Source organism: Sporosarcina sp. SAFN-010 (genome assembly GCF_059415065.1).
Map to the genome: position 1 here is coordinate 57,672 of NZ_JBPFDS010000004.1, position 57,671 is coordinate 115,342.

Below are 57,671 nucleotides of genomic sequence, written 5' to 3' on the forward strand. Positions count from 1 at the left end.
ATCATCAATACAGCATCTGCAAACGGTAAAGTCGGCGATTACGAGCGTACAGCATACTCCGCTTCAAAAGCAGGCCTTATGTCGTTCACTCGTTCGGTTGCGACTCAACACGGTAAAGAAAGCATCCGTTGTAACACGGTCCTACCAGGTCTGATTGTAACACCAGCAACTCGCAGAAAGTTCTCTACTGAATTAATGGAGCTCATGGAAGAAGGAAACTTAACGCCATACGTAGGTGGCCCAGAAGATATAGCTGCGTTGGTATCATTCCTCGCATCTGAAGAGTCACGTTACATTACAGGACAAGAGATCAACTGTGATGGCGGCGTTCTTGTTCGTGCGGGTGCAGGGGCGATTATGAGATATATTCGTGAAAAAGAAAGCAAATAACTGATATCAGCTGTCCCAAAAGGTCATGACAAATGACTCTTTTGGGGCAGTTTTATTGTTTTCTAATGTTGAGAGTGTCCTGAAATCGGAGGATTGGTAGTTCTGTTACCTATCATCTGAGAACTGACAGAATCCGTCTGGGGCGTCATAGAAGAGTTCCATTTGCATAATGATTGGACACTGAACAAAGCCAAAGATAGTTGAATGGTGTTCTAGTGTATACTGTTACAAAATTAAAAAGAGAGCAAGAAATCGAAGTGATTTCCAGCTCTCGTTGCTTATTATTGATATTTTATTCAATTACTAGCAGACAATATAAAGTTACTGGTCGTTGTCCATTTAGCGGGACTCAATCGTCTGAACGGGAATCGTGCCCGGATCCTGTTCGGGTTCTGCCGCTGCTGAAGGTTTCTTAGACCAGATTGTTGCCAAAATCGGACCTGAAATGTTGTGCCAAATAGCTCCCCATACGCTTGGAAGAGCAGCCAAAGGACCAAAGTGTGCAGTTGCCAGTGCAACGCCGAGACCCGAATTCTGCATGCCAACTTCAATGGAGATAGCTCTTCGATCGGACTCATTCAATCCGAGCATCAAAGCAGTCAAATAGCCAAGCAACAAGCCAAAGCCGTTATGAAGGAAAACTGCAGCAAATACGACAAAACCGGAAGAGATGACATTGCCGGCATTGGCAGATGTGACCGCCGCTACAATGATTAGGATGGCCAAAACTGAAATAAGCGGAACAACAGAGACACTCTTCTCCACAGCTTTCGGGAAAAATCTTCTGATCAACAGACCCAATACAATCGGAACAATGATGACTTGAACGATTGACTTAAACATCGACATCGGGTCAACCGGCATCCACTGTCCCGCAAGCCATAACAGCAAAAGCGGCGTGACAACCGGCGCAAGCAGTGTAGAAAGGGAAGTCATCGCAACGGACAATGCCAAATTCCCTTTCGCCAAATAGACCATTACATTGGAAGAAGTCCCGCCTGGCACACAACCAAGGAGTACCAAACCAGCGGCCAATTCTGGCGGAAGCTTAAGCACATAAGCAATCGCGAACGCAACAAGCGGCATGATCAGAAACTGAGCAGCGACGCCCACAATTACGGGCAACGGTTTCGTAGCGATAATCTTGAAGTCCACCGCCTTCAACGTCAGCCCCATTCCAAACATGACAACGCCGAGTAAAATGGAAATGTAAGCTCCTAATCCTAGGAACGGTGTGGGAAATAGGAAGGCCATGAGTGCAGCGATGATGACCCATACTGCAAAATACTTTCCTGCAAATGAACTGATTGACTCCAAAACTTTCATTTTCGTTTACCCCCTCGAAATCCTCTGGACATCGTTCAAAGAAGCAGGCACTTGCTCTCGCTGAAACAGATAACCTACTCCCTTGCACTGATCCTCTTTTGCGGAAACTGATTCGACAAATACCAAAAACAAATACTTTATCAACCAAAACGATAAGTTTAATTATACACAATTATCAGAATGATACAATATATATTTCATATCGCATCCACGAAGAATATATATGAAGAAAAAAGTGGATGGACGAAAAAAAAGCTCTGCAGAACTTCTGGCATTATCTCTGCAGAGCTTGATATGATTATATGAATTACATAGGTGTTAGTTATCAAGTACTTCAATTAGATAGATTCTTTTTGCAAATCCCCCGTGCTTTTCGGATTTATTTGCGCGTAGCTCTTCTAGTTTTTCTAAACTTATTCCTTGAATATTAGCGGCAGTGTGTAACAGTTCTAACAGATCAGCCAATTCTTCTAATTTCTCATCGTTATTTTTCGCCTCAACGTACTCTGCTAGTTCCTCATGCATTTTTCTTTCTACTTCTTTAAGGTATTCCTCATTTGAGAGAATTTTTACGAGAGGATTCTTGCCGTTCTGATGAATGATTTCAGGTATAAGGTCTCTAACTAGTTTATTGTAAGTTGTCATAAGGCCCCTCTTCCAGTATTTTACCTTTAGTCTATCAAAGTTCTTGAATTTTTTATACGTCCACATTACCAATCTTATCTTGTCTATGTTTAATAGTTTTAGAGATCTTAAAAGTATATTGTTAGTGTCTTTTCAAAGTCGTGTTGTCTACTTATAAGATTTGATTTGCACGGAATATCTAAAGTGTTACTTCGTATGATAAACTATTCTTAAAATAGTCAATTCCTACGAAGAAGTCCCTACATTAAAAAAAGGGTCAAACCTGAACCCATTAGAGAATTGGGAGACGGATATAAAGCTTAAAGACGTATATACGAAATACAAATTATATTTTTATTGTATTTAAAAAAGAGAGGGGATGTGTACTATATGAATTCCCATTTACACGTCGCAGGTGCTGTTATACATAATGATGACGGAGAGATACTCTGTGCTCAACGATCTGAAAACATGACGCTCTCTGGATATTGGGAATTTCCGGGAGGAAAGATTGAAAAAGGAGAAACGCCTCAAGGTGCGCTTGTTCGTGAAATAAAGGAAGAGCTTTGTTGTGAAATTACTGTAGGTTCATTTGTTGAAAATACGATCTATGACTATGATTCCGTGTCAATTTGTTTAAAAACTTATTATGCTGAGATTCAGAATGGGACTGTAACCGCTCAAGAACATAGTGAACTTAAATGGGTTCCCTGGCATGATCTTCTTACATTACAATGGGCACCGGCAGACATACCAGCCGTTGAAAGGGTGATGCAGCAATGCAAGAAGGTATATATGAACAGATAATTAATGAGCAGATAAAATCTGAACTGCTAGAGCTTTCTCCTGAGTTATTTGCGGTCGAAACAGAAAAACTAGAGGAAGCAGAAGCAAGATCTTTGCTCTCAAGCTACATCTCGTCGGTGACTCGTATTGCGCTTTCTCATATTAGAGAGGGTAGTGATAAAGACGATGCTCTATTAAAACAAATACAAACCTGTAATGAAATCATAGACGTACTTCAGGAAAAACTGAACGATCAAGATTTTGCGAAGCTGAAAATAGAAGAACATGCAGAAATTCTAACATCGATTTATAAAACGATGAATACCACGCTCTCACTTAACAACAAAAAGGTTCAAAGGCCAGTTACTCCTTTATCTCAGAGCTCGTTATTTACTGGTTCTCATGCTGAACCGAATATGTTAGAAGAGCTAAAGAAAGAAATTGCAACTTCAGACGAAATTGAATGGCTGGTTTCGTTTATCAAATGGTCAGGGTTGCGTATTATTATAGAGGAACTTCGTAGTTTTACTGAACGTGGTGGCCAGCTAAGTATCATTACAACTTCTTATATGGAAGCAACTGATTTCAAAGCACTTCAAGAATTAAGTCAGTTACCAAATACAGAAATTCGTGTTTCATTAGACAAAGAAAGAACACGTTTACATGCCAAAGCCTATCTATTCAAACGTAAAACAGGGTTCAGCACTGCTTACATAGGCTCGTCCAATCTATCGAATCCTGCACTCACATCAGGACTTGAGTGGAACATAAAAGTGACCGAGAAAGATTCTTTCGACATCATTCGAAAGTTTGAAGCTACTTTTGATAGCTATTGGAATGATGAAGAGTTTAAAAGTTTGATGCCGGAGGATGAGAAAAACTGGGCACTTGTTCGCCAATCACTAATAAAAGATAAAGTTGTGGAGTCAAACGAGCACTACTTTTTAGATATACGACCTTATCATTATCAACAAGAGATTTTAGATGAGTTGGAAGCCGAACGAACAATTCATGGGAATATGAAAAACTTGGTGGTGGCGGCAACTGGTGTTGGAAAAACAGTGATTTCAGCGTTCGACTTCAAAAGGTTTCTTCAACAAAAGCCGAATGCCAAATTATTGTTCATTGCACATCGTGAAGAAATATTGCGACAAAGCATGTACACCTTCCGAGCGGTTCTAAAAGATGCTAATTTCGGTGAGATGTTCGTTGGTAGACATGAACCCTCTACTTTCGATCATCTGTTTATGAGTATTCAAAGCTGGAACAGTCGAAAAATGATTAATAAAACCACTAAAGATTTCTATGATTTCATCATTATAGATGAGTTTCACCATGCCACCGCCCTGAGTTATCGAACGCTATTGAGCTATTATAATCCGACGATATTATTGGGACTCACTGCCACTCCTGAAAGAATGGATAATGAAAATGTTCTTAGTTACTTTGATGATCGAATTGCTTCGGAAATGAGATTAACAGAAGCGATTGATAGAAAATTGTTGAGTCCATTTCATTATTTCTGTGTAACAGATAACGTTGACCTCACGGCTGTTAAATGGACTAGAAGAGGCTATGACCTAGATGCTCTTTCAACCATTTATACTTCTAACGACCGTCGAAGCGATCTAGTTATCCAGAGTATACGTAAATATGTTACTTCATTAAACGATACTAAGGCAATAGGCTTTTGTGTGTCAGTAGAACACGCAAAGTACATGTGCGGCTATTTTAATCAGAAGGGCATTCCCTCGATTGCATTACATGGAAAATCAACAGATGAAGAAAGAAGTAACGCAAAGAGAAAGTTAGAAAGTGGAGACGTTAAATTCATTTTTGTCGTCGACTTGTATAATGAAGGCATTGATATACCAGCTGTTAATACCGTTTTATTCCTAAGACCGACGGAAAGCTTGACTGTTTTCTTGCAGCAGTTAGGCCGTGGTTTACGTTTGGCTGACGATAAAGAATGTTTAACTGTTTTAGATTTTGTAGGACAAGCACATACCGATTATCCATTTGAGGAAAAGTTCCGTGCATTGATCGGGAGGACAAAACATTCTGTTCGATATTATATTGAAAATGGATTCTTTCACTTACCCAAAGGATCCGTGATTCAAATGGAGAAACAAGCGAAAGAATATATATTACGCAATGTAAAAGAAGTGAGAAACACGAAGCAAAATCTAGTTACAAGGATAAAATATTTTGAAGAGGACACCGGAGAAAAACTAACTTTATACAACTTTTTGCACTTTTATCATCTATCCCTTGCAGAATTTTATGGCAAAGGAAAAAATCGTACATTTTCAAGGTTGCAAGTGGATGCTGGATTATCGGAGGATTTTGAAAGCAAATATGAAGAACTATTTACTAAGCGCATTCATTCCTTGTTTCATATGGACTCCATTGAAATGATCATGTTTTTTAAAAAGTATTTAGAAAATGGATTTATTGAGACAGAGGAACAGCGTCTGATAATTGGTATGTTTTATTATTCATTCTTCAATGCTCCGCCAGGGAATTTAGGATTTGAATCCATGCATCATGGAATTCAACAGATAGTAGCAAATGATTCCTTGAAGCAAGAAATACTCCAGGTGATTGAGGTATGTCTAGCCAATATTAAATCAGTTGAAAAATCATCACCGTTTAATTTTATTTCACCACTTCGTGTGCATGCACAGTATACATCCGATCAAGTTTTAGCTGCATTTGGTTATTTTAGTGAAAAGGTGAAGCCTGCATTTCGTGAAGGTGTCAAATACTTTGAGGACAAGCAAACAGATATCTTTTTCATTACATTAAACAAAACAGATAAAGACTTTTCACCTTCAACCCTCTATGAAGATTATGCAATTAGCAACCGTTTATTCCATTGGCAATCGCAAAACAGAACCACTGACACGAGTCCAACGGGTATGCGCTATATCAAACAGAGAGAAAAAGGAAATAAAATTGCTTTGTTTGTCAGAGAGTATAGGCAGAAGGATGGATATACGGCACCTTTTACATTTTTAGGAACAGCTGATTATGTGAGCCATGAAGGCAATCAACCCATTAGTTTTGTTTGGCGTTTACATGAGGTTATGCCGGCAAGAATGACCGCGACGAATATGAGTGTGATATAGAATAAGTGACGGTTACTTTGCGGAACGTAATTCCTAGCAGGGTGAAAACTGTTTGAGTGTAGCTCCTATACTAAAGTGTATAGGGGCTATTTTTATTTTAGATGAGAATACTTGAGTGTTCTATTCGTTGTAGTAAGTGAGAACAGCTTTTATGGGGAGACAGCGATATGAAATCTACGGAGAAAAATTTTATTCGGCGGCTGAAGCGGCATCGAGAAGATGCAATCGAATATGTCATTGACACTTATATGCCTGTAGTCAAGGCGGTGGTCTACAAAGTGCTCGGCCCGACAGAAGCGGATCAAGATGAATGTATCAGTGATGTATTTCTTGCTGTGTGGGAACGTGCCGGTCAGTTCGAGGGAGATCCAGCAGAGTTCAAGAAGTGGATTTGCATGGTAGCGAAGTATAAAGCAATTGACGAATACCGCCGTGTGATGAAGCGTAAGGGACGCGAACACGAGATGGGGGACCTGTCTTTCATCCAGGATCATCAAGATAAGTTGCTTGAAAAAGAGGAGCAAGAAGAATTGTTGCTTGCGATGAGTCAGCTGAATGAAATGGACCGTGATATTTTCACGATGAAGTATTTTCTGGATATGTCCAACGGAGAAATTGCCGAATCTCTTCACGTCACGAAAGCATCTGTTGATAACCGGCTGTACCGCGGGAAAAAGAAATTGTCTGCTGTCCTGAAAAACGAATGGAAGGAAGAGTATGTATGAAATCACTTTTTGAACGGTTAAACGAGCTGAATACGGATGAGGAAATCGAGCCAATTGACGTACCAGATGAAGAAAAGCAAGCGATGAAGCAACGAATACGGAAGAAAATTAATCAACAGCGACGTGTGCCGAAAATCTGGCGCAATATAGCGGCTGCAGCTGTCATTGGAGTTGCTTCTGTGATGACTATTGGCTTCGGATTCCCAACGCTCGCCAGTCAGATACCGCTTGTCAGCAATATCTTTTCCATCTTCAATGAAGAACAGGACGGCTTCTATACAGAGTATGAAGAATTCGCGACAGACGTCAGCCAAGCACAGACAAGCAACGGCGTGACAATCATGATCGACCGAGCGGTGTATGACGGCAAGTCCGTGACACTTACGTACTCTGTTGAAACAGAGAAAGAACTTGGTCCGAACAGCGGGGTGAATACGATACTGGATGTTGAAGATGCATCCGGCTCCGGAGGAACTTCTACTGGGTTACAGAAGGTCGAGGACCATAAGTATGTCGGCATGGTCACTTCCACGCCTCATCTCAAATCGCCACAGGACACAGTAAAAGTGACATGGACTCCCCAAAGCATAGACAATATGGACACGATGGAAGAATTAAAAGGCGATTGGCATTTCCAGTTTACATTGGAGGCAATTACAGGTGACGGGCAGGATGTTACCCAGTCTGTTGCAGGGGAAGGGATTGAAGTCACAATCGATTCTATACGCTTTACGGACATTTCAACTGTGATTGAGTACAGTCAGACTGTAGAACAGTCCGTCACTGATCAATGGGAGTGGGTCACGTCCGATTTGTTGATTAAAGATGATCTAGGAAATGAATATCTGACCAACGGCAATGGTGGTTTCAGTGAGAATGGCCAAGATTACAAGTGGAGCACGACAATTAAAAAAATTGATGAACGGGCTTCTAAGTTAATCTTCACACCTGAAATTATATTGAGCGAAGGCAGCGGGAACGGGCATGAAAAATTGAAGCTTGACCCGATGGAGGTTAAGCTGGATAAATAACACGAAAAGAGATATGTCTGTTTTTTAGGACATGTCTCTTTTGGAATGCAGAAGCTTGTGCGTTGCACGATTCTGTATTGCAGAATAGGTGTAGGGTGCAACTATAGTTAATTTCACGAAGAAACAGTTCCTGATGAGGTGGCATCGTCAATAGCCAAAGGGAATTGTCACGAAAAAGATAGGGAATACTAATTACTATGCTCTCTATCCAGATTATGTGTGCATTTGTACGATTCACAGGCAGTGGGGGTGAAAATTGCAATCAATCGTAAATAACCGCTTTTGTGCCGTGAAATAAAGGATCGTCCTCTGTAATGATTGTTTGTTTATCCACTTGACTGTACTCCTCATACTCCAAATTTGTATGAATTAGTATAAGTCAGTGGCTATAGAAAGAACAGTTTATAAGTGATTTAGGGGATATGGTATAATGAAAGCAAGGGATGGTGCTGCCGAGAGACAATCGGGCAGACCCTAGTGAAGGTTACGAGTATGATATAGACGCTTTCCAATTCATTGGCAAGTGTTTTTTTATTGTTTGGTGTACAAATGTTGTGAGATGGGCTATTAAAGATGATGTCGGCAATCTACGGCCAAGATGTGTCCATGGAAAGGAGTAAACAAAATCATGCAATCTTTACAATCCTATATTGACCATCATTTCAAAGGGATTTTGCTAGCACCTTCGCTGTTCTATTCGTGGTCCCCTGCAATCCGTTACGAAATCTCGGATCCGACGATTTCAGTGAATGAGCCGGTCGTGTTACAGCTGAGGCAAGCATTCCATCGATCCATTACATTGTTTGACGAAGTGTTCCATGGACCGGATGAGATGTTGCTGATTACAGATGTCCATACGACTTTGTCGAATTCCTATCTTCGAAAGAGACCGTTAAATGTCTACTTGAAGTATGTCAAACAGCCTGATGTGTTAACTCGGTTACGGCATGAAGTTATCCCGGATCCCTTTGAAGAGGAAGAGGAGCAACGTGTTATTCATCGATTTTCCCTGCTTTGTAAAAAGGGGGACATCCGTTATCAGAAGCTGTTGCAGGCAATCTGTTATGAAGACTTTGCGCATCCTTCAACGATATTGAAAAGTAATCCCTCGAGCGGTGTTGAAGTGTATTTCATCAATGTTACTCGGAACCTAATTTATCACCTTTACGACGATCGAGGCTGTGATATTTTAGCTTCGGATAAAAATGATATTCGATTTTTGTATGAGACCTATAACGATTGGATTCTAGATTATGATCGGAAAGCAATTGATGAAACCTTTCATGATAAGGATAGATAACTGGGATCGCACCTTGTATGAGGAGCGGTCTTTTTGTTGTGCGCCAATATGGCGGATAGAACGGTCTATTTGTGTTTCTTGTCATTTTCATTATTGGTATAATAGGCTAACTCATTAATTCTATAATCCAGTGTTGCACGGAGACATACTTTTTTAATAGAAAGGGGACTACCAATGGGATTCCGATTTCAAAAACGCATTAAAATTGCACCAGGGGTTCGGTTGAACATTAGCAAAAGTGGAGTCAGTACATCCCTTGGTCCGCGCGGTGCGTCAGTAACTGTAGGGAAACGGGGTGTTCGAGCGAATGTCGGGATTCCAGGGACGGGCATCTCATACTCAGAGCAATTGACGTCCCAACGATCCAAACGTCCTCAGCGTTCTGCTTCTCAAGCTGCTCCAGCGACTAAACCCGCTTTTTCTGCGGAGGCTAAAGAAGTCGAGGCATACACAAGCTATGTCGATATGTTGCTCTCCATTCATTTTGAGACGGGGCAGCCTGTGGATTGGGGAACAATTCTCCAGGAAGACTTGGACCAACTTGCAGCACGTGGTCCAAATGCTGAGGTGGCGCGCCACAAGTTGGAGGTGTTCCAACCGACCTGGCTTGACCGGTTGTTCCGCAGAGAGGAAGCGAAACGGCGGGAACTGAGAGAGGAATTGAGCAAAGCGGTTGAGCAGGACAAGGTAGTGCTTTCTGAAAAACGGGCGCTGTCCGATCAGGCGACCAGGGTGCTTGCGGGGGATGAATCCACATGGCTGGAAGTATTACTTGCGCATCAGGCGTTCGATTCCATCGAGCAGTTCGGGAATACGGTCCATGCCCAATTCCGCAATGGCGAGTTGACGGTGTATGTAGAGATCGGCGAAGAGGAAGTCGTGCCTACAGAAGTGCTGTCGCTGACGACAAAAGGCAATTTGTCCCGAAAAAAAATGGGGAAAACCAACTACTATGCCCTATATCAGGATTATGTTTGCAGTTGCATCATAGGTGCGGCACGCAACGTGTTCGCAATTTTGCCAGCTGAGCAGGTGCTCATAAATGTCTATGATCGGAGCCAAGCGGACGAACCGCCGATCAAAGGTTGTATTGCGTCCGTGCGGATCAGACGGAACGAGTTGTCCGGAATGCTCTTTGAATTGCAGGACTCCTCAAGAACCGTAGAAACCTTTGAGCACCACATGAATCATTTGAAGACGAAGGGGTTTCGCTTGGTAGAGGAATTGGTGTGAAAGATGAGACAGTCATTTATTTGCTCGATTTAACAACTAACTTACAAGACAGGAAGGTGCAGAATGACTAAGCATAGAATTTTCACGACGAGTTTCTCAAGTGTTTATCCTCATTATGTTGCGAAGGCGGAAAAAAAAGGACGTACGAAAGAAGAAGTCGATGAAATTATTCGCTGGTTGACAGGCTATCAACAAGAAGAGCTGGAAGCCCAAATAGAAAAAAAGACCGATTTTGAGACTTTCTTTTCGGAAGCTCCACAAATGAATATTGGACGTACATTGATTAAAGGCGTGATCTGCGGCATCCGGGTGGAAGACATTGAAGAACCGTTGATGCAGGAAATCCGTTATTTGGATAAGCTAATCGATGAATTAGCAAAAGGCAAAGCGATGGAGAAGATTTTGAGGAGTGTCTGATTAAGCTCTTGTTTTGTACCAGTGTAGTGTGAATGAACGCACAACCACGTCGCTGATCCGAAATGAAAAAAAGTTAACAGTTTTATCTGTCTTTTCAGTCGACTGTGTTCAGCTTTTATTGTAAGCTTGAATCACTGAGAACTAAACGGACAGAGGGGGAATTGAGATGGCGGAGGTAAGTAAACAAGCAGAGGGATTTCAGCAAAAGCTAAAGGGAATGGGGAGCGATCGAAAGGTGAAAGAGCTGCCGGACAGTGCCCGGACGGCACAAGAAGCAGCCGATGCGATTGGCTGTGAGATCGCGCAGATTGCAAAATCGATCATTTTTAAATTACAACAATCTGGAGAACCGCTTTTGGTGATTGCTAGTGGTGTCAATCGGATTGACGAGCAGAAAATTGAGCAGCTGGCAGGAGATGCGCCAGGTAAGGCAGATGCAAAATTTGTTCGTGCGCACACAGGCTATGTAATCGGCGGAGTTCCTCCTATGGGACATGCCGAGCCAATTCGTACACTGATTGACGAAGACCTTTTGCAGTATGATACGATCTGGGCGGCCGCCGGGCATCCGAAAGCTGTTTTTGAACTGACGCCTGAGGAGTTAACGCAACTCACCCAAGCAAATGTTGTCCAAGTGTGTTGAAGGAGGTCAGGTTGCCTGTGCGACGATTTCAATCGTTCCTTTCACATGTTTTTTGCTGACACCTAGTAGTAATAATTCAACTCAATTAGGGAAGACTATCCTCTGTATCATGATCTATGAATGAAGGAGGATGTCTGATGGCGAAAAACTATCCGAAACCGAATGATCCTGCGGATAATGTAGAGCGGTTGAAAAAAACTATTGGTAATATGGAAGCAGCCGAGGAAGCGATGTATTTTGCGGAAGGCAAAGAGCGTGCTCAAATTAAAGAGAAAAATGAACGACGTGCAGAAAGCATTGGAGATTTGAAGGATGAAATTGCAGCAGAAAACAAATCCCGGTATAAGAAGTATTGACGCTTCATTTACACAAGTGACCTATAGGTTTAATTGAACAGAGTCTAATCCCGTTGCGATCTGTGCTGCGGGATTTTTGTATGTGCTGACAAGAACTGTGTAGGTTGTCTGTCCAACGCACAACTCAATCTCAATTCGAAATAGTGTCCGGATTGTTCAGCATTGCCTTGGTACTTTCATAATTTAGTTTGCTTAATCGATCTTAGGAGTTGCATATTTCTCAAATCCATATTATATTAGTTGTCGAAGCAATCATTGATGTGTCAAACATTGTTTTGTCAATTAATATAAAATGAGAAGAGGAGCTTTTTCACCATGCAAAAACATCAAAAAACGAATGATTTCAATGAAATATTATCTGGTCGTCGTTCCATTAAAGAATATGATCCTACGGTTAAAATCAGTCATGAAGAAATGAGTGAAATCATCACTCAAGCTTCAAAAGCCCCATCGTCAATTAATATGCAACCTTGGAGATTTCTTGTGATAGACAGTGAGGAAGGAAAAGCAAAGCTCGCCCCTCTTTCCCGATTCAACAAGGACAAGGTCATGAGCTCATCCGCCGTAATCGCTGTATTCGCAGACTTAAATAATTTTGACTATGCTGAAGAAATTTACGGCAAAGCTGTTGAACTTGGATATATGCCTCAGGAAGTTAAAGAATTTCAATTGAATGCTTTTAAACCGATTTATGAAAAGATGTCCGATGAAGAAATGAAAGATACTATTATGCTGGATGCTGGTCTTGTCTCAATGCAACTTATGCTAGTAGCCCGTGCTTACGGATATGATACGAATCCTATCGGTGGTTATGAAAAAGACCAGATTGCTGAGACCTTTGATCTGGAGAAAGAACGTTATATGCCAGTTATGCTAATCACCATCGGTAAAGCCATCAATGAAGGTTTTCAATCGTATCGTCTGCCAGTCGAAACAACTACACACTGTAGATAAGATAGCATCTATTGAATTTAACTCGGTATGTTTTATTGAGTTTTATAATAATTAAATTGGGGTTAGTGATCATTTTGGTTGTATGTTAGATAATTTTGTATTATATTTATTGATAGGTCAATTATTGATGAGTCAATTAACTGGAGATACTCTTATATGTTGACCTCATAAATTATTTGGGAGGTCAATTATGAGATGTTCACTATCAAATCAGGAACAAATCTTACGTCTGCTTAATGGACTTAATAATCAAATTAGCCCTAAATTTGAAAGGTGTACAGGCATTAGCGCATCACGCTATGAATTGCTACACCAGCTTTATGAAACCGAAGAAATTAATCAATCCACCCTACAAAAAGCTGTTAATATCGATAGTGGTGCCATTACTCGTCATCTAAAACAACTTGAGGCAAATGGCATGGTGACAAGACGAAGAAACCCTAGCGATAATCGAGTGATATTTGTTCGCCTTACCGAGGAAGGACGTAAACAAATTGTCGGTTACAAGAAAGAAAAGATTAGTTTTGTAAATCAAATGCTTCATGATTTTAACCCGGAAGAATTAGAATCCTTATCAGATATGCTTAATCGCATGCAAAACAATATCGTTAACTACTAAAAGTAATGAAAAAGAACTGGCTCTTATTATGCATAAGCTTCTAGTTCTATAAATCTAATATAAAGGATGGATAACTATGATTATTATTCACGCAAACCTTCAAGTAAAACCGGATCAAGAACAAGCATTCTTGGAAGAAGTCGAAACACTTCTTTCAGCATCAAGAGCTGAAGAAGGTAACAGTAGCTATGATTTGTTGAAATCGACTGAACAAGATTACCATTATACAATGGTTGAAATTTGGAACGATATCGAAGCTACTACAACCCATAATACAAGTGAGCATTTCACTGCTTTTGTTCAAAAAGCGCAAACTTACTTGGCTGCACCAATGGACCTTAAAGTATTTAGTGGAGAACCTGTAAAAGCATAATTTCTATTATAAATAGCAAACATCCCAAGGAGTTCATTCTTGGGTTTTTGCTTATGCACATTTACATCCACAAGTAATAACATAGGTATTAAAATCTAATGACTAGGCTATTGAGATTGGTTCGTGTTTCAAGTACCGCGCGATCGGTTTTATTCACGGTGTTCCAATGTGTCCTGATGAAATCGACATCGACATCGACTCTCTATATAGAGTTGATAGGGCAAAAAATTGGAGAGGCGTCCGTTATAATTTTTTTCGGCCGCAAGTTTAATTGAACAAAGCTAATCCCGTTGCGACCTATGCTGCGGGTTTTTTGTATGTGCTGACAAGAATGGAGCTAACTATGCTAAACTATCAGAATAATATGTGGTGAATTTATTCGTTTTAGTAGATTTTAATATCCATTGATAACTAGCCAATTCCAAATAGAAAGGAAGAGCGTTATGGAGCCCAAAAGGAAAGTGGAGGTACTTCCTTACTCGTCAATATGGCGAACTGCATTTCAAAAAGAAGCGGCTACATTACGAATGATTTTTGGTTCGGAGCTACTAGAAGTGCATCATATCGGCAGTACAGCAGTGGTTGGATTGTCTGCTAAGCCTGTAATTGACCTATTACTCGTTGTTCGCTCGATTTCACGTGTAGATGAATGGAATGAAGCGATGCGTGGAATTGGGTATGAAGCTAAAGGTGAAAACGGTATTGCAGGAAGATGTTACTTTCAAAAGGGTGGCAATGCGAGGAGTCATCACGTTCACGTCTTTGAAGAAGGAAGTTCTACCATTGCTCGTCATCTTTTGTTTCGAGATTATTTAAGGGTACATCCTGCTCGTGCGTTGGAATATGGAGAGTTGAAAACACGATTAGCAGGACAATTTCCGTATGATATCGAGAAGTATATAGAAGGGAAATCAGATGTAATCCGACGAATTGAGTGTGATGCTGCTCAGTGGTCCCGTGAATGTTAGGTTTTACTAGAAGTGGATGTTGTATTAGCCAGATTCTATTTAGAAAGTGCACTTGTTTATTATGTAACGCAGAACGATTATGCCCTTCTACTGAGTCGAGTGATGTATCAAAAAGCTTTAGTGTAATTTAATTGAAACAATACTAGTGAATAATACATACGTAAAAAGCAATTAGGATAGCGGAATCTCAATAGAAAATTCGATACAAAGTTATACCGAAGCTAGATTGGATGGTTCCTTCAGCGGAATATTTGCTATCTTAAGATAAAGAGAGTCTTTACTTTTTACGGAAAAAGGGGAATGGAAAATGAGAGTGTTAGATGAGACTATACAAAAAATTGGAAAGTTGGATGAGGAGATCATGGAAAGGGCAAGGAAACGGGTAGACAGTTTGATCAAGCCTCCCACTAGCTTAGGAAGACTCGAGGAGATTGCCGTACAATTAGCAGGCATCACTAAAGAACTTACCCCTTCAGTCGATCAGAAAGCGATTATAACGATGGCTGCTGATCATGGTGTATACGATGAGGGCATTTCAAGTAATCCTCAAGAGATCACGTTCGCCCAAACTCTACTCTTTCAAAAAGGTTTGACAGGGGTGTGTGCAATAGGTAGGGTTTCAGGGGCGAAAATTATAGCAGTAGATATTGGAATTAAAGGGGAACTCCCTGAAGTTGCAGGCGTGGTCAAAAGGAAAATTAAACATGGAACAGATAATATGGTGAAAGGTCCTGCAATGACTAGAGAGGAAGCGATCCAATCGATCGAGGTTGGCATAGAGATGGCCAATCAGGAAGCGAGAAATGGAATCCGTTTGATTGGAACAGGCGAGATGGGGATTGGCAACACCACTCCGAGTACGGCTATTTTGTCTGTTTTAAAAAATTGCGATCCGTTAGAAATTACCGGAAAAGGGGCAGGTGTGGGACCAGGAGGAATTGAGCACAAAGCAGCGGTCATTAGGAAAGCCATTACGAAAAATAAGCCAAATCCGAATGATGGAATCGATGTTCTGGCAAAGGTTGGCGGGTTGGAAATCGGTGGCATGGCAGGTGTGATGCTGGGGGCAGCAGCGAATCGGATACCTGTCGTGATAGATGGTTATATTTCAACAGTGGCGGCCTTGATTGCAGTGTCTATTGAACCTAACGCCAAGCAATATTTCATAGCCTCCCATGCATCTGCAGAACTAGGTGGGCGACTGGCAAGCGAGCTATTAGGAATTGAACCGATGTTAACAATGGATATGTGTCTGGGGGAAGGTTCTGGAGCAGCTTTAGCCTTCCCGATTATTGAGGCGGCTGTTAGCATGATGAAACATATGGCAACTTTTGCGGAAGTGGGCATGGAAATTTAGTTTCTATCTTTCGTTCATAACCGATATTGTCCACATTAGGACGTAGAGAAGCCTATATTTGAAAATAGATAGGAAAGAAATGGAATTAGGATGAATCCATAACGGTGAAGTTTCTATTGTTATATAGCCGATTTCTATTTAATAGTTTGACGAACTTGTCTTCAGTACGTGACTTCATTTCAAATCTTATATTATTGCTAGTAAAGGATTGCGCTGGAATATGAGGATGACTTTTGGGGATTTTAAGATGAGTTTCAGTCAGATTATGTTGAATGTCTGTGACATGGTGCAGTCCTGTCATATTGAAAAGGAGAAAAAATGATGAACTATGACATCCGACACGTAAGTAAAGGAAATAGAAGAGAGATGTTAGCCTTACGTGTTGCAAAAAATCAGCGGGCCTTTATCGAAACTATAGAAGAATGCTTAGCGGAGGCCGAGCAATGGAAGGAATTTCGGCCAGTCGGTTTGTATGTCGATAACGTGCCTGTTGGCTTTGCGATGTATGGCTCCTTGAAGGATAGCCAGGGAGGCCACAATCTTTGGATAGATCGAATGCTAATTGATGAGCAGTTTCAAAGTAGGGGATTTGGCCGTATGTTTATGGAGCTGCTAATTGAACGGGTGCTGAAGGAATATGGAGAGCAACCGATTCACTTGAGTGTTTACAAAGAGAATCGAGGTGCAGTTCACTTGTATGAAACACTCGGTTTCGTATTCATCGGTGAATATGATACAGCTGGTGAAGAGATTATGCGGAAGGGGTAGTAATGAGAGCTGGGATAGAATTTCTTACTGAACCGTTAATGGAACGAAGAGAGAAGGGGAGCTATGAGATCCATCTATCTACTCGTAATCATAGGCTTGGTGTCCGTATTAACTGCCTGCCAATCAAAAGAAGCAGAGCAATTCATCAAGCAGGAAAGCACAGTGGAAGAAGCACAGCAACTAGTCGAGGAAGCGATGCGAGATAAGGGGCTGACCGTGTCAGTAGGAAAAGTGCAGTATGACAATATCGGAAAGTCTATAGATACAAGCAGAGTTGTGGTCGATTATGAAACGAAGCATGATCCCGTTTACAAAGGACGCGCGTTTTTACATGTGGATGAGGAAGCGAAGCCTAGAAGGTTTGCCGGTGTGGATCATTTAGGCTTGGAGCGCACGGAAGGTCTTATGACACTCGGCGATGTTTTAATGGAGAGAATCTCAAACGCAGCCCATCAATCTTCAGTACCTAAAGTGGACAAAGTCATGAAGGAAATCCCTGGATTGAGCTGGGAAGAAAGCGAAAAGATTGTCTTTAACCAAGTAGGTTATGATCAGGAAATGTTTCCTGAACTCTTACGTTTGTACGGAGAAAATCGACTGGAAAATCCATCAGAAGGGGAAGCAAAAGAATGGATGGAACAGTTTAAGGGGCGTTCAGATAATGACGAATCTGAAATGTGGTTACCTTTTGAATACTCTGGTGAAATGACGAATGCTCAGTTCGAAACAATTTTGGAGCAATTTAGCGGTCTTGAAGATTTATGGGAAGGACCGCTATACGTTCGTATTACGGCAGATCGATTCGATAAGTCCGAGGACCCCATCTACAATAAGTATTCAAATGGAATGGGATCGAATGTGTTCATTGGGGGATTTGAGTGATGATTTGCATGCTAGCGCGCTACATGCAAGCACCAAAACTCAGGAGGGGAACTCCATCAAAAACACGTGGATAAATACAATTAAAAGCAACCTTCCTACGCTGGAAAAAGGCGCGGGAAGGTTGCTTGTTTTTCTCATAAAGATGCACAGAAAGGAGCCGAAGTTTGTTTATTGGCGGATGCAGTTCTCAAGTAACTTCTGAAAGAAGAAAGTTTCACGAACCACCTTAACGTAGCTAAATTGAATCACAAAGCTCCATTTATATGAATCAACCTCGTTAATTCAACAGTGTTGGGACTGTGCGGTATCCCGTGATACTTAGGATTTAAGCTCCCAACACTAAGGTGGCCAACATATATACGGATGATACGATGGTGATAATTGCAATCAGTAATTTTAACTGTGGTATTGGAACTTTGTTTGCAATACGTGTGCCTGTCAAGATACCGATAACGGTGCCAAGCAAGCTGGCAACAATTAGTATGGCGGTTGAGTCCAAGTTGGCACGGGAGAAGTATCCAGCCATGGAAGGGATAGCGATAATGACAGAGTTCAGAAGACCCACGCCGACCGCCACTCTAATATTGACTCCAAGACTTGCTAGCAACGGGACTAATAATATCGGTCCGCCAGCTCCCGTCAGAGCACAAATGACTGCTGTCAAAAAACCAAGCAGCATTACGAAAAGGCGATGATCTAACAGAGATGAACGTTTTTGTTCAGCCTCGCCTTTGTTTTTCTTTAACAGAATAGATAATCCCGCCAGTAAAACGAACAGATAGAGGAAGAGCTTTACTAGGAAATCGGAAGTTAGGACATTGATTTGAACACCCAAAAAAGCTCCAGGAAGGCTTCCGATACTTAAAAATAGGGCAAGTTTCAAATCCATTTGTTTCATCTTCCAATAAGAGTAGGATCCGAGTACACCCGAAACGGCAAACGCCAAAAAACTTAGCGCAAGAGAGTCATGTACAGGCATGTGTAAAAAACCAACGTAAATTAGTGGCAATAGGAAACCGGCAATCCCGGATATCCCTAAAAAGACGCCAATCACCAAGTTGGCCAGTAAGACGATACAAAAAAGAAAAATGGACATAAGTTAAACCTCGATTATTCTTACCCCTAGTAAAGGACTGAAAGCACCTGTGCACCGCACAACTCAGACACTAATGGGAATTATTTTCAATCTTTGTGGTGCACAGGTAATGTCTGGTCTAAAAAAAGACTACTTAGTACGATATATGAGCTGCACAACGCCTGAGGAAAATACATTTGTATCCATTAGTTGTAAAGGTAATCGTTGCGTAAGATCTTCGAACAATGGTTTTCCTTCTCCCAGCGCAATCGGGTGTATAGATAATCTGAATTCGTCAACGAGCCCCTGGTCTATGAATGTTGAAATTAGACCAGCTCCGCCATACAGCCATATGTCTTTACCTGGCTGAGCTTTTAACTCGCTGATTACTTCAGAGATGTTTTCGTTTATAAGAATAACTCCCTGTTCGATTTCGTTTTTTGTTGTGGAAAATACATACTTTTTCTTAGCGTGTATCAAATCCCATAGTTCGCTTTCTTCCTGATTTTGAGGTTGATAGTGTCCCCACAAATCATAGCTTTTCCTGCCGTAAAGAATCGTGTCGATCTGATTCAAAAATCATTGAACTCCATTTCAGCATCCATGATGCACCAATCAGTTTCGCCATTCTTTCCTTCAATAAATCCATCTAGTGTGACGGCTAAGTCTAAAATGACTTTTCGCTGCTTTTTAAAATTCTGCATTGTGTATTCTCCTCTATAGATAATCGATAGTAGTGATTTGCTGTGAAAATTGAGCTCACTCCCTGTAAATTACACATAGAGTAGGACTAGTTACAATTAATCATAAATGACTGCTTTCCCTTGTTCACGCAATGTGTTCAAGGCTGTCAGCATCCGGCTGATCTCTTCATCGGAATGGCGTTCCCATTTACCCAGTACTGCTATTATTTTCAACGGGGATTTAGAGCGGTATGAACGTGTTGGATTGCCGGGGAATCGTTTGTCCGTCACGTTTGGGTCATCTTCAAAGGCACCTGTTGGTTCGACAACGTAAATTCGTTCCTGGGATCCGGACGTGGCCAATTCAGCACCCCATTTGGCGGCATCCAAGGTTGCGGTGAAGTAGATATGGTTGGATTTTTTGTCTTGGTAATTCGAGAGGTGCTGCGGCTTCAAGAAGTCCCCGATTTGCAGTTCTGCTTTCGTGCCATGAAAGAAAGGGCCCTTCTCCTGTAACGTAGTTTTGTTGTCCATTCAACTACACTCCCTCTATTGCAGATTTGTATGTATCAGTATAGGGCAGTAGGTATTAGAATAACAGTCTATAAGTGATTTTTCGGTTGTGGTATAATGGAAGCAAAGGGGGGCTCTCTGACTGCAAAGGAGCTTTCCCTATGCAATATTCGTGTATGATTAAGACACTTTCCGATTTATTGGAAAGTGTTTTTTATGGTACTGCATTATTCGAAATCAGATGATAAGATTGAGAAGGAAATAGTTCTCAAACAATGATTTTATTCAGGTTGATTGCCCAGTAGCATAACAAGTGAAGAAAAACGTTGTGAGAAACTATCAGAGATCGGGGATGTAGCATGACAATAAGAAGTTTATGGGTAGCTGTGATCACTTTCAGTGTTCTGGAATTGGTTGCAATTCCAGTGTTATTGGTAGTTCCAAATAAGCTCTATCAAGCTGTAGATGGCGTCTTAATCATTGCTTTCATCGTATATCCGCTATTTTATCTGCTCTCCCTTTTAATGTTGAAAAAGGGAACTAAAAAAATGGGGACAGTCATTTTGCTCATTCCATTGCTCCTATACACCCCTATCTTGATGGTTCTCCAGGAACTGATTCGATAATCCGCTATTCATGTCGTTTATAAGGGCATATAACTTATTAGTGAGGTGTAAATATGCAAAATGTGATTCCGGCGTTCCGTATTACAGACTATACAAAAAGTATCTCGTTTTACGTAGACGATATGGGTTTTAAAATCGACTGGGTGCATCAATTTGAACCCGGGTTTCCTATATTTGTCCAGATTACTAAGGATGAAATGACAATGTATTTAACTGAACATACTGGAGACTGCCAAATTGGTGGATTAATTCACTTATTTGTTCCTAATGTTGACAACTGGTACAACGAATTAAAAAGTAAAAAGGATATATGCATTACTAGCCCTCCAAATGAGGATCTTGAAGGCCTCCGTATGATGACAGTGGTAGATCCTGATGGAAATCAATTACGCATATGTACTCGTTTATAAACCCATCTGAACTAGTAATCTCATCCATTATTCAGAATGGTTATCTAATAAATAGGCGGACCCAACAAGTCATATTTCGTGACTTGTTGGGTCCGCCTTTGTTTACATCTTCTTATTCACCGCAAAGCTCTTCTGCGATATTTACAAAGTAATTTACCCCATACTGCAAAGCAGTCTCCTCAATCTTGAATTTCGGATGATGAAGGGGATAGGCTTTGCCAAAGTCTTCGTTATGAACACCGATGAATTGCATGGAGGCAGGAACTACTTCTGAATATGCAGCAAAGTCCTCAGCGCCAAACATCGGCTCTGGCAAATCGATCACGTTCTCTTCTCCGACTAATTTAGCTGCGGCACGACGTGTGATTTCCGTTGCTTCTGAGTCGTTATGAACTGCGGAACATCCGAGATCCCATTTGATTTCAGCGGTTGCACCATGTGTGTTTGCGATTCCGTTTACCACTTGGTCTAAGTATTCTCGAGCTTGTACTCGAACGACTGCATCGTGTGAACGAATCGTTCCACCGAATGATGCACTTTCTTCAATGACATTCAACGAGTTTCCACAATTGAACTTTGTCACAGTGATGACAGGAGCCTGCAAGATCGGCAATTTACGAGAGACGATCAGCTGAATATTCGTGACAATCTCTGCCCCGATAATGAGTGGATCAATAGCGAGTTCAGGAGTAGAGGCATGACCACCACGTCCGATAATTTTCACTTCAAAGTCATCTCCCGCTGCATTCATCTTACCCGCACGCATCGAGAACTTACCTGCATTTTCATAAGGATAGACATGCAAGGCAAAGACATAATCGACGCCTTCCATGACGCCATGCTCGACTAGTTCTTGAGCTCCGCCTGGTGTTACTTCTTCTGCATGCTGGAAGATGAAACGGATTTCTCCGCTGAATTCATCGCGTCTTTCCGACAACACTTTCGCCGCGCCCATCAGCATAGAAGCATGGGCATCATGACCACAAGCGTGCATCACTCCTGGTGTTTTGGATTGGAAGTCGATATCTGCCTCTTCATGGATAGGTAACGCATCGATATCTGCACGGAAAGCGATTGTGCGAGATGTTTCAGCAGAAGGTTTTCCACCTTTCAATACGGCATAGACACTCGTTTTTGTCGGTCTCGTCACCGTGAGTCCTGGAAACCCGGAAACTGTCTTATAGATATAGTCCGAAGTTTTATACTCGTGATGGGATAGTTCTGCATTTTCATGTAAATGGTGTCTCCATGAAATAACTTCTTTTTGCAATGCGTCTAGATTCAAAACCAATTGTAAAACCTCCCAATTATTTTAAAATGGTCCGTAGTTAGTGGCTTGTGCAATGATGAGGAAAATAATTGTAATCCCGACTTGAATAAGTACATATGGGAATACCCATTTGACCCATTGAGTGAACGGAATTCCAGCAATAGCGAGTCCTGCTAATAAAACTCCGCTCGTTGGAATAATGGTATTTGAGATTCCATCCCCCATCTGGAAAGCAAATACTGCAGTTTGTCTTGTAACGCCGATCAGGTCAGCGAGTGGTGTCATCAGTGGCATCGTTAGAGCTGCTTGACCGCTTCCAGAAGGGACGATGAAGTTGATGACTAACTGCATAAAGAACATTCCGATCGCATTGATAGATGCAGGCAATTGACCAACTAATCCAGCTGAAAAATACAAAATCGTATCCAGTAAGCCACCGTCTTTCGTAACGACCAGAATCGTTTGAGCGATCCCGATAATTAAGGCCCCAGCGACCATTTCTCGTGCTCCTGATACGAAACCATCTGCCATCTTATTCATAGATAACTTTCCGATAATCCCCATAATAATCGCACTGAAAAGGAAGATACCACCGATTTCACTAATGTACCATCCGAATTTAATGACACCTACGACTAACGCGATGAAGTTCGCAAGTAGGACAAGTAAGGCAAGTAAATGTCTTTTACTCATTTTAAAGTCCATATCGATGGCTACTTGATCTTTCGGATCGAACTTGCCATATATGCCTGCTGCAGGATTTTTCTTAACTTTCATAGCATGTCTATAGATGTAGACAACTGTTAGTAGATAGAACACAATGAAAATCGCAATGCGTAATCCCATTCCCGAATAGATCGGGAGTTCAGCAATGCTTTGTGCAACAGCAACGTTAAATGGATTCGTGATGCCTGTTACAAATCCGGTAGCCATCGTACCGAGCATCACAATTGCGAAGCCAGTTAATGCATCCATCCGCAGCGCCATCGTCATCGGAACGATAATGGCAATATAGACGAGTGTATCTTCAGCCGAGCCAATTAACGTACCAAGTAACGCGAAAATTAGAACCAATAATGGAATGAGGACGATTTCACGTTTCCCGAATCGTGCTGCGACTACCTTGATGAATGAATCAATCGCCCCTGTTGCTTGCATAATTCCAAGTGCACCACCAAAGAGGAACACAAACAAAATAATATGCGAGCCTTCCATTAAACCTAAATGCACACTATTAAACATTTGAAGGAGTCCAACTGGTGTTCTATCGACAAATTCAAATGAGTTCGCATCCACAAGTGTTCGACCATCTTGTTCAATTCGATCATAATGGCCAGCAGGCACGATATATGTGAGTACGGTCATAATTACAATGACAATGAACATGAGCGCAAATGCATTAATCCCTTTCGCTGGTGTTTCCTGTTCTTGATGGTTCAAGTAGTCTTTTGTTGGCTTTGTCATAATATCCCCCCCAGGATAACGAGTATGGAAAATGAAGTGAACCTATTTTATTATCAATTTTTTAAGATAACAGGTAGTACTTGAATTGCATGTACTCTATTAAAGTGTCGTTATTTAGAGAACGGCATCTAACGCACTTCCTTCATTCATATACTGTCTTTTTGTGGAAGCGCTTCCACGTGTGATTAGACAAATTCGTGGGGCTAATGCCACCACGTTACAGACAAGAAAATCCTATACTATCTCTAAAACTCCGATCATCTTTGATTTCCTCTAGTTGGACTCAAAGTGTATTGAATTTTGATGCCCCTTGTTTAGTGCTCTACAAAAACGCAAGTCCACTGTGTATACATCTACGAGCAATAATTTACCTCAACTCCTTTTTCCGTACAGCGGAAACTGTTTCCGATGAAAGGAAATTTGTTATATAGAATATATGCTGAATCTAGTGCGCTGTCAATATATTTCGAAAAATTAATCATTATTTATTCTACTGACGATTGAAAATATATAGAGACTCTTCAAATTCAAGTAGGGGAAAGGATATAGGATTTCATATAATAGAGATTTTCTAGTGGTTCTCAATGTGTTATAAAACAGGTAAGGACTGTAAAAATGGTCATTATACAAGATCGTTTTTATCACCTTAACTTCAGCTTTTGTTCAGTACCCATCCTGACTCGCGGTTGTAAATGATCTAAGAGTTTTATAGTTATCTTAAAAGATGAGGATGAATTGATGTGAAGGTTTATTACATGAAAATTGAATCTTTAAAGGATACGAATCGTATAAAATCGTAAGAAGTCTTGACGGATTATGAGTACTCGATGGAAAGGGGACCAAGCCAATGGGATTTAAACCAAAAATAGATAAGGAGTTTCTTTTGTTCATCGGTAGTTGCATGTTGGTAATCGGCATTGCGACATGGTGGCCACTGTTTCTAGAAGGGGGAACCGATTGGCCAGTTATTTTGACACTTGCCGTTGTGTTTCTGTTCAGTGTTGGTGTAATTGCATGGTGCAGTTTTGCTGTTCGCTATGTTTTTCATCCCGATTATTTGTTGGTACAAGGTGGACCATTCCGAAGTAAAATTCCTTATGAAACCATTACGACTGTAGGAACTACCCGTGATATCTATACAGGCTACAGGTTGCTGTCTTCTGTAGATGCTCTTGAATTGTTTTACACACATGCGTTACTCGGCAGTGTGAAAATTTCACCGCGAGACAAAGATGCATTTTTACAAGAACTTCTAGCTCGTAATCCAAGAGTAAAGGTATTGGAAACCAATAAATGAGGGAGAAACAAAGGGGTTCGGCATATGCCTGAGCTCTTTTTGTTTTCGAATTATTTGCTGATTGAAGCTTCTCACTATAGAAAGCAATTCCTTCACAGGCTACAATGTGGTTAACTATATTGTAAAAGCTCAAGGTGAAACATTGGTAATTGTTGGATGCTTGAGGAGTAGAAAAAAGCTGAGGTGAAAACACATCTATGACTATACAGATTAAGCAAAGATTATTGAATAAGGTAGACCAGAAAGAATTTATCATTGGAGTGGCTTCAGGTTCAGGTAAATCAGCAAAATCTACAGTGGCTGGCGGAGGAGATATGATATTAGCGTTAAACTCCGGTCGCTTTAGACAAATGGGAGTCAGCTCACTAGCAGGCTATCTTCCTTATTTAAATTGCAACAAACTAGTAATGGAGTTTGGTTCTAGGGAAATACTCCCTATCGCAAAAGGGTTTCCTGTTGTTTTTGGACTGTGTGCAACCGATCCGTTGATCAATTTAGAACTGTACATTCAAGAAATTAAAACAAAGGGGTTTACAGGGATTAATAATTATCCTTCTGTAGGAATGATAGACGGGATGTTTAGAGAGGCATTGGAGGAGCAAGGGATATCGTATGAAACGGAAGTAAGTGCGATAAAAATCGCCCATGAGCAAGGGCTGTTTACAATTGCATTTGTATTTGATAAAGAGCAAGCGAGACAGATGTTGGATGCTGGAGCTGATGTTATTTGTGCTCATCTAGGTTTTACAAAGGGCGGGATGCTAGGCGCAAAGAAGGCACTTAGCTTAGTAGAAGGAGCAAAAGTGGTCAATGAAATCTTTAGCGTTTGCAATCACGAAGATCGTCAAGTCATTAAAATGATTTATGGAGGGCCAGTTTCTACCCCAACAGATGTGAAATATATGCAAGATAACACGGCAACGATGGGATATATCGGAGGATCTTCTTTTGAAAGGATTCCTACAGAACAAGCTTTGTCCTCGACAATTAGAAAGTTTAAGAACGTAGGACAAAAAGGAGCGGATGAATTTTTAGTAAAGATGTTAGAAGGGGCTGAAAAACACTATGAGTATGCAGAATTTGTAAAGGAATATATCTCAGTAAACTATATGACGAAAATCTCACTAGAGGATTTGGCGCAGCTCTTACATATTTCAAGACCCTATTTAAGTAAAGTGTTTAAACAGGAAGTCGGTTGTTCGTATAGTAATTATTTGATTGAGTATAGAATGCATAAATCCATTGAATTTATGAGCCAGACCTGTTTCCAGCTAGCTGAAATTGCAAACATGACAGGGTTTAGCGATTACGCACATTTTAGTAAGGCTTTTAAAAAGTATGCAGGACAATCTCCCCGAGAATATGTAGAAAGATTACAAGAACACATGAAATGAGTACCATTTAACATATACGGTTGTTGGAATCGGGTGTATTCTAACAGTAGGATGTATAATATTCAGATTATTTAATTGTTGTAGATAAATTTGGCACTGCAACTCGTATTTTGTTTTTCAGATTGAACAATTACTTTTTTCTACGGGGGAGATTGTTTTGAAGAAAACTGTTTTGTTGATAGGAACCCTTGATACTAAAGGGGATGAATATGAGTATGTTCGCGATTTGATAGCTTTAAAAGGATTTGAAGTAGTTTTAATTGATGGAGGTGTAGTAGGTGTGCCTACAGTTACGCCTACATTTAGTGCCGAAGTGGTAGCTGATTTAGGTGGGAATACTTTAACAGCTTTACGGGGCCAACATGATCGTGGTTTAGCTATGAAAGTTATGTCAAAAGGTATTGCGAAATTAGTTGACCGGTTATGTTTGGAGCGTGATGTAGTTGGTGTCATGGGAATGGGCGGATCTGGTGGAACAGCGCTAATTACACATACTATGAGACAACTACCGATCGGGATGCCGAAATTGATGGTTTCAACAGTTGCTTCGGGTGACGTGCACCCTTACGTTGGAACGAAAGACATTACAATGATGTATTCCGTTGTGGACGTTGCTGGTTTGAACAAAATTTCTCGACGAATTCTAGGAAATGCCGCTGGGGCACTAATTGGTATGATTGAACAAGAGATTCCGGAGGTTGAAGACAAGCCAATCATCGCTGCAAGTATGTTTGGAGTTACGACGACTTGTATAGAAAATCTCAAGAAACATATTGAAGAGAACGGATTTGAATTATTAGTATTCCACGCAACAGGTAGCGGTGGACAAGCAATGGAGTCTCTCATTAGTGATGGATTCATCAAAGCTGTAGCGGATGTGACGACCACTGAACTATGTGATGAGTTAGTAGGTGGTGTACTTTCTGCAGGTCCTCATCGACTAGAAGCGGCGGCACGTCAAGGCATTCCTCAAGTGGTTTCTTGTGGTGCGCTAGATATGGTGAACTTTGGGGCAATGAATACCGTTCCTTCCAAGTTTGCAAATCGTACTTTATATGAGCACAATGCTAATGTCACACTGATGAGAACGACCGCTGAAGAGTGTGCTGAACTCGGGAAGATACTAAGTGAAAAGTTAAACGAAACGACTGGACCGACTACTTTGTTCTTACCATTAAAAGGTGTCAGTGCGATAGATGGAGAAGGCCAATTGTTCGATTCTCCTGAAGCCACGGAAGCATTGTTCACATCGATTAGAAAACATCTAAATCAAAATGTTGTAGAACTCATTGAGCTGGATCGACACATTAATGATCCAGAATTTGCAGCAGCTATGGCGACACATTTATTAAGCAAATTGAATGAATAACATGGAGAAATGAGGGCTTGCAAATGACACTAACTATACGAGAAGTAGCATTAGAAAAACTTCGCAAACAAATTTCACAAGGGAATCCGATTATCGGTTCAGGAGCGGGTACAGGAATCACTGCGAAGTTCGCAGAAAAAGGTGGTACGGATTTAATCATCATCTACAACTCAGGTAGATACCGTATGGCTGGTCGCGGTAGTTTAGCGGGGCTAATGCCTTATGGGGATGCCAATGCGATTGTTATGGACATGGGCTCTGAAGTTCTTCCAATCGTAAAAGAAACGCCAGTACTTGCAGGTGTTTGTGGAACGGATCCATTCAGAATTATGCCTAATTTCCTCCGTCAGTTAAAAGATATGGGATTCCATGGAGTCCAAAACTTTCCAACTGTCGGCTTAATTGACGGGACGTTCCGAACAAATCTAGAAGAAACGGGAATGGGCTATGATCTAGAAGTTGAAATGATTCGTGAAGCACATGAATTAGGAATGCTAACGTGTCCTTATGTATTTACACCTGAGCAAGCTGTCGCGATGACGAAAGCCGGTGCAGATGTCCTGGTTCCACACATGGGTCTTACAACTAAGGGAAGTATCGGTGCGCAAAGTAATTTGACTCTTGAGGAGTCAGCTAAAAAAGTACAAGAAATGCGTGATGCTGCTGTCGCGATTAATCCGGATATTATCGTATTGTGTCATGGTGGACCAATCGCAGAACCGGAAGACGCACAGTACATTTTTGAGCATACAGAAGGCATTGCAGGGTTCTTCGGCGCAAGCAGTATTGAGCGACTTCCAACTGAGGTGGCTATTGAAAAACAAGCCCGTAAGTTTAAAGATTTATCGATTTAAAAGATTTTTGACAATGCTCCTTCAATAAGTTATTTCTCTTTGTTTTAAGAATTTAAAATACATGTTTTGGAGGAATTAAAATGACTGAAGTAAAAGAGCAAGCAGGATTGAGATACATAAATCCAGAGGATGTTGAAACTCAAGAATTTGAGTGGGGAACACTTAAATGGATGAGTGAACCACGTGTGACGAACGCGGAGAAGTTTAGTATGGGTATCGTTATTTTGCATCCTGGTAAAGGTCATGACCGTCATAATCACCCTGAAGAAGAAGAGGTTCTTTACGTGATCTCTGGTGAAGGTGAGCAAACTGTGAATGACGGTGCACCGACGAAAATCACTGCAGGAATGTGTGTTCACATACCGACGGGAGCATTCCATTCTACAATTAATACGGGTTGGGAACCACTAAAACTAATGGCCATATACAGCCCACATGGACCAGAAATGGTTCTTCGTGCAGATCCAAATTGTAAGGTGCTTGCCCCTGGAATTCTTCCAGGTAATTAAGTCGGAATTTAGGATCAGAATCAATCCTGTGTGGGAAACTCTCCTTTTGGCTAACACACTCGTGATTGTTTGGTTAGCAGACAAAATGTGAAAATCAGTTGTTAATTGTCTAGGGAGGAAAAGACAATGCAAAATCTAGAATCTTTTTTTGACCATAAGTTTAACGGAGTAACATTGCAACCCCCGTTATTCAATTCATGGGATAATGCCATTCGATTTGACATATTAAATCCTTTATTGACCAACAAGGATTCCAATGATTTGGAAGACGCTTTTCAACGTTCCACTACATTGTATGACGAGATATTTCGGGATGAAGATGAACTACTTGTAATAGCGGACGTTCGGACAACTGAGGATCACTTGTTTCTTGAAGAACCGTTAAAAGTATACCGAAGTTATATTAAACAACAGGACGTCTTAGATAAATTGAGGCATGAACTGATACCGGATGTTTGCAACGAAGAAGGGGAACAGTTGGTAGTCCATCGATTCACCTTAGGTTGCAAAAAAAAGGACATTCGATATGAAATCATATTGCGAGAAATTTGCTATAAAGACTTTGGGGAGGTCATGATACAGTTAGAGCAGAAGCCTCAAAGTAGTATTGAGTTTTATTTTATAAATTTGACGCGCGGCATTATTTATCACTTATATGATGGGCCGGGCTGTGACATTTTAGCGTTAAAGAAAGAAGAGATTCAATTTTTATATGAGAGTTACAATGATTGGATTAGTGAAGAGGAACGTAATCAGATAGACTCTGTTTTTGCAAATTCGGAAAGTATACGTTTAAAGTGAGAATGATCATTGAGCCAATTACTTTATAGTAATTGGTTCAGACTGTAGACAAAAGGGATGGGAATCGTGTTGATTTCCATCCCTTTTGTCTTTTTGCACCGTTGACTCTGAAAATGAAGGATAACAGGCCGTTGATTTCCGTTCCGGACGGGCGCTTTCTGGGGGCTTGCCCTCAGCCTCCTCGTTGCTTCGTGTCTGCGGGGTCTTCGCGCTGCGCTGATCCCCAGGAGTCGCCGTCCTGCACTTCAATCAACTGAATATGCTAAGACACATTCACATCATTCAAGCAAACAATGCAATAGTGAGGCACCATGTCCAGCTAACAAGACTAACAAGACTAACTAGATGTAACAGAAGAATTGAGACACCGATGTGAAATCAAAGAAGTCTATGGGAATGCAAAGAAACAGTTGAACGCATCTTTGTCGATGTAAAGGAGAAACATGGTATGCGATGAACAACCAAAAGAGGGCTTAGGCTATTGAATGAATGACAATTTATAGAGAACAACAGGTTTTATGCTCGGTCCTCCGAATAGGGAATATAGATCTACAACCAATGGATAAATGAAGGGAAAATCAATTACTGCATCTAATTTACGGACCAGATGGTCTTGCGGGACTAACAGTTCGATCGTAAGCATTTCCATCTGTTCCCGTTCATTAACTTGATACTTCGTCATCATTTCCATCAGCTCATTTGATAGTTGGGAGATATTGTTGATTGTAGCGGAGAGCGGCGACTCCGGGGGGGAGAGAAAGCTGTGACGAATAACAGCTTTTTCGAGTAAAAGTGAAGCGTTAGGAGCACGTGTTTTCGAAGACTCTGGACTGAGCAAAGCTAGGGAGATGAGTACTGCCTTAATTTTAGCAAAGTTCGCCAAAATACGGCCATTCGAACTCTTCGTCGTTCGATTGGCTGAGAGCAAGCCCCTCGAAAAGCGTCCGCACGCAGCGGAAATCAACTTTTCATAGTTAAATCTATTGTAAAAAAATAGACTGTAGACCTACCTCGTGATTGCAAGAGTTTGTCTTTAGTCTCTCCAATTACTTTAAAGTAATTGGTATTTCTTCTTTGAAATATTGAAATACGCAATGAAAACTTATTTGAAGCTAGAGTTTTCGTATGAAGCGATTACAGGTAGAACTTCTGAATGTTATATATTCAAGGTAATGGCTGTTTTATCGGTGAATACTCTTGAACTGCTTTCCTTCTTTTTTGAAGCCTACATTAAGTAGTCTAAGACCGATTTCGTGGTATACTGCTGAACGTTAAATATGTCTTCAGAACGGAGTGGGCAAGGATGACGAGAAAAATCATAATGAATTTGGCGATGAGCCTTGATGGATATATTGCGGATGACAATGGGGGATTCGACTGGATTGGTGGGGACGGCCATAGTGAGCTGGATACATCGGATCAGTTCAGTTTCTCAGACTTTTTAGAACAAGTCGATACGGTTGTAATGGGACGAAAATCGTTCGAGGATTCTACACTCGATATGGTGGCACAGCACAAGATTATCGTTGTGACTTCTTTAGATAAAGAGGACCAAGGAAATGTGCAATTTGTCAAAGGGGACATTGTATCGCACGTCCAAGATCTTCAGCAGGACGAAGGAAAAGATATTTGGCTCTTCGGTGGTAGCCAGCTGACAAACGCCTTTTTGAAAGCAGGCATCGTTGATGAATTCATCATCGGCATCGTTCCAATGATTCTTGGAGCTGGAACCCGTCTGTTCGAAGAAAACGATCGAACGATTCCATTACAGCTTGAGGAATACTCAGTCAATGAAGGACTTCCTATTTTACGGTATACGAAAAGAGCATAATATGATAAGTGGCCCTTGGGAGTGCAGTATTTGCAACTCCAAGGGGCATTTTTGTTTTAGGCATTGGATTGGAGAACTGATATTTCAGATCTGTTTTTGAATGATTTACTCACTAGCAACTACTTTCCACACTTACCAAGCTGTGTATAACATTTCCTTATATCAAATGATAGATATTTCAGATTATACTTCTTGGGATTTGCCACGTATACTACTTGGCAAAGGGCATGAAGTCATGCCAATAGATTATATGATTAGATGGAGTTGTATGAAGGTTCATGGTTGCATCTTTTATCTAAGGAGTTGGAGTACATGCATTTCAGAAAAGCGACAGAAAATGATATCCCAAGTATTGTCGCCTTGCTAGCGGATGATGAATTAGGATCTGCGCGTGAAAGTACAGAAGATTACGTGGTAAACGATTATGTGGAAGCATTTGCAGAAATGGAAGCCCAATCTGGAAACCAACTCATTTTAGCAATTGATGATCAAAAAGTGGTTGGCTGTCTTCAGCTAACCCTCATTCCTGGTTTAGCTAGAAGAGGGTTGAAACGGGCACAAATCGAAGGGGTGCGAGTTGATAGACGTTATCGCAGTCAAGGGGTTGGTCAAGCCTTGTTTGAACGAGCGATTTCCATTGCAAAGTCTGAGGGTGCTGGTCTTGTCCAATTGACGACCGACAAACAGCGCGTAGATGCTCATCGTTTTTATGAAAGACTTGGATTTATCTCAAGTCACGAAGGTATGAAGTTGATTTTTTAAAAAATGTTGCCACTATAGATGATTGATGTCTAAAGTTTTGTCGTATTGAGCTTTGTTATAGCTCACAGATTCAGGAAAAATAGAAGAGAACGGCGGTGTGTTGCATGGCGTTTAACTGCGGAGCAACTGGTGATATGAAAATTATCCCTTACGATGAAACCTATTACACTGCGATCCATGCGATGTATCTTGAAGAAGGCTGGATGAATCTTGCTGAAAATTATACGCAAACTCAGGGAGCCTGGAGAAATTCAACCATTGCATTCATTGCAGTTACGAAAGATGATGAACTGGTAGCATGTGTGAGAGGTTTTACGGATACTCTTGTGACCACTTTTATTTGTGAAATGCTCGTAGAGAAGAAATTTCGTGGACACGGAATAGGTAAAGAAATACTGTATTATGTACATAGACTGTATCCAAGTACACGGATTGAAATGCTAGCAACTGAAGCATCGCACTCGTTTTACCAAAAAGAAGGATATCGCTCGTTCTATGGATTCAGGAAGTCATTTTAATTTACTCCTACAGAGAGTAAGAACAATCTCTTAAAATCTTTGCATCGTGATCATGTAAAAACAGGAACAGAATAGGCCATCTGTAAGAATATCCTTTATAGTACACAAGGAGCAAAAAGACACTTTCCAACTCTATGGAAGGTGTCTTTTTGTCGTTTTATAGCAACATTTAGCAAACTAACGCTCTTATTTTTTCTTATTAGTCAGTCAATTATACCAACTCATTTATGCACTAAATTACCAGTGTTTCTATAAATGAAAGCCCTTAGGAAGCATAGTAATTTACTAATAATTTCGATAAAGTGAAAGGGCTTACAAGAATAAGGAGAGGATGAAGTAGATGGTGAAATCGAAAAAGAAGTTCTTAACTGCGGTACTCGTTTGTACGTTAGCAAGTGGACTTGTTTTTGCTGAAACAGCTGGGGCCCATGGGAATTCGATTCCTAATAAGTCATGGAATAATCCAGGTTACGGAGCACCGATTCTACATCCAGGTTCAGTGAGAGGTGCGGGAATGAGACAGGAGCCTATTCAAGAAATTGATGAAGTCCTTAACAATGCAATTGAAGAAAACACGACCCCCGGGGCTGTTGTCCTTGTAGCACGCAGTGGACATATTGTGAAACAGCAAGCTTATGGCGATGCTGCTCGTTATGTGGACGACTCTTACACGGAAATGGAAAATCCTGTGACAATGCAAAACAACACCATTTTTGACGTCGCTTCAATTAGCAAAATTTTCACGACAGTAGCAGCTATGAAATTGTATGAAAAGGGAGCTATTCAACTAGATGCTCCTGTAGCACAATACATTCCTGAGTTCGCTGCAAATGGAAAAGAAACAGTGACGATACGACAGTTAATGACTCATACATCCGGATTCACCGCGTGGATTCCACTCCATTCACAAGGGGAAACACGGGAAGACAGATTGCAGCTTGTATATGCTCAACCATTAAAAGCTCAACCAGGGAGCAGCTATACCTATAGCGATCTGAACATGATTACGTTAGGAGCAGTTGTTGAAAAACTGTCCGGAAAACGCTTGGATCAGTTTGTGAAAGACGAAATTACTAAACCACTTGGTATGAAAGACACGATGTACAATCCACCTGTATCGCTTAAGAATCGGATTGCTGCGACAGAATTCCAACCTGAGATTGGTAGAGGACTCGTTTGGGGTGAAGTCCATGACGAGAATGCGTGGTCACTAGACGGTGTTGCAGGTCACGCTGGAGTTTTCTCCACAGCTAAAGATTTAGGGATATTTGCACATATGATTCTGAACGAAGGACGATATGGCGGCAAACGAATCCTTAAGCCTAAAACGGTTCAATTATTGAGTGAAAATCAGATTCCAGAATTTAAGGGGGATGATCATGGACTCGGATGGGAATTGAACCAAGGGTGGTATATGGATGCACTCTCAGATCCTTCATCAGCAGGGCACACCGGATTTACAGGAACAAGTATCGTGATTAACAAGAAAAACCAAACAATCGCGATTCTGCTAACCAATCGTGTTCATCCTACCAGAAATACAATTTCATTGAACTCTGTTCGAAGAGACTTCGTTCGACGTGTGGCAGATGCAATTCCAGCGCCTCTTCCTAGACGAACAGACGCTTGGTTTTCTGGATACGGGGACAAGCTGAATCGGAACTTACTTGTGGATGCAAAAGAAGAAGTCAACGAATTATCATTTAACACTTGGTATGAGCTAGAAAAAGACTCTGACTTTGGAGTAATTGAAGTATCTAATGACGGTGTCGTTTGGACTGAAGTAGGAGCCCGCCTCACAGGGACGAACAACAAATGGAGTAATTTGACGGTTGCCCTCCCTGACGGAACAAAGCATGTTCGTTTCCGTTATGAGACAGATACATCTGTTAACGGACGGGGATGGTACGTAGGAGATATTAAAATGAACGGGAAACTTGTCAAACCAATTGCAGATTCAACGGATTGGGAAAATCGAAACTATTAAAGGAGAGATCTGTGGATGAAGAAACTTCGTGCCTATTTTTTAGTGCCCCTACTGATTGGATTGTTAGTAATATCTACTGGTGTGTCTGGTCAAACTGCTATGGCTAACTCACACAAATCACCGATTCAAGATTTAATCCTATTACAAAATGTTCCTGAATCGGAGAGCCAATTTGAAGATGGAACACTTCAGCTAACCCCTCTTCATGTATATAAAGAAGGACATTTTATGGAGGTGTCCCAAAATCTGAAATGGAAATCCACCAATAAAAGAGTCGCTACAGTTGACGACAATGGGGTGGTTACGATGTCTGGGAAACCTGGTATGGCCATCATTCAAGTGAGAGAAGGGAAACGATTTGACCATGTTGCCCTACTAGCAAAGCCTAATTTGTCATCTGGAAAGTGGCACGACAAACTGCCAGTTACTTATCAGGTAGTGAGGATGAAAGGGAAACGATACAACCTCATTGAGAATGCAATCAGTCACATGACGCTTGAAGAAAAAGTGGGACAAATGCTCATGCCAGATTTCAGGAATATGAATGGCAAAAATGTCACAGAACTCACTCCTGAAATTGAGCAGCTTGTACAAAAGTATCATTTAGGCGGAGTGATTTTGTTTAGAGAAAACGTAGTTACTACAGAACAAACGGCACGTTTAGTATCAGATTATCAAAAAGCGTCTGAAAAATATGGTCTTCTCATGTCGATTGACCAAGAGGGGGGAATCGTAACGAGACTTCAATCTGGAACAGATATGCCAGGGAATATGGCATTAGGTGCTACACGATCAGAAGAACTTGCAGGTAAAGTCGGAGGAGCAATTGGCGAGGAACTGCATTCGTTGGGTATCAATATGAACTTCGCACCTTCCTTTGACATTAACAATAATCCGGATAATCCTGTAATCGGTGTGCGATCATTTAGTGAAGACCCAGAGCTAACAGCTCAATTAGGTGTAGCTTATACGAATGGTCTTCAAGGCACAGGAACGTCAGGAGCAGCAAAACACTTCCCTGGTCATGGCGATACAGCAGTGGATTCGCATTTAGGACTCCCTGAAGTCCCTTATGACAAGGAACGGTTAAAGCAAGTGGAGTTGTATCCGTTCCAGAAAGCGATGGAAGCGGGAGTAGATGCGGTCATGACAGCCCACGTCACGTTCCCGAAAATCGATGGAACAACTGTGATTTCTAAAAAAGATGGCACTGAAATCAATGTGCCTGCTACGTTGTCCTATAAAGTACTGACGGAACTGATGCGTGAGGAAATGGGATACGACGGATTAATCACAACAGATGCATTAAACATGAAAGCGATTGCGGATCATTTTGGTCCAGTGGATTCTGTAATCCGAGCTGTACAGGCAGGGACTGATCTTGTCCTAATGCCAGTCGGATTGGAAAGTGTCGCAACGGGTCTCGTGGATGCGGTACGTACTGGAGAAATTTCAGAATCACGAATCGAAAGTTCAGTTGAGAGAATATTGTCCTTAAAGCTCAAGAGGGGCGTTATGAAAGAAGAGAATCCGAAGTCGATTGATGAAGTGATTGCAACTGCTAAGGAAACTGTAGGTTCAGATTCACATAAACAAATTGAGCGTGAGGTGGCCGAAAAGTCAGTGACTGTAGTGAAAAATAATGATGTACTACCGTTGAAGGTAAATTCATCAGAGAAAATCGCAGTCATTGGTAGCTCATATATCGATGAACTTTACCAAGCAGTGAAAAGTAAACATGAAAACACAATCTTGGTGAAAACAGGAGAGCCTCTCTCTGCTGAACAGGTTACACAGATTTCAGATGCATCGGCAATCATTGTCGGTACGACTACCTCCACTGTAGCTGGCAGAGCATCTACTAACCCACAAATGAAGATGGTAAATGAGTTAATGAAACAAACAGAAGCACCTGTCATTGCGGTAGGAGTCAGAAATCCATACGACATCATGGCTTATCCGAATGTAGATGGGTACTTTGCTCAATATGGATTTAGAACAGCAAGCTTTAAAGCAACTGCATCCGTTCTATTTGGAGACATCCAACCTACAGGTAAACTTCCTGTGACAATTCCAAATCCAGAGGGAGGAACCTTGTATCCATTTGGACACGGACTAACCTACAACGAATAAGGGAGGGGTCAGATGATGAAAAAGTGGCTAATGGTAGTCGTCACAGCATTACTAGTCATGACGACATTCACTGCGGCATTTGCCGATAACACGTACACCAACGGGAATAAGAAATCCAAAGGATATGATAAAGGTAAGCACAAATTTGCACTAGGTGCGGAGATGCTTATGAAAAATGAGAAGAAATTGCTGAAAGGTAAGCGGGTTGGGTTGATCACCAATCCTACTGGGGTTGATCAAAATCTGAACAGTGTGGTCGATCTTTTGAACAATGATCCGGATATTCAGTTAGAGGCACTCTACGGTCCAGAGCATGGCGTTCGTGGGGATGCACAGGCTGGGCAATATGTGGATTATTATATCGATGAAGTCACTGGCTTGCCGGTTTATAGCTTGTATGGAAAAACTAGAAAACCGACTCCTGAAATGCTTGAGAATATCGATGTTCTAGTATTTGATATTCAAGATGTCGGGACTCGCTTCTATACTTATATCTATACAATGGCTCTAGCTATGGAAGCTGCGCAAGAAAAAGGAATTCCGTTCATTGTATTGGATCGTCCGAATCCTTTAGGCGGTAAAAAAGTTGAAGGACCAGTCCTGGATCCAGAGTTTGCGTCATTTGTTGGACAGTATGCGATTCCACTACGTCACGGAATGACTGTAGGAGAACTAGCGAAGCTGTTTAACAAAGAGTTTGACATAGGTGCGAATTTAACAGTAGTGAAAATGAAAGGCTGGAAACGAAACGCCTATTTCGATGAAACAGGACTTCAGTTTGTCATGCCATCTCCTAACATGCCAACACTGGAAACTGCACTCGCTTATCCAGGTGCAGCCCTAATTGAAGGGACGAACGTTTCAGAAGGACGCGGAACGACAAAGCCATTTGAGCTAATTGGTGCTCCGTTCATCAGCAGTCCAGAACTGGTCACGCGGTTAAACCAACTGGATCTTCCAGGAGTGACATTCCGAGCTGCTTCCTTTACCCCTACGTTCTCAAAGCATAGCGGAAAACTCTCTCATGGTGTTCAAATTCATATTACTGATCGAAATAAGTATGAGCCGGTGGAAACTGGTCTTCATATTGTGAAAACGATAAAAGATCTTTATCCAGAACAAGTTCAACTCACGCCATTCTTTGACAATCTAATCGGAAACGGATGGATACGACCGGCTATTGAAAATGGAATGACGGTAGAAGAGATGGAATCGCGTTGGCAGAAAGATTTGAAAGAATTTGAGAAAGTACGAAAGAAGTATTTGATGTACTAAAAGGGTCTGAATTGTCCTGTGAAATATTCACTTTAGTGAAGTGGGCTACAAAGTTGTTGCAGAGTAATTCGGCAGCCAACTGCAATCTAAGTATTCTTGGATTTCTAAAGACTAATTGAGTGCATATCTGAAAGGAGATACGACTTCACCGCTCAATTTGGAATTCTGAGTGGTGCTAATGGTAAATTCCTTTTTGGAGATGGAACAACTGGTGTTCAAGCAGCAAAGTTGTTTGTAATTTATTCAAAGTTTCTTCAGTAGAATGAAACCTCATCTACTGTTGCCCTCACAGTGCGGTGATAAACCGCAATAGTGGGGGCGTTTTTGTGTTTAAAAAGAGTTGTTGACAATACATAGATACATAGTTATACTAAGTGTGACAGTTAGTAACAAAAACAAACTAAGTAAAGAGGAGTGAAGAAGATGATTGAAAAGTTGAAAGGATATCTGGCAGAGTGGTCGGTTTTTGAGAAGGTGTGGATTTCGTTATTTACAGCAATTACGGTATACCTCTATTTTGCATTTCAAGACACGCTTCTAGGGTTGATCAGTTCGATAGCTGGTATGTTGTGCGTAGTATTGGTTGCGAAAGGAAAGGTTTCAAATTATCTATTCGGTATCGTGCAGACAGTCACCTATGGTTATATCGCTTTCGGATACGGCTTATATGGTGAAGCCATGTTGAACTGGTTATTTTACTTCCCAACGCAATTTATCGGGATTTGGATGTGGATGAATCACTTTAAGAAGAAAGAGGATTCGGAGCAAGGTGAAAACGTATACGTGAAGCGACTGACACGTAAGGGTTGGATACTCGTTGCCGGATCCTTCGTGATAGGGGCATTGGTATATGCAGAACTATTGACGGTGTTATCTGCACAGCAAGTTCGAATCGATAGTATGGCGGTCGTTCTTTCAGTAATCGCACAAATTTTAATGGTGCAGAGATATGCAGAACAATGGGTACTCTGGATTTTAGTGAATATCTTGACCATCACGCTATGGGTGATCACGCTGGTGCAGACAGGAGGGAACGATTGGAACATGGTCATCATGTGGACGGCGTTCTTAGTGAATTCTATATACGGTTATGTGAACTGGGTCAAATTATCGAAGGTACAAAAAGCAGAAGACTGAGCGTTTTGTTCATGAAGGGAGAAGATTAAAATGGGAGAACCTAGAATGGAAGAGTTGACAGTTGGACACTACGGAGGGAAATTCATTCCCTTTCATAAAGGTCATTTGTATGCGATTACGAAAGCGGCGGCTCAAGTGGATCAGCTGTATGTAGTGGTTAGTTATGACGAGAATCGGGACAGGAAATTGTGTAAGGACGCGGGATTGAATTATATTGACTTCAAACAGCGGCAGCAGTGGATTATGACTTCAACTAAAGGAATGCCGAATGTGAAAGTATTGGCGGTGGAAGACCCACCATGGGAGAGCGAAGAGCATATGTGGCTGGAAGGTGGACGGAGAATGATTGAAGCAATTCCGGAGCAAATCACTCATATCTTCAGTTCAGAAAGCGCGTACGATCATTGGTTTAGACTTATTTATGGAGAAGATATTCAACATGTCGTCATAGATGAGGCACGCAGAATTTTCCCAATCAGTGCAACTAAAATACGAAACGAAGGAGTATTTGCAAATTGGGATATGATTCCCGATGTAGCGAAGCCATACTACACTAAAAAAATTGCGATAGTCGGAGTTGAATCATGCGGAAAATCCACGTTAACACGGAACTTAGCTCAACTATTTGGCACTGAATATGTAGAAGAATACGGGCGTACGGTCAGCGAGGAAATCGGGGACGGAAGTTCGTTGCTGACTGAAGAGCACTACAAGGAAATCGTGTTTGGTCATAAGCATATGGAGTTTCAAAAGATCAAGAAAGCAAACAAGTTATTGTTCATTGATAGCGAGGCGGTAGTGTCCCAGTATTACGCTAAAATGTATCTTGGTCAGGAGCTAGACTTTATAGAAGGGGTCATCCAGTCTCAGGATTATGATTTGTACCTATTCCTTGAGCCCGATGTAAAGTGGGTGGCTGATGGATTCCGAACGTTCAATGAACCTGAGGTCCGGAAAAAGACAAATAGAGTTTTGAAGGAAATGTTTGATGAGCGGGGAATCCAATACGCATCGATTAGCGGTAACTACGAGGAGCGGCTTGACAAATCCATCGAACAGATCACGAAACTCATGACGAACTAATAAAAGAAGGGTGCTGTGTGACCCTTCTTTTTTTGTGTGTATGTATGAAGAAGACTCGAATACTGAGCGCCTAGACTTGTCATATGAAACGGATAGTATTAAAATGCGACTAAGTCATGTATTTGAAAGGGGAAGAAGGCAATGGAAGAGCAGTACTTGCAGAACCTCAGTGAAACGGAATTTATCGAGCAGTATCAAAAGACGGAAAAGGATAAATATGAAAAACCATCCATCACGACAGATATGGTTATTTTTACAGTAGATACAGAACAGGTTTTGGACAACAGAAAAAAAGCAGGAAAAGAACTTCAGTTATTACTGATCCAGCGCGGAGGACATCCGTATAAAGGAGACTGGGCATTAGCGGGTGGTTTCATGGGGATTGACGAAGACGTCGATACCGCTGTCCAGAGAGAATTGAAAGAAGAAACTGGAGTCGATGGAATTTACGCGGAGCAATTGTATACGTGGAGTGCAGTGGACCGGGACCCTCGAATGAGGATTGTGAGTGTCAGTTACTTGGCATTGGTCGACCAAGGAAAGCTACCGGCGCTACGGGCAGGGGACGATGCGGACGATGTAAGGTGGTTCACGGTAAAAGATACCGTAGTAGAATCACGTGATGCAGAGATTGGTAGTACAATCCAGCGGACCGAAGAAATTGATCTAGAGCTAACTTCTGGAGAAATTTCCATATCGGCAACAATCGAAAGAGTTACAGTGACAGAAGGGACAAACACTAAAACGACAGTGAAAATAACGAAGCAGGATGGAATTGCCTTTGATCATGCGGAAATTATTTTATATTCGCTCGATCGATTACGCGGGAAAGTAAATTACACGAATATCGCATTCAATTTAGTGGGAGAAGAGTTTACGTTGCCCGACTTACAGCAGGTTTATGAGGTGATTTTGGGAAGAGCCTTAAACAAAGTGCAGTTCCGCCGCCATGTGGAAGATATGGTGTTAGATACCGGAAAAGAAGTCAGAACAGGTGCATACCGACCATCGAAATTATATAGATATAATGCGGCGTGGATTCATGACCAATGGAAATAGGAGAGTTGGCGTAGAATGATTTCTATTTTTACTACAAGCTAGTTCTGTCACCAAAAAGTCTGTTTAACCAACTCAAACTGCCGATGTTTGAGTAGTTGAATTGAAAGTGAGGAGTCTCAAAGTGAATCGACTAAAAACAATAGAAGAGTGGCGGATGCTACTAGAGAAATCTGATGAACAACCGTTTCTTCTATTTAAATTGAGCATGACGAGTTTAAGCAGTGTAACCGCCAAAAAGGAAATGGAGTCGCTCGTGACGGATATTCCGAGATATGTGGTCATTTCACAGTTAGATAAAAAAGTATCGAATGCAGTGGAACTAGATACAGGCGTGAAACACGGAACACCACAACTGCTCATTATTAAAGGCAAAAAAGCCATTTGGCAGGCAACTAGGTATCAAATTAAGCAATCAGTTGTGTTGGATGCAATTGCGACCTATGTATAATGAAGTCTTCAAATTGAAAAGGAGTGATCCCGTAAAGTCATTTTTGACTTTTAGGACCACTCCTTATTTTTTTGTATCAACATTGATAGAAGGTTTGACTCGATGAGAACAGAGCATATCGAAAGCGGTTTTGATAGCGAATGATAAATGATAGGGAAGGTTCTGAGTTTCAGAATCTTGCTCTTTTTATATGGATTCATGAAGAACTCTGGATAGCAGTGTTTGTGGTCTAAGCAAGACACTACTAGAAGCTCATAACTTTATTACAAACCATTAACATTCCTCAGTAGTTAGCTGATTCACTTATACATATAATTGTAAGTGTACGATTTTGGTACGTATAGGAACCAATTATACTAGGAGGTTTGTTGATGATTCAATCTATGAAGAAATTTCGTTTTGTTTTTGTACTTGCATTAATTTTTCAATTGGTCGCATTGCCGTTGCAGTCCCGCGCAGCGGAAACAGATGCGAATGAGCCTACATGGGTGCAGCCAGTTAACTATTTGGCGTTAGGGGATTCGTTGGCATTTGGTATTAGTTCTGATGGGTTACCTGGTAAAGGATACCCCGATTTTTTAGCTGAATCCTTACAAGAAATGAAGATGTTATCAACTTCGAATAAAGGATTTGCTTACCCAGGCTATACAGCTCCAGAAGTATTAAAAGACTTGAAAGACAACGTGACAAAACCAGTTGTAGGAATTGGGCAAGAAGGTAAGACGGTGGAATTGCATCAAGCTATTCAAGATGCGAACCTGATTACAATTAGTGTCGGTGCGAACGATATGCTAAAGCATTTCAAAATCGATCCTGCTACAGGTGTTCCGCAATTCGATATGGCAGAGCTTACAGCTGCAATTCAACAAGTCGGAACGAATTATAATAAAATTTTAAAAGTCATTTATGAAATTAACCCGAACGTTCAAGTGTATGTCATGGGTTACTATAATCCATTCCCAGCGCTTGCAGCTGACTATCAGCCACAACTTGCACAGTTGTTAGCAGGATTGAATGGCTCAATCCAAGCAGGCATGCAAGGAACCCCTGCTGAATTCGTTTCAACAAGTGAGCAAATTGCTACGGATTACAAGACGTACTTACCGAATCCCGCGAATATCCACTTAAGCGAAGCAGGATACAAAGTGGTTGCGGATGAGTTTGGTAAACAACTGAAAGCAACTTATTCTTGGATTCCTAAGGATGCATTAACTGCGCAACTTAAAGGGGATGACGCTGCAACTCTTATATGGAAGCCTGCGGTGGATACAAAAAAAATCATGGGCTATGGCATTTATATGAATGATGAACTCATAGGTCAAGTTGGCGCAGATGTTCTCACATATGATGTACCCAATCTTAAAGCAAACACAGATTATCAGTTTAAAGTGGTAGCTGTAAACGAAGACAAGGTTGCATCTACTGAGAATCCAACTGTAAAGGTGACAACGACAGAAACTCCAGCACCGATTCTTTTTAAAGATATACAAAAACACTGGGCAAAATCCTATATTGAAAAAGCAGTGGAAGCGGGTATCGTTTCGGGGTATTCAGATGGTACCTTCAAACCAGAGCAGACGTTAACGCGCGTCCAAGCCACTTCGATTATTGTCCGGACACTTGGTCTAAAACCTACACAGCCAGCACCATTTAAAGATATTAGTCATTTCTCCGAACAGATTCAATCGGAAGTTGCGGCAGCGTCTCAATTTGGAATTGTATACGGTGTCAACGGAGAGTTGAAACCGAATGATCCGGTAACTCGTGTACAACTCGCAGCAATGTTGAATAGAACATTTACGCTCGTGAATGGGAAGCCATACGTTGCAAAATCACCAGCACCATACAAAGACATTTCTGGATACGGTAAAGAAGCGCAAAATTCGATTGCGATGTTGCACGAATTCGGTATTGTGCATGGATCGAACGGGAAATTCCTACCTGCAGATGGAACAAAACGTGGGGAATCAGCGAAAATCCTTGTAAACTTTTCGTTGTTACTCAAACGATAGTCATAGTCTGTCATGTAGCAAACTATGCAAATAAAAAGGGGGCCAATCATTTAATGGATTGGCTCCCTTTTTCCGTACAACTAGTTTCTTAAAAGTTCTTTTTATAGGAAGAGGCCACTACTTGTATTTTAAGAGTATGGCTTTGGACCGCGATGTGACTTCAAGTTTTTGATAAATGGATGAGAGATAAACCCTTACAGTTCCTTCAGTTAACTTCAACTGTTCAGCAATTTCTCGGTTCGTAATGCCGTCTGCTAATAAGGAAAATACCTCTTGTTCCCTTGGTGTCAGTGCTTGATATTTCAAATCACTTGTAGATGTGACTGGTTGTAGATGCTGTAAATAGTGTGAGGAAATTGACTGCTCACTCTGACCATTTTGTTGTAGCCGCGTTAGATAACGATTGAGAAGAGGTTGCAATTCAGCTTCATCTAAAAATGTCCGAATGTAGTAATAGGGTGCGCCAAACTGGATTGCTTCATGTAAAACTTTGAGTGCTGTTTCTGGATCACCCAGTCGATTGTGACAAAGTGCTTCAAGCATAGTTGCTTCTACAAGTGTCGCAGTTTGAGAATCCTGCAGTGCCTTTGTTTTCGTTTGGATGAGAATCGTAAGAGCCTCTTCAGGTTGTTGTTTCATGAGTAAGAACCGTGTGTACACAAGCTCCCAAAATGGTTGTTTAGTTTTCGTAGCGTTTAATTCTAATTCAGCATTTCGACTATCTCCAGAGAGGATTGAACAATATGCTTGCATAATACGAATACAGGTAATCCAATGTTTTTCTGTGACCATATTTTTGACTTGTGTCAACATTGCTTGTGCTGAAGTGAGCTTTCCTTCGGATAAGTAAATCTTCGTTTTTAATAAATACATAGGGATGAATAGGCCGGGATCATTGAGTTGATGGCCTTGTTGTAGTGCCACTTCTAACTCTTGCTTGGCATACTCAATTAAATTACGCTCATATAACGATTCTGCAGAGTTTCCGTAAATAAATGCTGTAACGCTACTCGTTTGATAGGATGTATTCCGAAATAGCTCTGCCAGTTCGCCCCCTTCTTCCATAGAAGGCATTTTGCCTTTTGAACCGAGGGCAGTTCTTAAAAGTTTGTATTCAAAAATATTATATTTCATGTGCACATCATCCCAGCGAGAAGGGACAGCACCATTTATCATTTGCCGCTGAATGATTTCTTTTGCAACTTGCAAATCTCCGCCTGTAGAAATAATTACGAATGCTCGAACAAACTCATAAATAGATGCTATGGCGGCATGCTCTTCTCTTTCCATCCATTGTTCGGTCTTTTCACGGATTTCGAGTTCCACCATAAGCGATTGAGTAACAGCGATTTCACCGGTCGACATGGAAGTTATGACACCCATCACCAACATTTCATGTGGGACGTTAAAGTTGTTGCTGCGCAAATGATGCATCCAGCGCATGAAGGTGGTTGTCTGACCAGATGAGAAAAGGTGTACAAGGTGTTGAACAATCCAATCGCTCGCAAGCTCATAACATTCATATTTTAGAGCGAGTTCAATTGCAGAGATGACATCACCTTTCTCATGTAAAAGAGAAGCAGTTTCTTCTACAATTGTGATGACTTGTTTAGATGTAAAACGTTTTCGAAATTCAGCTTGTAAGGCTTCGGCAAATAAATGGTGATACCGGAAGACCGGATTAGATGATTGAAGGCGAACGATGAAAAAACCCATACTTTCCAATGTTTCAAGCAACTTATAGCTATCAGTTCTTTCAGTAAGCTGATTACAAAGTTCAGGTTCTAGAACATTGAGTAGGGAGGTACGTATAAGAAATACTTGTGTTAGTAATGGAAGTGGAGATAGAATTTCCTGAATTAAAAATTCATCAATAAAAGATCGTGAATCTTGATTTAGCTGTTCTATGTGATCATGAGGAATCGCCAAACTTGCGAGTTGTAGGCCAGCTATCGATCCTTCAGTTTGTTCCATAAGAAGTTCAAGGGTCTTTTGACTAGGAATTGACAAATTTTTAATAACGTAAAACTCCCTAGCTTCTTGCAGTGTAAAGCGTAACTGGGGTTCGTTGAACTCAGTAACCCACTGATTGACACGCCATCGCGCAATTGGCAGGGGCAAGTCAGTCCGAGATGTCAGATAGACATGAACATGGCTAGGTGACAGTTCTACAAACTTTGTCATCATACGATGAATGATGCCGTTTTCAATTAAATGATAATCGTCCAGGACAATGGAAAAGGGAATACCAGACAAACTAATTTCGTGAATAAATGACTCGATGAAAAAGTCAGATGTTGTTTCGTCAGGTGATTTCAATAAGGGGATTAGTACTTGATCCACATCAGTTTGACAAGTTCTTGCAACTGCATGCAATACATAAGTCCAAAACCGAGTGGGATCATTGTCAGTACTATCGATTGAAAACCACGCTGCTTGTTGTCCTGAATTCTTGAGCCATTGAAGCAATAACGTTGTCTTCCCATATCCTGCAGGTGCCCGAAGAATCGTTACCTTTTTCAATAAGGTATTCCTGAATGCATCATAGAATCTCGTTCGCTCCACGTTATCGGTAAAGCCGCTGGGAATTTCTGTTTTAGTGGGTAAAAGAATAGTAGACATTGGATAACCTCCATGTGCTGGGAAATTAGGGGCATATCATTTTGTATGTTGTCGCGTAGGTGTATGAAGCGGAGTAATAGTGTTTTGATGTGCCTCTTTCAAGTATACAGATAGTTTAATTATTAACAAGATTGGATGCTATTTACGCAACGAAATTAGAAACTTCCTCTGTACTTCAACTTGGTTCATTTGGATTCTTTAGACTTACTCCACGACAGCATCTTTAATATCAGTCGCTTCAATTCCTGGGGTTTGAATAGTCAAAGGGTGTACGGAGTGTACCCTTTAAAGTTCCTCGTCAAATAGTGCGTATAGGTTGTATTAGACTTTTTAATGTTAAGTTAATATATTCAGTATATTAAGATTACTGATTTTAGTCGCTGTGTAACAAACAATTCTTTCGGAATTGGGAATGCTGCGTGTTGAATCTCAAAAGAGAGGAGGATGTAAGATGGCTAAAAAATATCCGAAACAGAATGATCCTGCTGCCAATAAGATAAGGATTAACAACACAATTGACAATATGGAGGTAGCAGAGGAAACGTTGAAGTTTAATAAAGGGAAGTAATTTGAAGAAATCAAAGAGAAAAATGAAGCAAGAAAAGATAGCATTGGCAATCTGAAAAATGAAATTCATGAAGAAAATCAGTTGCGAATCAATGGTCATCAATAAAGAAGCAGGGGGTGTGCAGATACCATTCTTAATGGATTTCTGCATACTCAGGTTTTTTTACTAATACCTCAGTCATTTCAGTACCAAGCAATTAGTTGTGTTGGATGCAATTGCAACCTATGTATAACGAAGTATTCAAATAGAAAAGGAGTGATCCCGTAAAGTCTTTTTTGACTTTTAGGACCACTCCTTATTTTTTATTGAATTCATTGTAAAATGTATCGTCTTTTTTCTTTTCGATATACGTCCAAATCAGGTAGATAATTACTGTGAACCCGAGTATGAGTAGAGAGGCATTGAATACGAATTCAAAATCCATGTCTTTTACCGTTCTTTTGGCAATGCCTGCCTGATCATGAATTTCATAACCTGTTTTTTGATAATCCATGAATAGAAAAGACAGGATGATTCCTATTGCACTCCCACTAACTAACGAAAGGATGAATTTCTTCATAGTAAATGCACCTCCTATTGCTAGTATATCTTATTCGCTCTCAATTGTGTGAAGAGTGAGAAAAAAATGTGTTGAGTTTTTCTGTACTAAAAAACATATGGGTTTCTATCCAGCAAGGACACTATTTACTAGTTGCACGCTTAGGACGTGGCCAGATGAAATAGCTTACTGAAATGAGAAGGTCAACAACTAAAATAATCGCCCAAAGACGTAGCGTGTTATCGAACTCATATGTTCGTTCAGGTGCATCGATATACCATTTTACAAACAAGATCATGGGAGCTCCAATGGCGAAGGCGAGGGCATGGCGAAGCGAGCCTTTCATAGAATGGATGGCATGTGGATATCCTGTTCTTCGAATTGGTTTTGGGCCTTGTTTCGTTACATAATATTGAAATCGTTCGTCTGCCCATTGGATCATACTTTTCCCGAATGCCAGTGAAATACCGATGTATAGTGGAGCGATGGAGTGTGCGACGGTGGCTGTCGCTCCATGGTAGAGGTCGATTGCTGTGACCAATAACAAAATCACATCTATCAAAGGAATTAGTGCAAGAATAAAAAGACCGAGCCGTTTTTGTTTGAACACATAACGGACTGTGAGGCCGAGGGCGATGACGGCCCAGAAGCTGATTTCACATGCAATGATGATGTATGCAACAAAATTCATGAAGAACCTCCTAATTAGCACGGTTGTATTAAAAAGAAGTATACAGGAGAATTCTTTTTAGTACAACTGTTTTATTAACCTATGCTAAACTAAGATATGCCTAAAATTGTGAATCATGATGAACGAAAAAATACAATTGCAGAAGCTATGTGGCGAGTCATTTTGGATAAAGGGATGGAAGGAGCAACAGTACGAAATATTGCGGATGAAGCGAAACTCTCACTTGGTGCGCTTCGGTATTATTTTAAAACCCAAGATGACTTGCTAGTATATGCGATGGATTTAGTTCAAGAACGAGCGAAAAAACGAATTGAAAAGGTATTATTGCAATCATACTCTCCGAAAGAGTTAGTTATTGCAATGATTTTGGAGATTGTACCTGTTAATACGAATACTCGTATCGAGATGGAAGTATGGTTTGCATTCATCGCCTACGTCAAACATCGAAGTGATACGATTGATGTTCCGGATGATCAGATTTTAGAGATGACGAAACGGTTGCTCGGATTTCTTCAGGAGCAACAGCTACTGAAATCTACGTGTCAGATGGAGATGGAAATCGAGCGGTTATATGGGCTAATTGACGGAATCGCCATCCATGCCGTCTTAAATCCGGAACGACTAGATTCGGAACGTGTTCGAAAAACAATCATCTATCATATCGATTCAATTTGTCGTTAAGTAACCAGTTGAGTCTTGAATCATTCAACATATAAAAAGGAACGACAATTGCTCTCGTACGAGCAATTGTCGTTCCTTTTTTAATTATCTCTGATTTTTCAACCAATCCATTGCAACTTTTGCATGCAGTTCCGCTCCATACTTGAAGATGCTTTCGTCTTGGATCATTCGTGGATTGTGAACGGGTGCTTCTCCTTCTTTACCAGTCCCCAAAATGACAAATGCAGAAGGAACACTTTGAGAAATATATGAAAAGTCTTCAGAACCATTGATGGCTCCTAAGTCCACCATGTTTTCAGATCCCATTACGGTTTCGAGAGATCCACTGATTTGATCGATAAATGCAGGGTCATTATACGTCGTTGGTGTATGGAATTCTGTGATTGTATATTCTCCGCGCCATGCTTTCACGACGTGGTCAATCATCTCTGGGATCCTTTCGCACAAATGATCACGTGTGGCTTGGTCGAAACTACGCATGTTTCCACTTAATATAGCTCTTTCAGGTATGACATTGGTTACAGTACCGCCACTCATAGAACCAACGGAAAACGTCACATTCTGTTTCGGATCCGATTCGCGAGTCATGAGCAGATTCAAGCTTGTATACAGCTGGTTCAAAATCATATTCGCGTCAATCGTCTTATGTGGCTGAGAACTATGACCGCCGTATCCTTTAATATCCACAATATACGAATCCATTGCTTGAGTGATTGTACCCTTCGTAACAGATAGGGTGCCAGCTTCCTGGTCAGGCATGATGTGAATCCCGAATGCTGCATCCACTTTCGGATTTTCAAGAGCGCCGTCGTCAATCATTAGCTTCGAACCGTATCCCCATTCTTCACCAGGCTGGAAAAATAATTTCACAGTCCCTTGAAGTTCAGCTTCCTGGTCTTTCAAAATCTGAGCAGCACCAAGTAGCATCGCAACGTGGGAATCGTGTCCACAAGCATGCATAAGGCCTGGTTTTGTTGACTTAAACTCCGATTCGACCTCTTCTTCAATAGGTAGGGCATCCATATCTGCACGTAGTAGAATACAAGGCGATCCTGAACCAATCGTTGCAATCACTCCTGTACAATTCTCTTGCTCAGCAAAACCAGCACGTGCATACTTTTTCCGGACTTCATCGGGAACTTTTCCACATGGCTTGTGGTCAATCCCAATTTCGTCCAACCGTCGTTGTATGAAGCGCTGCGTATTAGGTAAGTCAAACCCAAGTTCCGGATTTTGATGCAAATACCGACGATCCTGAATTATCTGTTCTTCTAACGTCATCGAATTTTCTACAGTACTAGTCATGAAAACATCTCCTTTGTTTACGTACTAATGATTCCAATGTTAGCTTGGTCCAAGTCCGATATACTGAGCAATAACGATTAAAATGAACGCTATGAAATGGAGAATCATGAATAACTTCCACGAGAACTTCACCCAATCCGCATAATTTACATTTGACATCCCAAGTGCGGCCATTAATCCACCGGAAGTTGGCCACAAGTAATTCGTGAACCCATCGCCGAATTGATAGACAACAACCATTACTTGTTGGTTAATTCCAAGTATCTTTCCTAAAGGCCCCATGATTGGCATCAAAATTAATGCCTTACCACTTCCAGAAACAACAAAGAAGTTGAAGAATATCACAACTAAAAACAATACGAATAACGTTACAACGGATCCAGTGTTATTTAAAAGGCCAGCCAATGCGTGTACGGCTGAATCTATAATTTCAGCTTGCGTCATCAAAATCATAACAGAACGAGCAAACCCGATAGCGAGAGCTGTTGGCAGAAGTCTTGAAGCGCCAATCCCAAAATCAGCTGCTGCTTCACTCGGTGACAAACGCAAGATGATGACTAAGAATACTGCATAGATTGCATAGACGGCAGACAATTGAGGCATGCCCCAACCGAGTTGAATCGCACCATATGCACTACCAACTAACACAGCAACTAATCCAAGTAACGCAATTTTTCGTGGCCATGTAAATGGTTCTTCTTCATAAGTAGCTGTTTTTGCATCTTCCAAGTGTGCTAAATATTCGTCTGCGACAATACTTTTCGTTGGGTCTGCCTTCGTTTTGTTCGCATATCGAAGAATGTACACTATGGTGATAGCAATGAAGATTACAAGAGAGATAATCCGGAACGTAAGACCAGAATAGATAGGTAAGCCCACAATCGATTGACTGACACCTGTCGTATAGAAGTTCACCGCACCTGCAGTGAATCCAATCGCTAGTCCCATTGTGGATGTCGCAAATGCCGTGATTCGGTCATATCCCATTCCCATGACAACAGCCATTGCAAGTGGAATGAAAGGTATTCCACCTTCACCAAAACCGATTGTTCCCATAATCGCGAATACAGTGAGTAAAACAAAGATAATTAGTTTTTCTTTTCCAGCAGCAACTCGCAGGAGTTTGTGGATCCCAGCTGCAATCGCACCAGACTTTTCAAGAAGATAGAGCGCACCACTGGCAAAAAGCAACATGACAATGATGTCTGCAGATTGCACAACCCCATTGTGGAGAGCCGAAAAGAAGTCCATAAATCCAATTGCATTTTCTTGGTCCACATAATTGAAAACATCTGTGTTCAGTTGCTCAATTCCCGTTTCAGGGTCGACCACGCGTTCATATTGTCCACTAGGCACAATCCATGACAAAACCACTACTAGCAGCATAACGAGTAAAAACATGATGTATACGTGTGGAAAGTTAAACCCTTTGCGCTTATCCTTCTTTGACATGAAATTTCCCCCAATTCCCCATATCGATCAACTTTAGATTCTTGCGATTCCTTTAAAAAGTGTAACCCCAGTTTCGATCAATTCATCTCTAAAATCATACTCGCTCGTATGGACGTTCGGATAATTTTCACCATTTCCAACGAAGCAATAGGCTCCTTTTGTCAACTTTGTAAAGTGACCGAAGTCTTCAGAACCACGGAATGCATCTTCTAATTCGATGATTTCCAACTCATTATCTTTTGCGCTACGACGGATTTCATCGGAACACTCTTTAGCGTTCGCTGTTTCAGGGAACTCATCTTGGTACTCGAATGCAACTTGCAAACCATATTCTTTTGCTTGTGCTGTTGCAAAGTTTTCTAGGTTTTCTTGGAGTCGGTCCATCTCTTTTTCATGAAGGGCGCGAATGGTTAAGCGAATCGTTCCTTTTGAGGCGGACATTCCAAATGCTTTCTCGCCTAAATCGATTTGGACAACCGTGCATAGAACTAGTCCCTCATTAAGTTCTGGTGAAATGAATTTCGGAATCTCTTGTACGATATCTGCGATTGCTAGAGAGGGGTTCTTACCATTTTCAGGTTGACTTGCGTGAGCGGGAGAACCCGTTAATTGAATAGTCATCCCCTTAGATGCACACAACATCGTGCCATCTTTAACAGCAACTGTTTTGAATGGAAGACCACTCATATTGTGATAGGCGTAAATTTCATCAATCTGGTGTTCGTCGATGAATTCTACACATTGAATCGCCCCGTCTCCAGTTTCCTCAGCAGGTTGGAAGAGGCAGAAAATATTTTGGTCCGCCCCGTTTTGATCAACCTCCAACGCAAAAGCTGCTAGTGTTGCTGAATGCCCATCATGTCCGCACTTATGTGCTTTTCCAGGATATTGAGATGCCCAGGGGATATCAATGACTTCGTCCATTGGAAGTGCATCAAAATCGGCTCGGAAGGCAATGGACGGTTTATCCACTCCTGCTCGATAGATTGCGTAGAACCAAGTCCCTTTATCTACAATCTCAAAGTGAGTTGTATGCGTTTTCAAAAAGTCCATTAAGTATTGTTTGGTCCATACTTCTTCGTTTGAGAGCTCAGGATGTTGGTGCAAATCATGACGCAGTTGCTTTGCTAATTCAAAATTATGACTATTCATGCTGTGTTTACCTCCTAGCGGTTTTCAACTTCCTAACAGTCAATTTATGAGTCTGAACTGTTAGTCAATTAATTATATTGTATATTGTACATTATATTTTATTTTTTACAATAAAAAAATTCCGCATAGAGATGCAGAATTTCTGAACAGATAGATTTTTAGTTATAGGGGAATAAGCTCGGCTTTTTCAGCATTCCAATGAACTTCCTTCAAGTAACTTTCTAGTTCAGCCGTTTTGCCTTCTCGGAATAATTCAAGCATTTTGCGATGTTCATGATTAGTTTCCCTTAGTTTGCTAGCTGTCCATATCGGGTCTTCCATCCAATCAAACGTCTTTAAAAACTTCTTTTCTAACTGTAGTAACAAGGTGACAAGACTCTTATTCGGACAAACGGATAAATAGACATTATGAAACGATTCCTGCATTTTGTGATACATGGAGAAATTTCCTGTATTGATAGCCAAATCAATGCTTTCAATATAGAACTCCATTTCTTTCAGGTGCTTGTCGGTCAGCAAATGTGTTGCCAAGGAAGCAGCTAGCCCATCTAATGCTCCTATGATCAAATATGTTTCTTTGGCCTCCTCTGTAGTCAAGCTCTTGATGATGAATCCTTTTCGAGGGATATTTTCTAATAATCCTTCTGACGATAGTTGAATCAATGCTTCGCGTACGGGCGTTCGACTTACTTTCAACGCATCACAAATAGCGTTCTCATTCACTTTTTTACTAGCTGTGAGCGTTCCGTTATTGATTTGCTCGACGATATAGTTATAGACATGATCTGTTAACGACAAATAGTTTTTCATATTAAAAACCTCAATATCTTTTTGACCTCTATTATATAGGTTATTTTAAGAAATTCAATTTAGAAATGAAAAGTATTGGGATTACTGGTGAAAGTAGGTATGATGAGAGTATCTAATTTTACAGGAAGAACTAGACGAACAGGAGGAATTGCATGAAAATAGGAATCATAGGGACAGGCAATATCGCGACTTATCTATTGGGGAAAATCAATGACGAAAACTGGTTGAACGGTGAGGTCATAGCGCTATTCGGTCGCAATCGAGAAGTAGGAGAGGACCTTGCGTTGCGCTATGGAATCGATTTCCATACAGAGTTTCAAGACTTTCTAGATACACCTATTACTATGGTAGTGGAAGCCGCAACGATAGAAGCCGCGAACAGCTATATGAAAGCCGTTGTGGCGAGCAAGAAAAATATGATTGTGAGTAGTATTGGCGTGTTTAACGATATCCAGTTGATCGATGAACTGAAAGAACTCGCGGAATCGAAAGGGGTGCATGTGGCACTTCCTTCGGGTGCGATTGGTGGGTTGGATTTGCTGAAATCTGCGAATGCAATTAACGGATTAAAACATGTGCAAATCACTACTAGGAAATCTCCTTCTTCACTTGGTCTACAAGAGGATCATAAAGAAGAGTTGCTTTTCGAAGGCTCTGCAAAGGAAGCGAGTCTAAAGTTTCCTAGGAACATGAACGTGGCTTTGGTGCTAGCCCTCGCAGGAATTGGTATTGATAAAACGAGAGTACAAGTCGTAGTAGATCCTGCAGTCAAGCGGAATACCCATATAATAGAGGCAGATGGTGATTTTGGGAATATGAAGTTGCAAATCGAAAACAATCCTATGCCAAATAATCCAAAGACAAGCCACCTTGCTGCTCTGAGCATTTTAGACGTATTGAAAAACAAACATCAGTCGATAAGAATCGGAAACTGAGTAGTCTTAATGAATATTAAAAAAGTAACTGTCCATTTTCTTGAGGACAGTTACTTTTCTATGGCTTAATGTGTTCTTTCAGAGACCTGTGAAGTCGTTTTGCTGTGCGATTTTTTCTTCTGGACAGCCATCGATAGTGAAATTGCTGCACAAACAAACGCAATAATGACGATGAAGCCACCGACAGCAGGCATGCTGGTCACGCTTCCTGTGTGACTGAATGCAATACCCCCAACACCTGAACCGAGAGCAATCCCGACTTGAAGCGCGGAATTGTTAAAGCTCTGGTGGATATCCGATGACACTGGGTCTGTTTGAATGATGTAATCTTGCTGTGCTGGTGCGAGAGCCCAGCTGAGTGCTCCCCAAATCATCATAACGATGATGAAAACTGGCATAGAAAACGTGGAGTAGGGAAGCACGAACAAACTAAGTGAAAACGTTCCTAATATAATTAAAATACTCTTTTGAGAGCCAATGCGTGAAGCAAGTCCTCCACCGAAAGCGCCACCTGCAACGGCTGCGAGTCCGAATAAGAAGTAAAACACACTAATTGATGAAGAGCTAAGGTTCATCGTCGTTTCAAGAAACGGTGTGAAATAGGCGTATACTGAATAATGTCCTGCGAGCATAAACATCGTTGCTAAATGTGCGAAGACGATTTTTTTGTTCGCTAATGCTTTTAGTTGTTCACGTAGTGGCTGTACGTTACCTGTAGGGATTTCATCGAAAAACTTACTGATCAATAGAATGCTTCCGATTGTTAGGATTGCGATTCCAAGGAAAACTGTGCGCCAGCCGAATGCATTCGTAATGACGATTCCAATAGGTACACCGAGTACAAGTGAAGAACTAATTCCCATATAGATATAGCCTAATGCTTTCGCACGCACATTTGGTTTTGAAATGCGGGCGGTAATGGTTAAGGAGAGGACGATGACTAACGCTGCACTTGCTGCGGTCAGAATCCTAGCGGCCATCATCATAGCAAAGGTTGTGCTGAAATATGTGAATACGTTTCCTAAGAAAAATACCGATAATGCTAGTAAATATAACTTCTTTCGTTCTATTTTAGCTGTTAGTGACAGCAACACAGGTCCAGCGATTGCAAAGACCAATGCAAATATTGTAATGAGTTGCCCAGCCGTTGCGATCGAAACTTGCAAGTCTTCAGCGACTACTGGCAAAATACCGCCTACAACCAATTCGACTAAGCCTACTGTAATTGCCGAAATGGCTAATAAAAATACACGAATGTCCAACTAATCTCCTCCTGCTATTATTCTTTATCGAATTTGAATATAAAAAAAAGTCCCGACTACAAAAATTCTTTTGTAGTCAGGACTTAACGGATCCTGGTAGAGACCCTCGAACCATATTATCGAGGTTATACAGATTGATTTTTAGTATGAAATTTTTCCTTCTCATAAATTTATCATGAAAATTGGACGGTGGCAAGGGTAAGACGTCTGACAACCTAAAAAGTTAGCGATTAGCATGTGAGCAAAGTAATTTCAATCTAAAGTGCAAATACATAAATATAAAATGAACTTTTTACCTGTCTGGAAACTCTTATAAGGGAGAGGTGAGCGAATGAGGATTGTCAAGTTGGTCAAGAAAGCGAAAAAAGGAAATAAAGAAGCACTGCTGCAACTAATTAGCGAGCAGCAAGATGCTTACTATCGATTGGCATTAACGTATATGGGCAATTCTCATGACGCGATGGATGCTATGGAAGATATGATTGTGAGCCTGTACCATTCAATTCCTCAACTGAAAAGAGAAGACGCATTTTATAGTTGGAGCAAAACGATTCTTGTGAATCGATGTAAAAAGCTATTGCAGCAGAAAAACAAGGTCGTTCCTATGGAGAACACGGATGAAAAATTAGAAAAACCTATCATTACTGCTGATGCGACTAACTCTTTTACACAGACCGAACAACGGATGGACTTGAATGACATGTTGAGTACGCTAAATGCGAACCAGCACGAAGCGATTGAGTTAAAGTATTTACATGATTTGGACCTTCAAACAATTGCCGACATGACGAACGTGTCAATCGGAACCGTGAAATCCCGTATTTTTCAAGGACTTAAGAAAATGCGTGAGCAATTCGGAGGTGAATGGAATGAATGAGTTGGAAAAGTATTTAGAAAAAGAAAATGAGCGTTTAAAGAATAATAAAGCTCCTGAGGAATTAAACGAACGTTTAAGGCTAGCATTAGAACAAACACCTTCGCAACGTAAAAACAAAGCTCCCAAATGGATAGCTGTCGCCGCAGCCATAATGTTCCTTTCCTTTGTAAGCTATAACTACAATGCATTTGCTTACTATGGTAAGAGATTGCTTGGTTATGATGAATTAATGACGGAAACGCTAGCTCAATTGAATGAAGAAGGAAGTGGGCAGTCGATTGAGAAAAAGGTAATTCTCTCTGATGGAACTGAACTGTACTTGGATGGGTTACTGACAGATGAAAACCAATCTATTCTCTATTACACAGTGAAAAATCCAAAAGGG

Annotated in this window: 54 protein-coding genes, 2 pseudogenes and 1 riboswitch (2 of these 57 cut by a window edge); of the genes and pseudogenes, 40 read left to right on the forward strand and 16 right to left on the reverse strand. The window is 41.0% G+C overall.

Annotated elements, in window-relative coordinates; all coding sequences use genetic code 11:
* On the forward strand, positions 1–390 hold the 3' end of the coding sequence (locus ACR65F_RS06650) for an SDR family NAD(P)-dependent oxidoreductase (RefSeq protein ID WP_039043777.1). The gene continues 414 nt to the left of window position 1, outside the view; 390 of the gene's 804 nt are visible here — the last part of the coding sequence; the start codon falls outside the window, past its left edge; it ends in the stop codon at positions 388–390.
* Positions 391–729: 339 nt separating this feature from the next.
* Here ACR65F_RS06650 and ACR65F_RS06655 read toward each other — a convergent pair whose 3' ends face one another.
* Positions 730–1,716, reverse strand: coding sequence for a bile acid:sodium symporter family protein (locus ACR65F_RS06655; protein WP_440503736.1), 987 nt, complete (start codon positions 1,714–1,716; stop codon positions 730–732).
* Between the two features lie 318 nt (positions 1,717–2,034).
* The gene (locus tag ACR65F_RS06660) at positions 2,035–2,361 is read right to left on the reverse strand and encodes a nucleoside triphosphate pyrophosphohydrolase (RefSeq protein WP_039043776.1); all 327 of its coding nucleotides are present in this window, start codon (positions 2,359–2,361) and stop codon (positions 2,035–2,037) included.
* A 369-nt stretch (positions 2,362–2,730) separates the two neighbouring features.
* Between ACR65F_RS06660 and ACR65F_RS06665 the strand changes: the two genes are divergently transcribed.
* From ACR65F_RS06665 to ACR65F_RS06740, 16 genes are all read left to right on the forward strand, one after another.
* Positions 2,731–3,147, forward strand: coding sequence for a (deoxy)nucleoside triphosphate pyrophosphohydrolase (locus ACR65F_RS06665; protein WP_039043775.1), 417 nt, complete (start codon positions 2,731–2,733; stop codon positions 3,145–3,147).
* Complete coding sequence (locus ACR65F_RS06670) at positions 3,120–6,257, forward strand: DEAD/DEAH box helicase (RefSeq protein ID WP_440503737.1); 3,138 nt, start codon at positions 3,120–3,122, stop codon at positions 6,255–6,257. Before ACR65F_RS06665 ends, ACR65F_RS06670 begins: the two co-directional genes overlap by 28 nt.
* A gap of 167 nt (positions 6,258–6,424) precedes the next feature.
* Entirely contained in the window at positions 6,425–6,982 is a 558-nt protein-coding gene (locus tag ACR65F_RS06675) for a sigma-70 family RNA polymerase sigma factor (RefSeq protein ID WP_440503738.1), read from the forward strand.
* Positions 6,979–8,013 carry a DUF4179 domain-containing protein gene (locus tag ACR65F_RS06680; protein ID WP_440503739.1) on the forward strand — a complete coding sequence of 345 codons (1,035 nt, stop codon included), beginning with the start codon at positions 6,979–6,981 and terminating at the stop codon, positions 8,011–8,013. Before ACR65F_RS06675 ends, ACR65F_RS06680 begins: the two co-directional genes overlap by 4 nt.
* Before the next feature lie 628 nt (positions 8,014–8,641).
* Positions 8,642–9,313, forward strand: coding sequence for a DUF3885 domain-containing protein (locus ACR65F_RS06685; RefSeq protein WP_440503741.1), 672 nt, complete (start codon positions 8,642–8,644; stop codon positions 9,311–9,313).
* A 174-nt stretch (positions 9,314–9,487) separates the two neighbouring features.
* Entirely contained in the window at positions 9,488–10,546 is a 1,059-nt protein-coding gene (locus ACR65F_RS06690; RefSeq protein ID WP_440503742.1) for a DUF4236 domain-containing protein, read from the forward strand.
* Between the two features lie 63 nt (positions 10,547–10,609).
* A complete protein-coding gene (locus ACR65F_RS06695) occupies positions 10,610–10,963 on the forward strand; it encodes a DUF2200 domain-containing protein (RefSeq protein WP_440503743.1) in 354 nt (117 codons plus the stop codon).
* Positions 10,964–11,129: 166 nt separating this feature from the next.
* Positions 11,130–11,606 carry a YbaK/EbsC family protein gene (locus ACR65F_RS06700; RefSeq protein ID WP_440503744.1) on the forward strand — a complete coding sequence of 159 codons (477 nt, stop codon included), beginning with the start codon at positions 11,130–11,132 and terminating at the stop codon, positions 11,604–11,606.
* 137 nt (positions 11,607–11,743) lie between these two features.
* Positions 11,744–11,962, forward strand: a complete 219-nt coding sequence (locus ACR65F_RS06705) for a small, acid-soluble spore protein tlp (RefSeq protein ID WP_039043767.1) — start codon at positions 11,744–11,746, stop codon at positions 11,960–11,962.
* 315 nt (positions 11,963–12,277) lie between these two features.
* Positions 12,278–12,916, forward strand: a complete 639-nt coding sequence (locus ACR65F_RS06710; protein ID WP_440503745.1) for a nitroreductase family protein — start codon at positions 12,278–12,280, stop codon at positions 12,914–12,916.
* Positions 12,917–13,106: 190 nt separating this feature from the next.
* Entirely contained in the window at positions 13,107–13,535 is a 429-nt protein-coding gene (locus tag ACR65F_RS06715; RefSeq protein WP_440503746.1) for a MarR family winged helix-turn-helix transcriptional regulator, read from the forward strand.
* Between the two features lie 76 nt (positions 13,536–13,611).
* Entirely contained in the window at positions 13,612–13,908 is a 297-nt protein-coding gene (locus tag ACR65F_RS06720) for a putative quinol monooxygenase (protein WP_440503747.1), read from the forward strand.
* A gap of 443 nt (positions 13,909–14,351) precedes the next feature.
* Positions 14,352–14,876 carry a GrpB family protein gene (locus ACR65F_RS06725; protein ID WP_440503748.1) on the forward strand — a complete coding sequence of 175 codons (525 nt, stop codon included), beginning with the start codon at positions 14,352–14,354 and terminating at the stop codon, positions 14,874–14,876.
* Between the two features lie 307 nt (positions 14,877–15,183).
* Positions 15,184–16,233, forward strand: coding sequence for a nicotinate-nucleotide--dimethylbenzimidazole phosphoribosyltransferase (gene cobT, locus ACR65F_RS06730; RefSeq protein ID WP_440503750.1), 1,050 nt, complete (start codon positions 15,184–15,186; stop codon positions 16,231–16,233).
* A 318-nt stretch (positions 16,234–16,551) separates the two neighbouring features.
* Positions 16,552–17,001, forward strand: a complete 450-nt coding sequence (locus tag ACR65F_RS06735) for a GNAT family N-acetyltransferase (protein ID WP_440503751.1) — start codon at positions 16,552–16,554, stop codon at positions 16,999–17,001.
* Positions 17,002–17,064: 63 nt separating this feature from the next.
* Entirely contained in the window at positions 17,065–17,883 is an 819-nt protein-coding gene (locus tag ACR65F_RS06740) for a hypothetical protein (RefSeq protein ID WP_440503752.1), read from the forward strand.
* Positions 17,884–18,208: 325 nt separating this feature from the next.
* On the opposite strand, the gene ACR65F_RS06745 is transcribed toward ACR65F_RS06740, so the two are convergent.
* The 3 genes and pseudogenes from ACR65F_RS06745 to arr form a co-directional block, all read right to left on the reverse strand.
* A complete protein-coding gene (locus ACR65F_RS06745; protein ID WP_440503753.1) occupies positions 18,209–18,979 on the reverse strand; it encodes a sulfite exporter TauE/SafE family protein in 771 nt (256 codons plus the stop codon).
* Positions 18,980–19,108: 129 nt separating this feature from the next.
* A pseudogene (locus tag ACR65F_RS06750) lies at positions 19,109–19,662 on the reverse strand (dihydrofolate reductase family protein).
* 96 nt (positions 19,663–19,758) lie between these two features.
* Positions 19,759–20,175 (reverse strand): NAD(+)--rifampin ADP-ribosyltransferase, encoded by a 417-nt coding sequence (gene arr, locus ACR65F_RS06755; RefSeq protein WP_440503754.1) that lies wholly within the window; start codon positions 20,173–20,175, stop codon positions 19,759–19,761.
* 338 nt (positions 20,176–20,513) lie between these two features.
* On the opposite strand from arr, the gene ACR65F_RS06760 reads away from it, so the two are divergent.
* Positions 20,514–20,780: a hypothetical protein gene (locus ACR65F_RS06760; protein ID WP_440503755.1), complete on the forward strand. Its 267-nt coding sequence runs from the start codon at positions 20,514–20,516 to the stop codon at positions 20,778–20,780.
* 53 nt (positions 20,781–20,833) lie between these two features.
* Entirely contained in the window at positions 20,834–21,190 is a 357-nt protein-coding gene (locus tag ACR65F_RS06765; protein WP_440503757.1) for a glyoxalase superfamily protein, read from the forward strand.
* Between the two features lie 112 nt (positions 21,191–21,302).
* Here the strand turns inward: ACR65F_RS06765 and ACR65F_RS06770 are convergent, their stop codons facing one another.
* Positions 21,303–22,481, reverse strand: a complete 1,179-nt coding sequence (locus ACR65F_RS06770; RefSeq protein ID WP_440503758.1) for a M20 metallopeptidase family protein — start codon at positions 22,479–22,481, stop codon at positions 21,303–21,305.
* Between the two features lie 21 nt (positions 22,482–22,502).
* Positions 22,503–23,924 carry a YfcC family protein gene (locus tag ACR65F_RS06775; RefSeq protein WP_440503759.1) on the reverse strand — a complete coding sequence of 474 codons (1,422 nt, stop codon included), beginning with the start codon at positions 23,922–23,924 and terminating at the stop codon, positions 22,503–22,505.
* 847 nt (positions 23,925–24,771) lie between these two features.
* Between ACR65F_RS06775 and ACR65F_RS06780 the strand changes: the two genes are divergently transcribed.
* From ACR65F_RS06780 to ACR65F_RS06805, 6 genes are all read left to right on the forward strand, one after another.
* Entirely contained in the window at positions 24,772–25,221 is a 450-nt protein-coding gene (locus tag ACR65F_RS06780; RefSeq protein WP_440503760.1) for a PH domain-containing protein, read from the forward strand.
* A 197-nt stretch (positions 25,222–25,418) separates the two neighbouring features.
* Positions 25,419–26,615 (forward strand): phosphoenolpyruvate hydrolase family protein, encoded by a 1,197-nt coding sequence (locus ACR65F_RS06785; RefSeq protein ID WP_440503761.1) that lies wholly within the window; start codon positions 25,419–25,421, stop codon positions 26,613–26,615.
* 157 nt (positions 26,616–26,772) lie between these two features.
* Positions 26,773–27,984, forward strand: coding sequence for a Tm-1-like ATP-binding domain-containing protein (locus ACR65F_RS06790; protein ID WP_440503762.1), 1,212 nt, complete (start codon positions 26,773–26,775; stop codon positions 27,982–27,984).
* Positions 27,985–28,007: 23 nt separating this feature from the next.
* Positions 28,008–28,838, forward strand: coding sequence for a phosphoenolpyruvate hydrolase family protein (locus ACR65F_RS06795; protein WP_440503763.1), 831 nt, complete (start codon positions 28,008–28,010; stop codon positions 28,836–28,838).
* An 80-nt stretch (positions 28,839–28,918) separates the two neighbouring features.
* On the forward strand, positions 28,919–29,347 hold the full coding sequence (locus tag ACR65F_RS06800; protein ID WP_440503764.1) for a cupin domain-containing protein: 429 nt from the start codon (positions 28,919–28,921) through the stop codon (positions 29,345–29,347).
* A 126-nt stretch (positions 29,348–29,473) separates the two neighbouring features.
* Positions 29,474–30,148, forward strand: coding sequence for a DUF3885 domain-containing protein (locus ACR65F_RS06805; protein WP_440503765.1), 675 nt, complete (start codon positions 29,474–29,476; stop codon positions 30,146–30,148).
* A 481-nt stretch (positions 30,149–30,629) separates the two neighbouring features.
* Here the strand turns inward: ACR65F_RS06805 and ACR65F_RS06810 are convergent.
* Positions 30,630–30,833: pseudogene (locus tag ACR65F_RS06810) on the reverse strand (transposase); the annotation flags it as partial.
* Between the two features lie 618 nt (positions 30,834–31,451).
* Between ACR65F_RS06810 and ACR65F_RS06815 the strand changes: the two are divergent.
* From ACR65F_RS06815 to ACR65F_RS06865, 11 genes are all read left to right on the forward strand, one after another.
* Positions 31,452–31,979, forward strand: coding sequence for a dihydrofolate reductase family protein (locus tag ACR65F_RS06815; RefSeq protein WP_039043744.1), 528 nt, complete (start codon positions 31,452–31,454; stop codon positions 31,977–31,979).
* 312 nt (positions 31,980–32,291) lie between these two features.
* Positions 32,292–32,741: a GNAT family N-acetyltransferase gene (locus ACR65F_RS06820; RefSeq protein ID WP_039043743.1), complete on the forward strand. Its 450-nt coding sequence runs from the start codon at positions 32,292–32,294 to the stop codon at positions 32,739–32,741.
* A 104-nt stretch (positions 32,742–32,845) separates the two neighbouring features.
* Positions 32,846–33,259, forward strand: a complete 414-nt coding sequence (locus ACR65F_RS06825) for a GNAT family N-acetyltransferase (protein ID WP_052245950.1) — start codon at positions 32,846–32,848, stop codon at positions 33,257–33,259.
* 340 nt (positions 33,260–33,599) lie between these two features.
* Positions 33,600–35,246, forward strand: a complete 1,647-nt coding sequence (locus ACR65F_RS06830; RefSeq protein WP_440503766.1) for a serine hydrolase domain-containing protein — start codon at positions 33,600–33,602, stop codon at positions 35,244–35,246.
* 15 nt (positions 35,247–35,261) lie between these two features.
* A complete protein-coding gene (locus ACR65F_RS06835) occupies positions 35,262–37,379 on the forward strand; it encodes a glycoside hydrolase family 3 protein (RefSeq protein WP_440503767.1) in 2,118 nt (705 codons plus the stop codon).
* Positions 37,380–37,394: 15 nt separating this feature from the next.
* Positions 37,395–38,654 (forward strand): exo-beta-N-acetylmuramidase NamZ family protein, encoded by a 1,260-nt coding sequence (locus ACR65F_RS06840; RefSeq protein WP_440503868.1) that lies wholly within the window; start codon positions 37,395–37,397, stop codon positions 38,652–38,654.
* A gap of 423 nt (positions 38,655–39,077) precedes the next feature.
* Positions 39,078–39,791 (forward strand): nicotinamide riboside transporter PnuC, encoded by a 714-nt coding sequence (gene pnuC, locus ACR65F_RS06845; RefSeq protein ID WP_440503768.1) that lies wholly within the window; start codon positions 39,078–39,080, stop codon positions 39,789–39,791.
* Positions 39,792–39,821: 30 nt separating this feature from the next.
* The gene (gene nadR / locus ACR65F_RS06850; RefSeq protein ID WP_440503769.1) at positions 39,822–40,874 is read left to right on the forward strand and encodes a multifunctional transcriptional regulator/nicotinamide-nucleotide adenylyltransferase/ribosylnicotinamide kinase NadR; all 1,053 of its coding nucleotides are present in this window, start codon (positions 39,822–39,824) and stop codon (positions 40,872–40,874) included.
* Between the two features lie 141 nt (positions 40,875–41,015).
* Positions 41,016–41,933, forward strand: a complete 918-nt coding sequence (locus ACR65F_RS06855) for an NUDIX hydrolase (protein WP_440503770.1) — start codon at positions 41,016–41,018, stop codon at positions 41,931–41,933.
* A gap of 121 nt (positions 41,934–42,054) precedes the next feature.
* The gene (locus ACR65F_RS06860; RefSeq protein WP_440503771.1) at positions 42,055–42,381 is read left to right on the forward strand and encodes a monothiol bacilliredoxin BrxC family protein; all 327 of its coding nucleotides are present in this window, start codon (positions 42,055–42,057) and stop codon (positions 42,379–42,381) included.
* 371 nt (positions 42,382–42,752) lie between these two features.
* A complete protein-coding gene (locus ACR65F_RS06865; RefSeq protein ID WP_440503772.1) occupies positions 42,753–44,393 on the forward strand; it encodes an S-layer homology domain-containing protein in 1,641 nt (546 codons plus the stop codon).
* A gap of 117 nt (positions 44,394–44,510) precedes the next feature.
* Here ACR65F_RS06865 and ACR65F_RS06870 read toward each other — a convergent pair whose 3' ends face one another.
* The 3 genes from ACR65F_RS06870 to ACR65F_RS06880 all read right to left on the reverse strand — a co-directional run bounded on the left by ACR65F_RS06870 (position 44,511) and on the right by ACR65F_RS06880 (position 48,812).
* Positions 44,511–47,015, reverse strand: a complete 2,505-nt coding sequence (locus ACR65F_RS06870; RefSeq protein WP_440503773.1) for a winged helix-turn-helix domain-containing protein — start codon at positions 47,013–47,015, stop codon at positions 44,511–44,513.
* Between the two features lie 863 nt (positions 47,016–47,878).
* Positions 47,879–48,142, reverse strand: coding sequence for a hypothetical protein (locus ACR65F_RS06875; protein WP_440503774.1), 264 nt, complete (start codon positions 48,140–48,142; stop codon positions 47,879–47,881).
* A gap of 121 nt (positions 48,143–48,263) precedes the next feature.
* On the reverse strand, positions 48,264–48,812 hold the full coding sequence (locus ACR65F_RS06880) for a hypothetical protein (RefSeq protein WP_440503775.1): 549 nt from the start codon (positions 48,810–48,812) through the stop codon (positions 48,264–48,266).
* A 96-nt stretch (positions 48,813–48,908) separates the two neighbouring features.
* On the opposite strand from ACR65F_RS06880, the gene ACR65F_RS06885 reads away from it, so the two are divergent.
* Complete coding sequence (locus tag ACR65F_RS06885; RefSeq protein ID WP_125101158.1) at positions 48,909–49,493, forward strand: TetR/AcrR family transcriptional regulator; 585 nt, start codon at positions 48,909–48,911, stop codon at positions 49,491–49,493.
* A gap of 84 nt (positions 49,494–49,577) precedes the next feature.
* Here ACR65F_RS06885 and ACR65F_RS06890 read toward each other — a convergent pair whose 3' ends face one another.
* From ACR65F_RS06890 to ACR65F_RS06905, 4 genes are all read right to left on the reverse strand, one after another.
* The gene (locus ACR65F_RS06890; protein ID WP_440503776.1) at positions 49,578–50,798 is read right to left on the reverse strand and encodes a M20 metallopeptidase family protein; all 1,221 of its coding nucleotides are present in this window, start codon (positions 50,796–50,798) and stop codon (positions 49,578–49,580) included.
* A 39-nt stretch (positions 50,799–50,837) separates the two neighbouring features.
* Positions 50,838–52,250, reverse strand: a complete 1,413-nt coding sequence (locus ACR65F_RS06895) for a YfcC family protein (RefSeq protein ID WP_125101160.1) — start codon at positions 52,248–52,250, stop codon at positions 50,838–50,840.
* A gap of 33 nt (positions 52,251–52,283) precedes the next feature.
* On the reverse strand, positions 52,284–53,402 hold the full coding sequence (locus tag ACR65F_RS06900) for a M20 metallopeptidase family protein (protein ID WP_440503778.1): 1,119 nt from the start codon (positions 53,400–53,402) through the stop codon (positions 52,284–52,286).
* Positions 53,403–53,564: 162 nt separating this feature from the next.
* On the reverse strand, positions 53,565–54,212 hold the full coding sequence (locus tag ACR65F_RS06905; RefSeq protein WP_125101162.1) for a GntR family transcriptional regulator: 648 nt from the start codon (positions 54,210–54,212) through the stop codon (positions 53,565–53,567).
* A 152-nt stretch (positions 54,213–54,364) separates the two neighbouring features.
* Between ACR65F_RS06905 and nadX the strand changes: the two genes are divergently transcribed.
* Positions 54,365–55,147 carry an aspartate dehydrogenase gene (gene nadX / locus ACR65F_RS06910; RefSeq protein ID WP_440503780.1) on the forward strand — a complete coding sequence of 261 codons (783 nt, stop codon included), beginning with the start codon at positions 54,365–54,367 and terminating at the stop codon, positions 55,145–55,147.
* 65 nt (positions 55,148–55,212) lie between these two features.
* Here the strand turns inward: nadX and ACR65F_RS06915 are convergent, their stop codons facing one another.
* The gene (locus ACR65F_RS06915; protein WP_440503781.1) at positions 55,213–56,409 is read right to left on the reverse strand and encodes an MFS transporter; all 1,197 of its coding nucleotides are present in this window, start codon (positions 56,407–56,409) and stop codon (positions 55,213–55,215) included.
* Positions 56,410–56,462: 53 nt separating this feature from the next.
* A riboswitch (purine riboswitch) is annotated at positions 56,463–56,562 on the reverse strand.
* Positions 56,563–56,740: 178 nt separating this feature from the next.
* Here ACR65F_RS06915 and ACR65F_RS06920 point away from each other — a divergent pair.
* Both ACR65F_RS06920 and ACR65F_RS06925 read left to right on the forward strand, forming a co-directional pair.
* On the forward strand, positions 56,741–57,286 hold the full coding sequence (locus tag ACR65F_RS06920; protein ID WP_440503782.1) for a sigma-70 family RNA polymerase sigma factor: 546 nt from the start codon (positions 56,741–56,743) through the stop codon (positions 57,284–57,286).
* A protein-coding gene (locus ACR65F_RS06925; RefSeq protein WP_440503783.1) for a DUF4179 domain-containing protein crosses the window boundary here: on the forward strand, positions 57,279–57,671 show its start. 894 nt of this gene lie beyond the right edge of the window; 393 of the gene's 1,287 nt are visible here — the first part of the coding sequence; its start codon is at positions 57,279–57,281; the stop codon falls past the right edge of the window. Before ACR65F_RS06920 ends, ACR65F_RS06925 begins: the two co-directional genes overlap by 8 nt.

Coding starts and splice junctions, on each gene's coding strand:
- ACR65F_RS06655 (WP_440503736.1), bottom strand. CDS start 1,716: ATGAAAGTTTTGGAGTCAATCAGTTCATTTGCAGGAAAGTATTTTGCA.
- ACR65F_RS06660 (WP_039043776.1), bottom strand. CDS start 2,361: ATGACAACTTACAATAAACTAGTTAGAGACCTTATACCTGAAATCATT.
- ACR65F_RS06665 (WP_039043775.1), top strand. CDS start 2,731: ATGAATTCCCATTTACACGTCGCAGGTGCTGTTATACATAATGATGAC.
- ACR65F_RS06670 (WP_440503737.1), top strand. CDS start 3,120: ATGCAAGAAGGTATATATGAACAGATAATTAATGAGCAGATAAAATCT.
- ACR65F_RS06675 (WP_440503738.1), top strand. CDS start 6,425: ATGAAATCTACGGAGAAAAATTTTATTCGGCGGCTGAAGCGGCATCGA.
- ACR65F_RS06680 (WP_440503739.1), top strand. CDS start 6,979: ATGAAATCACTTTTTGAACGGTTAAACGAGCTGAATACGGATGAGGAA.
- ACR65F_RS06685 (WP_440503741.1), top strand. CDS start 8,642: ATGCAATCTTTACAATCCTATATTGACCATCATTTCAAAGGGATTTTG.
- ACR65F_RS06690 (WP_440503742.1), top strand. CDS start 9,488: ATGGGATTCCGATTTCAAAAACGCATTAAAATTGCACCAGGGGTTCGG.
- ACR65F_RS06695 (WP_440503743.1), top strand. CDS start 10,610: ATGACTAAGCATAGAATTTTCACGACGAGTTTCTCAAGTGTTTATCCT.
- ACR65F_RS06700 (WP_440503744.1), top strand. CDS start 11,130: ATGGCGGAGGTAAGTAAACAAGCAGAGGGATTTCAGCAAAAGCTAAAG.
- ACR65F_RS06705 (WP_039043767.1), top strand. CDS start 11,744: ATGGCGAAAAACTATCCGAAACCGAATGATCCTGCGGATAATGTAGAG.
- ACR65F_RS06710 (WP_440503745.1), top strand. CDS start 12,278: ATGCAAAAACATCAAAAAACGAATGATTTCAATGAAATATTATCTGGT.
- ACR65F_RS06715 (WP_440503746.1), top strand. CDS start 13,107: ATGAGATGTTCACTATCAAATCAGGAACAAATCTTACGTCTGCTTAAT.
- ACR65F_RS06720 (WP_440503747.1), top strand. CDS start 13,612: ATGATTATTATTCACGCAAACCTTCAAGTAAAACCGGATCAAGAACAA.
- ACR65F_RS06725 (WP_440503748.1), top strand. CDS start 14,352: ATGGAGCCCAAAAGGAAAGTGGAGGTACTTCCTTACTCGTCAATATGG.
- cobT (WP_440503750.1), top strand. CDS start 15,184: ATGAGAGTGTTAGATGAGACTATACAAAAAATTGGAAAGTTGGATGAG.
- ACR65F_RS06735 (WP_440503751.1), top strand. CDS start 16,552: ATGATGAACTATGACATCCGACACGTAAGTAAAGGAAATAGAAGAGAG.
- ACR65F_RS06740 (WP_440503752.1), top strand. CDS start 17,065: ATGAGATCCATCTATCTACTCGTAATCATAGGCTTGGTGTCCGTATTA.
- ACR65F_RS06745 (WP_440503753.1), bottom strand. CDS start 18,979: ATGTCCATTTTTCTTTTTTGTATCGTCTTACTGGCCAACTTGGTGATT.
- arr (WP_440503754.1), bottom strand. CDS start 20,175: ATGGACAACAAAACTACGTTACAGGAGAAGGGCCCTTTCTTTCATGGC.
- ACR65F_RS06760 (WP_440503755.1), top strand. CDS start 20,514: ATGACAATAAGAAGTTTATGGGTAGCTGTGATCACTTTCAGTGTTCTG.
- ACR65F_RS06765 (WP_440503757.1), top strand. CDS start 20,834: ATGCAAAATGTGATTCCGGCGTTCCGTATTACAGACTATACAAAAAGT.
- ACR65F_RS06775 (WP_440503759.1), bottom strand. CDS start 23,924: ATGACAAAGCCAACAAAAGACTACTTGAACCATCAAGAACAGGAAACA.
- ACR65F_RS06780 (WP_440503760.1), top strand. CDS start 24,772: ATGGGATTTAAACCAAAAATAGATAAGGAGTTTCTTTTGTTCATCGGT.
- ACR65F_RS06785 (WP_440503761.1), top strand. CDS start 25,419: ATGACTATACAGATTAAGCAAAGATTATTGAATAAGGTAGACCAGAAA.
- ACR65F_RS06795 (WP_440503763.1), top strand. CDS start 28,008: ATGACACTAACTATACGAGAAGTAGCATTAGAAAAACTTCGCAAACAA.
- ACR65F_RS06800 (WP_440503764.1), top strand. CDS start 28,919: ATGACTGAAGTAAAAGAGCAAGCAGGATTGAGATACATAAATCCAGAG.
- ACR65F_RS06805 (WP_440503765.1), top strand. CDS start 29,474: ATGCAAAATCTAGAATCTTTTTTTGACCATAAGTTTAACGGAGTAACA.
- ACR65F_RS06815 (WP_039043744.1), top strand. CDS start 31,452: ATGACGAGAAAAATCATAATGAATTTGGCGATGAGCCTTGATGGATAT.
- ACR65F_RS06820 (WP_039043743.1), top strand. CDS start 32,292: ATGCATTTCAGAAAAGCGACAGAAAATGATATCCCAAGTATTGTCGCC.
- ACR65F_RS06825 (WP_052245950.1), top strand. CDS start 32,846: ATGGCGTTTAACTGCGGAGCAACTGGTGATATGAAAATTATCCCTTAC.
- ACR65F_RS06830 (WP_440503766.1), top strand. CDS start 33,600: ATGGTGAAATCGAAAAAGAAGTTCTTAACTGCGGTACTCGTTTGTACG.
- ACR65F_RS06835 (WP_440503767.1), top strand. CDS start 35,262: ATGAAGAAACTTCGTGCCTATTTTTTAGTGCCCCTACTGATTGGATTG.
- ACR65F_RS06840 (WP_440503868.1), top strand. CDS start 37,395: ATGAAAAAGTGGCTAATGGTAGTCGTCACAGCATTACTAGTCATGACG.
- pnuC (WP_440503768.1), top strand. CDS start 39,078: ATGATTGAAAAGTTGAAAGGATATCTGGCAGAGTGGTCGGTTTTTGAG.
- nadR (WP_440503769.1), top strand. CDS start 39,822: ATGGGAGAACCTAGAATGGAAGAGTTGACAGTTGGACACTACGGAGGG.
- ACR65F_RS06855 (WP_440503770.1), top strand. CDS start 41,016: ATGGAAGAGCAGTACTTGCAGAACCTCAGTGAAACGGAATTTATCGAG.
- ACR65F_RS06865 (WP_440503772.1), top strand. CDS start 42,753: ATGATTCAATCTATGAAGAAATTTCGTTTTGTTTTTGTACTTGCATTA.
- ACR65F_RS06870 (WP_440503773.1), bottom strand. CDS start 47,015: ATGTCTACTATTCTTTTACCCACTAAAACAGAAATTCCCAGCGGCTTT.
- ACR65F_RS06875 (WP_440503774.1), bottom strand. CDS start 48,142: ATGAAGAAATTCATCCTTTCGTTAGTTAGTGGGAGTGCAATAGGAATC.
- ACR65F_RS06880 (WP_440503775.1), bottom strand. CDS start 48,812: ATGAATTTTGTTGCATACATCATCATTGCATGTGAAATCAGCTTCTGG.
- ACR65F_RS06885 (WP_125101158.1), top strand. CDS start 48,909: ATGCCTAAAATTGTGAATCATGATGAACGAAAAAATACAATTGCAGAA.
- ACR65F_RS06890 (WP_440503776.1), bottom strand. CDS start 50,798: ATGACTAGTACTGTAGAAAATTCGATGACGTTAGAAGAACAGATAATT.
- ACR65F_RS06895 (WP_125101160.1), bottom strand. CDS start 52,250: ATGTCAAAGAAGGATAAGCGCAAAGGGTTTAACTTTCCACACGTATAC.
- ACR65F_RS06900 (WP_440503778.1), bottom strand. CDS start 53,402: ATGAATAGTCATAATTTTGAATTAGCAAAGCAACTGCGTCATGATTTG.
- ACR65F_RS06905 (WP_125101162.1), bottom strand. CDS start 54,212: ATGAAAAACTATTTGTCGTTAACAGATCATGTCTATAACTATATCGTC.
- nadX (WP_440503780.1), top strand. CDS start 54,365: ATGAAAATAGGAATCATAGGGACAGGCAATATCGCGACTTATCTATTG.
- ACR65F_RS06920 (WP_440503782.1), top strand. CDS start 56,741: ATGAGGATTGTCAAGTTGGTCAAGAAAGCGAAAAAAGGAAATAAAGAA.